This window comes from Pseudomonas sp. FYR_5 (assembly GCF_043106315.1).
Taxonomy (GTDB): domain Bacteria; phylum Pseudomonadota; class Gammaproteobacteria; order Pseudomonadales; family Pseudomonadaceae; genus Aquipseudomonas; species Aquipseudomonas putida_Y.
On sequence record NZ_JBICMK010000095.1, the window covers coordinates 111,739 to 167,260 of the forward strand.

A 55,522-nucleotide genomic window follows, 5' to 3' on the forward strand; every position below is an offset into this window, starting at 1 on the left:
GCCTGCTTCGGGTCGACGGGCGGCAAGGGGCTGGCGCAAGCCCCCAGTGTACTGAGGGCGATCAGCATCATGGGCTGGCGCATGGCGAAACTCCCACTTGCGATTTACAAGTAACAAGCATAGCGCCGTTTGTGCGGTTCAGGTGCGTTGGCAACCCGCCGGCAGCCCTTGACCCAGCAGTTTTTGCTGGTGGTCGTAGAGTTTGATCCAAGGGCGGAAGCCAATGCTGCCGGCCTGCAACTGATAACGCTGCCCGGCGCTGAAGTCCTTGAAGGTCAGCTTGATCTGGCAATCGCGCCACAGCGGCTTATCGACGGGGCCGATATTGCTGGGGTTAACCGGAAACTGATAGCGCACGGTCAGTTCATGGCTGCCGGGTTGAACCTCGAAATAGCGGCTGTCAGCCCAGTCACGTTCATCTACCTGCACGGCGTCCAGCGAGGTGTTGTCGTAGCGCGTGAGGTCGATCCAGGCCTGGTTCGGGTCTGGGGCTGGCAATGTTGAACAGGCAGCGATCAACACCAGTGAGCCGGCGACCAACAATGCACGCATGGCGAAACTCCCCCTTGGCGAGATAGTCTTGGAGCGAAATGGCCTTGAGCGAGTCAGACAGTCCCGGATGCTTCGACTTTTTCTTATGCAGCGCTCAGGCCTTGGGGCACTCGACCGCAATTTCACCCGTTTGGTTCCGCTGCTTGCGGCGCTTCTGCTGAACGGTTGCAGCAATGTCGCCTACTATGGGCAATTGGCGCAGGGCCAGTGGCAGTTGCTGCGGGCGCGGCAGCCTGTAGAGCAGGTATTGGCCGACCCTGCTACCCCTGCACCCTTGCGCGCGCACCTGCAACAGGCCGAACAGGCGCGGGTGTTTGCCAGCCAGCAATTGAAACTGCCGGACAACCGCAGCTACCGGGTATACGCCGACCTTGGCCGCCCTTACGTGGTGTGGAATGTGTTCGCCGCGCCCGAGTTGTCGTTGCAACCGGTAACGCACTGCTTTCCGATTGCCGGGTGCGTGGCGTACCGCGGCTACTACCGGCAAGGCGCGGCGCGAGGCGCGGCGGCGTTGATGCGCCAGGATGGCCTGGAGGTGTACGTAGGCGGTGTGGAAGCCTATTCGACCCTGGGTTGGTTCGATGACCCGATTTTGTCGTCGATGGTGGGCTGGGGCGATGAGCGCCTGGCTACGTTGATCTTTCATGAACTGGCCCACCAGCGCTTCTATGTGCAGGACGATACCGAGTTCAATGAATCGTTTGCCTCGTTCGTCGAGCAGGAGGGGACGCGGCAATGGCGCGCGGCGCGTGGGCTGGCGGCGGTTGGCGGGGATCAGGGAAAGCAGCGCGACCAGTTTATCCGCCTGGTGTTGGCCAGCCGTGAGCGATTGCAGGCAATTTATGCGGGGCCGTTGGATGATGCGCACAAGCGCCGGGCCAAGCAGGCCGAGTTTGAGCGTTTGAGGCGTGAATACCGGCAGGTGCGTGATGGCCAGTGGGGCGGTGACAAACGCTATGACGCCTGGATGTATGGGCCGATGAACAATGCCAAGTTGTTGCCGTTCGGGCTATATGACCAGTGGGTGCCGGCGTTTGCGGCGCTATTTCGTGAGGTGGGTGGGGATTGGGTTCGGTTTTACGCGCGGGTCGAGCATTTGGGGCGGTTGCCGATTGAAGAAAGGAAAGCGGCACTGCAGCGTTTGATGGTTAGCCTTTGAGATTTTGGGGCCGCTTTGCGGCCCATCGCGACACAAGGCCGCTCACACAAAGGCCCTGCTTACGCCGATCGATGTGGGAGGGCCGGCTGCAAAGCAGCTCTGCTGGCCCTCAAGCCTTGCTAAAAGCCTGATGCAAATCGGCTACCGTGGCGAAGTGGAAAGCGGGTTCTTCCGCCATCAGCTCTTCCCGGCTACCAAACCCGTATCCCACCGCCACTGCCTGCAGCCCGTTGCTGCGTGCGCCGATCAGGTCATGCTTGCGGTCACCGATCATCAGCGTCTGTGCAGGGTCCAGCCCTTCTTCATCCAGTAAATGGCGAATCAGCTCGACCTTGTTGGTGCGCGTGCCGTCCAGTTCACTGCCGTAGATCACCTTGAAGTGATGATCGAAGGCAAAGTGCCGGGCGATTTCGCGGGCGAACTCCCACGGTTTGGAGGTAGCAATGTACAACGTGCGGCCCTGCCCGTTCAGGGCTTCGAGCAATTCGGGCACGCCGGCGAACACCAGGTTTTCGTAAAGCCCGGTCACGCGGAAGCGCTCCCGGTAGAAGTTCACCGCATCCCAGGCCTTGGCTTCGTCGAAGCGGTAGAACTGCATGAAGGCCTGTAGCAGGGGGGGGCCGATGAAATGTTCGAGGCGGGCCAGGTCCGGTTCGTCGATACCCAGCTTGGCCAGGGCATACTGGATCGAGCGGGTGATGCCCAGGCGTGGGTCGGTCAGGGTGCCGTCGAGGTCGAAGAGGATGTTTTGCTGGTGCATGTACAGGGTTCCACTTGAGTGCTGCGTGGCCTTCTTCGCGGACATGCCCGCACAGGTAAAGCGCAGGCCTTGAAGGCGCCACTCAACCTGTGGGAGCGGGCGTGCCCGCGAATGCGGTCATTCAGGTTGATCGTAGCCTTCGGCCAGGTGCTGGTCCTTGAGCTTCACGTAGTTGCCGGCGCTGTAGGAGAAAAATGCGCGCTCCTTGTCGTTCAGCAGCCGGGCCTGTTTCACCGGGCTGCCCATGTACAGGTAGCCACTGACCAGGCGTTTGCCTGGCGGCACCAGGCTGCCAGCGCCGATGATCACTTCGTCCTCGACGATGGCACCGTCCATGATGGTGCTGCCCATGCCCACCAGGATGCGGTTGCCCAAGGTGCAGCCATGCAGCATCACCTTGTGCCCGATGGTCACTTCGTCACCGATGATCAGCGGGAAACCATCCGGGTTGAAAGGCCCTGCGTGGGTAATGTGCAGCACGCTGCCGTCCTGCACGCTGGTGCGCGCGCCAATGCGGATGCGGTGCATGTCGCCGCGCACCACGGTCAGCGGCCATATCGAACTGTCTGCACCGATCTCCACGTCGCCCAGCACCACCGCCGAACGGTCGACGAAGGCCCTGGGCCCAACTTTCGGAGTGTGTTGCTGGAAGCTGCGAATGGCCATGATAGCGTCTCTCATCTGTGCCGATAGGCAGGCTGCCTGCTGCGGTCGGCGTCGATTGTAATTAAGATGGGGCAGTGTTTCTTCTGCCAAGGTATCCAAACCGTGACTGCGAACAACCCGCTTCTGCAATCCCACGATCTGCCGCCCTTCTCGCAAATTCGTGCCGAACACGTGTTGCCGGCGATCGAAGCGATCTTGGCCGACAACCGTAAAGCCATTGCCGAGATCCTTGAAAAGCAGGGCAAGAACCCTACATGGGCCGGCCTGGTGCTGGCCATGGACGAACTGAACGACCGCCTGGGCGCCGCCTGGAGCCCGGTCAGCCACCTTAACGCGGTGTGCAACAGTGCCGAGTTGCGCGAGGCCTACGAGTCGTGCCTGCCGGCGTTGAGTGCCTACTCTACCGAACTGGGCCAGAACCGCGCGCTGTTCGAAGCTTACCAGGCGCTGATCGACAGCCCGGAGGCTGCCGGCTTCGACGTGGCGCAAAAGACTATCCTCGAGCACGCCTTGCGTGACTTCCGCCTGTCGGGTATCGACCTGCCGGCGGACAAGCAGCAGCGCTACGCCGAAGTGCAGAGCAAGCTCAGCGAGCTGGGCAGCCGTTTCTCCAATCAGCTGCTTGACGCCACCCAGGCATGGACCAAGCATGTTACCGACGAAGCTGCGCTGGCCGGCCTGACCGATTCGGCCAAGGCGCAGATGGCCGCTGCAGCCCAGGCCAAGGGCCTGGAGGGCTGGCTGATCACCCTCGAGTTCCCCAGCTACTACGCGGTGATGACCTACGCCAGCGACCGCGCCCTGCGCGAAGAGCTCTACGCCGCCTACTGCACCCGCGCCTCCGACCAGGGCCCGAATGCCGGGCAGTTCGACAACGGCCCGGTGATGCGCGAAATCCTCGACCTGCGCCAGGAACTGGCCGAACTGCTGGGCTACAAGAACTACGCCGAGCTGAGCCTGGCCACCAAGATGGCCGAGTCCAGCGACCAGGTGCTGAGTTTCCTGCGTGACCTTGCCAAGCGTTCCAAGCCGTTCGCCGCCCAGGACCTGCAACAGCTCAAGGCCTACGCTGCCGAACAAGGCTGCCCCGAGCTGGCCAGCTGGGACGCCGGCTACTTTGGCGAGAAGCTGCGCGAGCAGCGCTACAGCGTGTCGCAGGAAGCCCTGCGCGCCTACTTCCCGATCGACAAGGTGCTGGACGGCCTGTTCAGCATCGTGCAACGCCTGTACGGCATCGAAATCGCCGAGCTCAATGGCTTCGACAGCTGGCACCCGGACGTACGTCTGTTCGAGATCAAGGAAAACGGTCAGCACGTTGGCCGTTTCTTCTTCGACCTGTACGCCCGCGCCAACAAGCGTGGCGGCGCATGGATGGACGGCGCCCGTGACCGTCGCCGCACCGCCGGCGGCCAGCTGCAGAGCCCGGTGGCCAACCTGGTGTGCAACTTCACCCCGGCCGCGCCCGGCAAGCCCGCGTTGCTGACCCACGATGAAGTCACCACCCTGTTCCACGAATTCGGTCACGGCCTGCACCACATGCTGACCCGCATCGAGCATGCTGGCGTGTCCGGCATCAACGGCGTGGCCTGGGATGCGGTCGAGCTGCCAAGCCAGTTCATGGAAAACTGGTGCTGGGAGCCGGAAGGCCTGGCACTGATTTCGGGTCACTACGAAACCGGCGCCGCCCTGCCCCAGGACCTGCTGGACAAAATGCTGGCCGCGAAAAACTTCCAGTCGGGCATGATGATGGTGCGCCAGTTGGAGTTCTCGCTGTTCGATTTCGAGCTGCACGCCAGCCATGGCGACGGCCGCAGCGTATTGCAGGTGCTCGAAGGTGTGCGTGACGAGGTGTCGGTCATGCGCCCGCCGGCTTACAACCGCTTCCCCAACAGCTTTGCGCACATTTTCGCGGGTGGTTACGCGGCGGGCTACTACAGCTACAAGTGGGCCGAAGTGCTGTCGGCTGACGCCTTCTCGCGCTTCGAGGAAGAAGGCGTGCTGAACGCCGAGACCGGCCGCGCCTTCCGCGAGGCGATCCTGGCCCGTGGGGGTTCGCGCGAGCCGATGGAGCTGTTCGTCGACTTCCGTGGCCGTGAGCCTTCCATCGATGCATTGCTGCGCCACAGTGGTCTCACCGAGGACGCTGCAGCATGAGTGAGGTAGCTGTGAACAAGACCAAGAAGCGCTTCATTGCCGGTGCCGTGTGCCCGGCGTGCAGCGAGCCCGACAAGCTGATGATGTGGAACGAAGACGGCGTACCGCACCGCGAGTGTGTAGCTTGCGGCTTTACCGACACCCTCAACGAGCAGGGCTTGTCGGTGCCGAAGGAACTGGGCACCCGGGTCAACCACCTGGCGCCGAAAGCCGCGCCGGCCAAGGTGCAGACCGTGCAGTTCTTCCCAAATCCGAAGCTGAAAAAGCCGGCTGAGTAATACGGTCATGCCACCCGGGCGCAATGCCCGGGCAGGCATGGACAGGTGTTAGATAGTCAGGCCACCTGGCACACGCTGGCCATGCAAGCTCTCTTGCTCATTTCTATCAGCAAGGTGTGCGTCATGGCCAACCCTCTTCTGCAAGATAGCCATATCCCCGTCGATTACTCCTCCATCACCCTCGAAAACATGCAGGCGGCATTCGCTCACGTGCTGCAGGCACACGAGAACGGTGTCGAACGCATCATCCGTGATCAACGAACCATGCCCACCTGGGATGACGTGGTGCTGGCGGTGGATGGGCTGGATAGCCGACTGCTGGCAGTGTTGTATGCCGCCTCACCACTGGTCGGCCGGGATACGGCCTGGGCCAACGCCATCATCGATTTCTACGGCAGAGTGACGGCACGCTTCGAGCAGAAATTCGCCAACACTGGCTTGCATGAGCTTTATGAACGCTTGGCCGGCAGTGACATCGGCAAACAACTGGATACCGGAAAGCGCGCCACCTTGCGTTGGCACCTGGACAAGTTCGCCGCTGGCGGTGCGTTACTCGACTCCACAGGCAAAGCGCGTCTGGCAAACCTTCAGGAGCAGATTGGCACTGTACGCGAGGCGTTCCGCGGCAACATCAACAGGCCTGGGTTCACTGTCACCGATGAAGCCGAGCTGAGCGGCCTCCCGCAGCGCGTACGCGACGAATTGGCTGCAGGAGCGCAACAAGCAGGTAAGCAGGGGTGGCTGATTGCCTGTGACACGCTGACTACTCGAGAGGTGCTCAAACATGCTGCCAACCGCCAGCTCCGTGAGCGTGTGTACCGGGCTTTCCACGCCCGCGGCATCAGCCATGATCCGCAACAGGACAACGGCACGTATCTGCAGCAACTGGCGCAGTTGCTTGAGGCGAAGGCTCTCCTGCTCGGTTATTCCGGCCATCTGGAGCAGAGTCTGCAGGTGAAGAGTGCGGGCTCGGTAGCCCAGGTATGCGGCTTTCTTCACGATCTGGCCGATCATGTGCGACCCGCCATGTTGCGGTGGCGTTCGCAGGTGGAGCGCGGGGCTACCGAGCAGGGCCTGGGCAAACCTCAACCCTGGGATTTCGAGTACCTGCGGCGTGCTTCGCGCAGTGAGTGTCCTGCCGAAGCGCTGCGCGATTACTTCCCGCTGAATACCGTTGTCAGTGCGTTACAGCAATTGGCGCGGAAGTTGTTTGGTGCAGTGCTGCAGCCCAAAGCGCTGCCTGCTTGGGATGACAGCGTGCAGCCATTCGAGGTGTGGCAGGACAGCGCTTTCATTGGCTTTCTGTATCTGGATGCCGTGCAACACGCAGGCAAGCAGCCAGACGCGGTGTTCACCACTTACGTAAGGAATCGCCGGGTCGATGCAGAGGGTATCTACCAGGCAGCCTCGGTGGTGGTGTTCAGTGATGTACCGCAAGCGCTGTCAGGTTTTCAGCCGTTGCTCGACCATTTGTCACTGCGCAAGCTTTTCCATGAATTCGGCCATGCCCTGCACCACCTGCTGGTGCGTACGACGAACCACGTCATGTCCAACGTGACCGAGTTGGGCACCGATGGTGTGGAGTTGTTCGGCAAGCTGTTCGAGCGTTGGGTCTGGGATGCAGACTATCTGGTGGCGATCTCGGCGCGCACGCAGGACGGCCGCCAACTATCCCGCAAGCAAGCCGATGGGTGCCTGCAGCAGTTACGACAGCAGGGCGTGGAGGAGATCGCGAGTGATCTGTGCCTGGCGTTGTTCGACATGGACCTGCATGGCACACCAAACGATGGCAGGTCCTTGGAACAGCGACTGGGTGATGCCCGCGAGCGTTGTGGTTACTGGCCGCTCGCTGATTTCGAACATCCGGCGCATGCCTTCGACCACCTTGTAAACGGCTACGATGCTGGTTACTACGCCTACCTGTGGTCGGATGTGCATGCCTTCGATGTGTTCACCCGCTTCGAAGCCGAGGGCCTGTTGAACGGAGTCACGGGCCGGGCACTGCAGGAAGCACTGTTCGTCCCAGGGGCATCCCGCCCGTTACGTGAAGGCATCGAGGCATTTCTAGGGCGGCAATCGAGCCAGGCAGCGTACCTCAATTGGCATGGCCTGAATTAGCCAGACCAGAGGTGCTGGAAAGATCCTGGGATGCGTTGTACTGTATATGAATACAGTATTCGGGTGAGCCATGATTCCTCCAGCACCGCAAAAGGGCCGTGGCACGGCACACAACCCACACAACCGCTTTGCCCCTGGTCATTCGGTGGCGGAAGATGACGGCTGGTACCAGGAAGTGCCGCAAACCCAGGGCACCGAGGTGCGGACCGAGACGGCCAAGTCGGTGATCAGCCGCAACACCTCGCCCGACCTGCCCTTCGATCGCTCCATCAACCCTTACCGTGGCTGTGAGCATGGCTGCATCTACTGCTATGCCCGCCCCTCACACGCCTACTGGGACCTTTCTCCCGGCCTGGATTTCGAGACCAAACTGATTGCCAAGACCAACGCCGCCGAGGTGCTGGCACAGCAATTGAGCAAACCGGGCTACGTGTGCGCGCCGATCAATCTCGGCTCCAACACCGACCCCTACCAGCCGATCGAGCGGGAACAGTTATTGACCCGGCGCTTGCTTGAAGTGTTACTGCGTTTCCGTCACCCGGTGACCATTGTCACCAAGGGTTCACTGGTGCTGCGCGACCTCGACCTGCTGGCCGAGATGGCCCGCCAGCGCCTGGCACGGGTGATGATCAGCCTGACTACGCTGGACGATGGTCTCAAACGGGTGCTCGAACCCCGAGCGGCTTCACCCGGTGCAAGGTTGAGGGCCATCCGGGTATTGCGTGAAGCGGGCGTACCGGTGGGCGTTTTGTGTTCGCCGATGATTCCGATGATCAACGACAGTGAGCTGGAGCGCCTGCTGGAGGCGGCCAGGGAGGCTGGCGCACAGAGTGCGGCCTACATGATGCTGCGCTTGCCGCGCGAGGTGGCGCCGTTGTTCGAGCAATGGTTGCAGGACCATTACCCGCAGCGGGCGGCGCATGTTCTGAGCCTGATCCGCCAGAGCCGCGGCGGCGAGCTGTACGACAGCCGGTTTGGCGTGCGCATGCGTGGTGAAGGGGTGTTTGCCGAGTTACTGGCGCAGCGCTTTGCCAAGGCAATGAAGCGGCTGGACTTCGAAGGGCGCGAGGCGCAGGCGCTGGATTGCTCGGCGTTTTGCCCGCCGGGTGGGCAGATGGCGCTGTTCTGACATGAACCCGCCCCCACAGGGGCTGCGCATTGCTCACAACGCAACTAATAACAACCAATAATTGTGCTAATACATATTGGCAACTGATGTTTTTTTGCTATTATCCAACTCCCGCCTTTTTCTCTGGAACGCCCGTTCTAGAGCCTTCTAATTAAGTTTCAGTTAAGTTTTCCCCGCTAGCGTAGGTAATAAGTCCACACCGACTGTGATCTATGGCCCGTGCGTGTCATCTAAAACCCTGCATAGCCTGAATCTTTCACCGGTAAAATGGATTTACCTACACACCGTCAAGAGGATGAATCATGCCCGTCAAGGACCCATCCAAGGTCGTACCGCAGGTCCCCGCGGAAAGCGCCGATGCTGCCCTTAAGCACATCGTCGACGGCTTCCTGCGCTTTCACCATGATGTTTTCCCGGATCAGCAAGAGCTGTTCAAGAAGCTCGCCACCGCGCAAACACCACGCGCCATGTTCATCACCTGTGCCGATTCGCGCATCGTTCCCGAGCTGATCACCCAGAGCTCGCCAGGCGACCTGTTCGTAACCCGTAACGTGGGTAACGTGGTACCGCCTTATGGCCAGATGAACGGGGGTGTTTCCAGCGCCATCGAGTACGCCGTGATGGCGCTTAAAGTGCACCACATCATCATCTGTGGCCACTCCGACTGTGGCGCCATGCGTGCGGTACTCAACCCGCAGTCGCTGACCAAGATGCCTACCGTTGGCGCCTGGTTGCGCCACGCTGAAGTGGCCCGCACCGTGGTCGAGAACAACTGCTCCTGCGGCAGCGAACACGAGACGATGCAAGTGCTGACCAAAGAAAACGTCATCGCCCAGTTGCATCACTTGCGCACCCATCCTTCGGTGGCTTCGCGCCTGGCGGCCGGTGAGCTGTTCATTCATGGTTGGGTGTACGACATCGAGACCAGCAAGATCGAAGCCTATGACGCTGCCAGCGACAGCTTCCTGCCCTTGGCCGCGGGTGAACCCGTGCCCTGCGCCACTCCGAGAGGCCGCTACTAAGCGACCCGTCCGCCGCTAGAACCTTGATAGCCGGCTGCACCCTGTGGGGTGTGGCGCGGCCTTCGGCTGCCTTGAATTCCCTGACTGCCCTGCCGGCAAGCCCGCTGGCGGCCTGCGCTTGCGCGCTCTTCAGGGGCAAATGTGCCCACGGCCAGGGGAATGGCCGTGTGTTTAGAGAAAGGAGAAACACGGTGAACATTACACAGTTGAAAGCGGCCCTGCCGCGTGAGTTGCTGGCGTCGGTGGTGGTCTTCCTGGTGGCCCTGCCGTTGTGCATGGGCATTGCGATCGCCTCGGGCATGCCTCCGGCGAAAGGCCTGATTACCGGAATTATCGGCGGCATTGTCGTGGGTTTCCTTGCCGGCTCGCCGCTGCAGGTGAGCGGTCCGGCCGCTGGTCTGGCGGTATTGGTGTTCGAGCTGGTGCGCCAACATGGTATGGCCATGCTTGGGCCGATCCTGCTGTTGGCCGGCCTGCTGCAGTTACTGGCCGGGCGTCTGCGTCTGGGCTGCTGGTTCCGCGTCACTGCGCCGGCGGTGGTGTACGGCATGCTGGCGGGGATTGGCGTGTTGATCGTGCTGTCTCAGGTACATGTGATGTTCGACACCGCGCCGCAACCGTCAGGTCTGCAGAACCTGCTGGCGTTCCCGGCAACCGTGGCGGCAGCCCTGCCACAGGAAAGCGTTGGCTCAGGCTGGATGGCCGGTGCGCTGGGCTTGGGGACCATCGCCATCATGTGGGGCTGGGAGCGCCTTCGGCCGCAGCGGCTGCGCTTCGTGCCGGGTGCCCTGCTCGGCGTCGCAAGCATGACCGCCATCAGCATGTGGCTGGTCCTGCCGGTGAACCGCGTGCAAGTGCCGGCAGACCTGACCGAGGCCATTGACTGGATTCGCCCGGGTGACCTGATGCAACTGGCTGACCCTGCTCTGCTGGTCGCTGCCTTTGCCCTCGCTTTCATCGCCAGTGCCGAAACCCTGCTGTCGGCTGCAGCGGTCGATCGCATGCACAGTGGTCAGCGCTCGGATTTTGACCGCGAGCTTTCAGCCCAAGGCATTGGCAACATGCTTTGCGGGGTGCTGGGTGCTTTGCCGATGACCGGGGTGATCGTGCGCAGCTCGGCCAACGTCCAGGCGGGGGCGCAAACCCGGGCCTCGGCAATCTTCCATGGCTTGTGGTTGCTGGCCTTCGTGGTAGCGCTGAGCAGCGTGCTGCAGCAAATCCCGGTGGCGAGCCTGGCGGGGGTGCTGGTGTTTACCGGGGTCAAACTGGTCGACTTCAAGGCGTTTCGCGGGCTGGGCCGTTATGGGCGCATGCCGATGTTCACCTATGCGGCGACTGCGCTGGCGATCATCTTTACCGACCTGCTGACCGGTGTACTGCTGGGCTTTGCCCTGACCTTGCTGAAGCTGGCGTTCAAGGCGGCGCGGTTGAAGATAAACCTGGTGAGCCTGGCCAAGGATGGGCATATGGAACTGCGCCTCAGTGGCGCGGCGACCTTCCTGAAGGTGCCGGCGCTGACCCAGGTGCTGGATACCGTACCGGTGGGCACCACGCTGCATGTGCCACTGGGGAACCTGAGTTATATCGACCACTCGTGCCTTGAATTGCTGGAGGACTGGAGCCGCAGCAATTCTGCCAATGGTTCGCGCTTGTTGATCGAGCAGCGGCGCCTTAAGCGGCGGATCGAGGGGCGGTTGCGGACTACGGCGGGGGTTGGGGCGTAGGAGCGGGTTTACCCGCGAATACGGTAGCGGCGGCAACGGTGAACGGCGGGTTGAGATTGGCCAGCAGGGCCGGCCCTTTCGCGGGTGAACCCGCTCCTACGACGGCCTGTGGCGAACCACCGATGCGTGTGTAGGGGCGGGTTTACCCGCGAATACGGTAGTGGCGGCAACGGTGATCGGTGGGTGGAGATTGGCCAGCAGGGCCGGCCCTTTCGCGGGTGAACCCGCTCCTACGACGGCCTGCGCCGAACCACCGATGCACCTACGCCGTGACAGGTATATCAGGCCGGCTGACCCAGCTCGACACCCAGTTGGCGCGACAGGCACGGCCAGCGCTTCCACGCTGCGCCAGTTGCCGGGCTGCTCAGCTTCTCTCGATAGGCCTCCACCGATTCAACCGCAAAGCTCTCGTCATTGAGCATTTCGTCGACCGAGTGGTGCACCACTTCATCCAGCTGGTTGGCAAAGCTTTCGCCAATCAACTGGTGGGCAATCAGGTTGGCGACAGTGGTATCGACCGGGATCAACGGCTGCTGGAAGTGGCGAATGTACAAGTCATTCACCTCTTCCACCAGGCGGTGCGCCAGGTAGGCTTCATCCAGAAGGCAGTCCAGGCCTACATGCCCTTGCATCAAGCTGGGCGGCTGCAGGAAGTAGGCTTCGGCAATTTTCAGTACAGGTTTGATCTGCGATTCGATCCCGGCTTCGCGGGCGACCTCGTGGGCGGCCTCCAGCAATTCCGGAACCTGGTCGATGTAGGCGCTGACGAAGCGCGCCAAAGTACCCTGGGCGTCCTGCTCAGGCAGTCGGATCGAGGGGTGCAGGTGGGGCAGTTGCAGCTCGAGACGCTGTTTCAATTGGCCGGTCTGGCCTTCATGTTGATGGGCTTGGCTTACCTGCTCGCGTACAGCAGCGATGTTCATGACAACTCCAGGGACATTACGTTTCAAACGGAAGACACTAAATTAGCTCGGTATACAGAATACCTAAGACGTATTTGTTATAAGCCACGCAAACGTGTGCGCTATCAGGCATATGGCTCTGCCATTATTACGCCATGCCCTATCAAGCACGCGGTTTTCAGGCCATTCAGCCATTTCATGAAGTTCATTTCACAGGCTTCATTGCGTGCCATTGGTCGCTGTCTATACTCCCGTTGAACGTGATTCGTTGATGAGGCCCGACTGCTTTTAGCAGGGGCTCGGTCGTCGAAGCCATGCAGTCTTGACCGCCGTTCCCTCTTGCCGCAGGCCACGCCTCCGGGACAACAAGAATTAGAAGGGGAACCCGCAATGATGCGACATCCACATGTCTGGATGGGCCTCCTGTTGTGGTCGGTTTATGGCCAGGCGAACGCCGCCTGGACCGTGAACATGCACCCAGGGGCGACGGAGGTCTCCAACGCCGTCTTCGACCTGCACATGACCATCTTCTGGATCTGCGTGATCATCGGCATCGTGGTGTTTGGCGCGATGTTCTGGTCCATGGTCATCCACCGCCGCTCCACTGGCCAGCAGGCCGCGCATTTCCATGAGCACACGTGGGTGGAAATTCTCTGGACGGTGGTGCCCTTCCTGATTCTGGTGGTGATGGCCATTCCGGCTACCAAGACCTTGATCGACATCTATGACGCCAGCGAGTCAGACATCGACGTCCAGGTCACCGGCTACCAGTGGAAATGGCACTACAAATACCTGGGCCAGGACGTGGAGTTCTTCAGCAACCTGGCCACCCCCACCGACCAGATTCACAACAAGGCGCCCAAGGATGAGCATTACCTGCTGGAAGTCGACCAGCCGCTGGTGCTGCCGGTGGGGGCCAAGGTGCGTTTCCTGGTGACCGCCGCCGATGTCATCCACTCCTGGTGGGTGCCGGCCTTCGCGGTCAAACGCGACGCCATCCCAGGCTTTGTCAACGAAGCCTGGACCCGTATCGAAAAGCCAGGCATCTACCGCGGCCAGTGCACCGAACTGTGCGGCAAGGACCACGGCTTCATGCCGGTGGTGGTCGAGGTCAAGTCCAAGGCCGACTACGACACCTGGCTGGGCGAGCGCAAGGCTGAAGCCGCCAAGCTCAAGGAGCTGACCAGCAAGGAATGGACCCTGGAAGAGCTGGTGGCGCGAGGCGACAAGGTCTACCACACCGCCTGCGTGGCCTGTCACCAGGCCGAAGGCCAGGGCCTGCCACCGATGTTCCCGGCGCTCAAGGGCTCGAAGATTGCCACCGGGCCGAAGGAAGACCACCTGAGCATTGTCTTCCATGGCAAGCCCGGCACGGCCATGGCCGCTTTCGGCAAGCAGCTGTCGGAAGTCGACATCGCTGCTGTGGTCACCTACGAGCGCAATGCCTGGGGCAACAACAAAGGCGACATGGTCACGCCGAAGGACGTGCTGGCGCTGAAGCAGGCAGAAGCCAAGTGAACCGGGTTACTCGCGGCAATCAATGGATTGCAGGAGACAGGACATGAGTGCAGTGATCGACGACCACGCCCACGGCCACGACCATGCGCACGGCCCGGCCAAGGGCCTGATGCGCTGGGTGCTGACCACCAACCATAAAGACATCGGCACGATGTACCTGTGGTTCAGTTTCATCATGTTCCTGCTGGGTGGCTCGTTCGCGATGGTGATCCGCGCCGAGTTGTTCCAGCCTGGCTTGCAGATCGTGGAGCCGGAGTTCTTCAACCAGATGACCACCATGCATGGCCTGATCATGGTGTTCGGTGCGGTGATGCCGGCCTTCGTCGGCCTGGCCAACTGGATGATTCCGCTGATGGTCGGCGCGCCCGACATGGCACTGCCACGGATGAACAACTTCAGCTTCTGGCTGCTGCCGGCGGCCTTCCTGCTGCTGGTATCGACCCTGTTCAGCCCGGGCGGAGGGCCGAACTTTGGCTGGACGTTCTACGCGCCGCTTTCCACCACCTATGCGCCAGCCAGCGTCACCTTCTTCATCTTCGCCATCCACCTGATGGGTATCAGTTCGATCATGGGGGCGATCAACGTGATTGCCACCATCCTCAACCTGCGTGCCCCCGGCATGACGCTGATGAAAATGCCGCTGTTCGTCTGGACCTGGTTGATTACCGCGTTCCTGCTGATTGCGGTGATGCCGGTGCTGGCCGGCGTGGTAACCATGATGCTGATGGACATCCACTTCGGTACCAGCTTTTTCAGTGCCGCAGGTGGCGGTGACCCGGTGCTGTTTCAGCATGTGTTCTGGTTCTTCGGTCACCCTGAGGTGTACATCATGATCCTGCCGGCCTTCGGCGCCGTCAGCTCGATCATCCCGGCGTTCTCGCGCAAGCCGCTGTTCGGTTATACCTCGATGGTGTATGCCACCGGCGCCATTGCCTTCCTGTCATTCATCGTCTGGGCCCACCATATGTTCGTGGTCGGTATCCCGGTGGTCGGCGAGTTGTTCTTCATGTACGCCACCATGCTGATTGCGGTGCCCACCGGGGTGAAGGTATTCAACTGGGTCAGCACCATGTGGGAAGGTTCGCTCACCTTCGAAACGCCGATGCTGTTCGCCATCGCCTTTGTCATCCTGTTCACCATCGGTGGTTTCTCCGGGCTGATGCTGGCGATCGCCCCGGCGGACTTCCAGTACCACGACACTTACTTCGTGGTGGCGCATTTCCATTACGTACTGGTACCTGGTGCAATCTTCGGCATCTTCGCCTCGGCCTACTACTGGCTGCCGAAATGGACTGGCCACATGTACGACGAAACCCTCGGCAAACTGCACTTCTGGCTGTCGTTCGTCGGCATGAACATGGCCTTCTTCCCCATGCACTTCGTAGGTTTGGCCGGCATGCCGCGGCGCATCCCCGACTACAACCTGCAGTTCGCCGATTTCAACATGGTGTCGTCGATCGGCGCGTTCATGTTCGGCGCCACGCAGATCTTCTTCCTGTTCATTGTCATCAAGTGCATCCGCGGGGGCGCGCCTGCACCGGCAAAACCCTGGGATGGCGCCGAGGGCCTTGAGTGGTCGATACCTTCGCCTGCGCCCTACCACACCTTCCAGACACCCCCGGAAGTGAAATAGGAACCCGCCATGAACGGCCTGTCGGTGAAACGCCTGGTAACGCGCCTGTTGATGCTGACGGTGGTGATGTTTGCCTTCGGCTTCGCGCTGGTGCCGATCTACGACGTGATGTGCAGAGCCTTCGGTATCAACGGCAAGACCGGCGGCCAATACGAAGGTAGCCAGGTCAGTGACCCGACCCGTGCGGTGCGGGTGCAGTTCATGTCGACCAATGCCAGCGACATGGTCTGGGACTTCTACTCCACTGCCGACCAACTGGAGGTCAACCCGGGGGCGGTGAATCAGATGATCTTCATTGCCCACAACCCGACCGACCGGCCGATGAGTGCACAGGCAATACCCAGCATTACCCCGGCCGAGGCCGCGGCCTACTTCCACAAGACCGAGTGCTTCTGCTTTACCCAGCAGGTGCTGCAGCCCGGCGAACGTATCGAGATGCCAGTGCGCTTTATCGTCGACCGCGACCTGCCGGCCAGCGTGAAGCACCTGACGCTGGCCTACACCTTGTTCGACATCACCGCTCGCCACCCGCCGGTCGCGCATGTCGCGGCCCAGGACGTCCAGGGCGCCCGTTAAGGGAAGGAGAACAGCAATGGCAAGTCATGAGCATTACTACGTTCCGGCGCAGAGCAAATGGCCGATCATCGCCACCATCGGCATGTTCATCACGGTATTCGGCCTGGGCACCTGGTTCAACGACATGAAGGCGGGCCACCCGGATTCGCACGGGCCGCTGATTTTCTTCGTGGGTGCGTTGTTTCTGGCCTACATGCTGTTCGGCTGGTTTGGGGCAGTGGTCAAGGAGAGCCGCGCCGGGTTGTACAGCCCGCAGCTGGACCGCTCGTTCCGCTGGGGCATGAGCTGGTTCATCTTCTCCGAAGTGATGTTCTTCCTGGCCTTCTTCGGTGCGCTGTTCTATGTACGCGTACTGGCGGGACCTTGGCTGGGTGGCGAAGGGGCCAAAGGTGTTGCGCACATGCTGTGGCCAACCTTCGAATTCACCTGGCCGCTGCTGCACACCCCCGACCCCAAGCTGTTCCCTCCCCCCAAGGAGGTGATCGACCCGTGGCACCTGCCGCTGATCAACACCATCCTGCTGGTCAGTTCCAGTGTGACAATCACCATTGCCCACCACGCCTTGCGCCGTGACCACCGCGGTCCGCTGAAATTCTGGATGGCGCTGACCATTGTCCTGGGCATCAGTTTTATCGCGCTGCAGGCCTTCGAGTACTACGAGGCCTATACCAAGCTGGGGCTGACACTGGGCTCAGGAATCTACGGTGCGACGTTTTTCATGCTGACCGGCTTCCACGGTGCCCACGTGACATTGGGCACGATCATTCTGATTGTGATGTTCGTGCGCATTCTGCGCGGGCATTTCAACCCGGAAAAACACTTCGGCTTCGAGGCGGCCAGTTGGTACTGGCACTTCGTCGATGTGGTGTGGGTGGGGTTGTTCATCTTTGTCTATGTGTTGTGAATACGAAAACCCTGTAGGGGCGGGTGAGAACTTCAGAAAGGGGCTTGGGAGACCAATTGACCGCTGATCAAGCCCCAGGCGACCAGACCTATGGTCAGGGCTGCCAGGGTCACCCGTACAGTCAGGGCCTTTAGCAGACGGGTCGAGTTTTCATCATCTTTGACCAGAAACACCAGGCCACTGAACAGGCTGGCAATGGTGGCCAACAGCATCAGGACAATCGCGGCCTTGAGCATGGCGTTACTCCGGGGGGATGCGGTGATGTGGATAAGTATAGCGAGGCGCCTGTGAGGCCGTTTCGCCCAGGCTGGGTACCGACGCTGGTGGTGCTTGCACTGCTGCCGGGGTTGATTGCGCTTGGTTGCTGGCAACTCGGCCGTGCCGAGGAAAAGCGCGTGCTGCTGGCCACCTATGCAGAACGGCGGATTGAAGCGCCGATCGCCGCCGCCCAGCTCCTCTCACAAGAAGACAACGCCTTCCGCCGCGTGCACCTGTATGGGCGCTTCGACGCCGAGCACAGCGTGCTGCTGGACAACCGCATGCGCGACGGTAAAGCCGGTGTCGAGCTGCTGCAGCCCTTTCACGACCAAGCCAGCGGCCTGTGGTTGCTGATAAATCGTGGCTGGCTGCCATGGATGGACCGCCGGGTGCCGGTGCACTTCGAAACCCCTGCCCAGGCCTTGGCGCTGGATACCTCTGTGTATGTCGCGCCTGGCAGCACCTTCCAGCTGCACCCGGACCCCATCGGCGGGCAATGGCCACATCTGTTGACCGCTATCGATGCAGCGCTGCTATGGCAACAGCTTGATCGTGAAGGCTTCGCCCAGGAATTGCGCCTGGAACCGGGCCCGGCGAGCTATCGCCTGGACTGGCCGGTTGTCGCCATGAGCCCCGAAAAACATGTGGGCTATGCCGTGCAGTGGTTTGCCCTGGCGACCGCTCTGGTTCTGCTCTACCTCTACTTCGGCTGGCACCAAAACAAGGAGAAACGCCATGGCCACCGCCACTCCACTGGACGCGCCTGAACGTAGCAAACCCAGAGCCCGTGGGCGTTTGCAGCTGTTGCTTATTCTGCTGGTGGTGCTTGGGCCGATGGTTCTGGCTACCAGCATGTACAAGCTCAAATTCTGGGTACCGGAAGGCCGCAGCTACCATGGCGCCATGATTGGCAATGGGGAAAGCCGTGCCGATCTCGGCGTGGCGGGGCAGGACGATCGCTGGCAGTTGCTGGTCAGCGCACCCCAGGCTTGCACCGAAGACTGTCAGCGCCTGGTGTACCTGGCTCGGCAGATTCAGGTCGGGCTGGGGCGTGATGCCAGCCGCGCCAGCCACGCGCTGGCCGCCGCCCAGCCGCTGAGTGCCGACTATCAGGCACTGCTCGGCCGCGAGTACCCGCAGTTGCAGCGCTACCCGCTGGATGCACAACGTTACCAGCAGAAGGTTGCCGAGCCCGGCCCGCAGCTGTGGATCGTCGACCCGCACGGCAACCTGGTGCTGCGCTACGACGGCAAGGTCAACGGCAAGCACGTGCTGGATGACCTGCGCCACCTGCTCAAGCTGTCCAACATCGGCTAGGAGCCTGCCATGGCCAGACCTGGATTTCGCCTTGCTGTGTTCGCCACCCTGCTGGCACTGCTGGTCGTCCTGCTCGGTGCCTATACCCGCCTGACCCACGCCGGCCTCGGTTGCCCCGACTGGCCGGGGTGCTATGGGTTTATCAGCGTGCCCAAGAGTGAAGCGCAGTTGGCCCATGCCGAGTTGCACTTTCCTGAGCACCCGGTGGAAGCTGCCAAGGGCTGGGCCGAGATGGTCCACCGCTACTTTGCCGGTAGCCTGGCCGTGGTGATCGCCCTGCTCGCTTTCCAGGCAATGCGCCGGCATGCCCGTGATGGGCAGCCTTATCGCCTGCCGATGCTGCTACTGGGTGTGGTGCTGGCCCAGGCAGCCTTCGGTATGTGGACGGTCACCCTGAAGCTATGGCCGCAGGTGGTCACGGCGCACTTGCTGGGTGGCTTTACCACGTTGAGCTTGCTGTTCCTGTTGTCTCTGCGTCTGTCCCGGGCCTTTGCGCCCTTGCCTAAACTGCCACTGAGCCTGCGCCGGATCGCTGCGCTGGCGCTGCTGGTGGTAATCGGCCAGATCGCCATGGGCGGTTGGGTCAGCGCCAACTACGCCGCCGTGGCCTGCATCGACCTGCCGACTTGCCATGGCCAGTGGTGGCCGGCGGCGGACTTCAGCAACGGCTTCCACCTGACCCAGCACGTCGGCCCCAATTACCTGGGCGGACAGCTGGACAGTGATGCGCGCACGGCCATCCACATCAGCCACAGGCTGGGCGCGCTGCTGGTGACCTGCGTGCTGCTGATGCTCAGCTGGAAGCTGCACCGCTGTGGTCTCCCCGGCCTGGCGCGGCTGGTGCTGCTGGCGCTGGCCCTGCAAGTGGGCCTGGGCATCAGCAATGTGGTGTTCCACCTGCCGCTGGCGGTGGCTGTTGCGCACAATGCCGGCGGGGCGATGCTGCTGCTGAGCATGGTGCTGGTGAACTACCGCATTCGAGTGGTCGACAAGGTTCGAGTGGGTGTCGGCCATGGCTGGCGTCTGCGGCCAGTGGTCGGGGTGGGCATTTCCCATCATATGAGGAACGACTCGTGGCGACGCTTCTAAGCGTACGGCGGGCCCGCTGGCGCGATTACCTTGAGCTGACCAAGCCCAAGGTGGTGGTGCTGATGCTGATCACCTCGCTGGCGGGCATGTTCCTGGCCACCCGGGCGGGCGTCAGCTGGAGCGTGCTGTTGTTCGGCAATCTGGGTATCGGCCTGTGCGCGGGTGGCGCGGCGGTGGTCAATCATGTGGTGGATCGGCGCATCGATGCGCTGATGGCGCGCACCCACAAACGGCCTTTGGCCCAAGGCCGAGTCGAGCCCCTGCCGGCGCTGTTGTTCGCCTTGGCCCTGGCCCTGTTGGGCATGGTCCTGCTGCTGATGTTCACCAACGCCCTCACCGCCTGGCTGACCCTGGCCTCATTACTCGGTTATGCGGTGCTCTACACTGGCTTTCTCAAGCGTGCCACGCCCCAGAACATCGTCATCGGTGGCCTGGCCGGCGCCGCTCCACCGTTGCTCGGCTGGGTGGCGGTAAGCGGTCATGTCAGCGCCGAACCCTTGCTGCTTGTGCTGATCATTTTTGCCTGGACCCCGCCGCATTTCTGGGCGCTGGCCATCCACCGCAAGGAGGAATACGCCAGGGCCGATATCCCGATGTTGCCGGTGACCCACGGCGAGTACTACACCAAGCTGCATATCCTGCTGTACACCCTGATCTTGCTGGCAGTGAGCCTGCTCCCGTATGCCATCCACATGAGTGGCCCGCTGTACCTGGCCTGTGCCCTGGCTTTGGGCCTGCGCTTCCTGCATTGGGCCTGGGTGTTGTACCGTAGCAGCCGGCCGCACGCGGCGATCGGCACCTTCAAGTACTCTATCGGCTACCTGTTCGCGCTGTTCATTGCGTTGCTTCTTGACCACTACCTGTTGCTGAACCTATGACCCGAACCCAGAAAACCGTCTTCATCCTCGTTGCCCTGGTCGCGTTGATCATGGGCCTTACCGTCAACAAGGTGCTTAATGGTCGTGACCAGCCTAACCCTGCCGAACTGATCGATGCGGGCATCATCCTGCTGCCGCAGAGCCGCGCCGTGGCCGATGTCACCATGACCAACCAGGACGGCCAGCCGGTGCAGATGGATGCCCTCAAGGGCAAATGGTCGCTGCTGTTCTTTGGCTACACCTACTGCCCGGATATCTGCCCGACCACTCTGGCCCAGCTGCGCCAGGTGAAGAGCGAGCTGCCCAAGGATGCCGTCGACCGGCTGCAGGTGGTGTTGGTGAGTGTGGACCCTAACCGCGATACGCCGAACCAGCTGAAGCAGTATCTGGGCTATTTCGACAAGGACTTTGTCGGGGTGGCGGGGTCGATCGAGGATACCCAGAAGCTGGCCAATGCCTTGAGCATTCCGTTCATCCCTGCGGATACCAGCAAGCCGGGGTATACCGTGGATCACAGCGGTAACCTGGCGATTGTCGGGCCGGATGGGCGACAGCGGGGGTTCATTCGGGCGCCGTTCAACAACCAGAAGCTGGGGGCGCAGTTGCCTGGGCTGGTCAAGCGGGATTGAGTCAGCCCCAAACGCTTCGCGGGTAAACCCGCTCCTACAACGATGTGTGTAGGGGCGGGTTTACCCGCGAAGAGTCCAGCGTGATAGTTCGGCTCAGAACGCCGGAACCACAGCGCCTTTGTACTTCTCGATGATGAACTGCTTCACCTCGGGCGAGTGCAGTGCAGCCGCCAGTTTCTTCATGTCGTCCGAGTCCTTGTTGTCCGGGCGGGCAACCAGGATGTTCACGTAAGGCGAGTCGCTGCCCTCGATGGCCAGCGCGTCTTTTTCCGGGTTCAGCTTGGCTTCCAGCGCGTAGTTGGTGTTGATCAGGGCTGCATCTACCTGGGTCAGCACACGCGGGATGGTGGCGGCTTCCAGCTCACGGAACTTCACGTTTTTCGGGTTTTCGGCAACATCCTTCACGGTCGACAGGATGTTCTTGTTGTCCTTGAGCTTGATCACACCAGCCTTGTCCAGCAGCAGCAAGGCGCGGCCGCCGTTGGTAGCGTCGTTGGGGATGACCACGGTGGCACCGGAGGACAGCTCGTCCAGCTTCTTGATCTTGGTCGAATACACGCCCAGTGGCTCGATGTGCACGCCGGCCACGCTCACCAGGCTGGTGCCCTTGGCCTTGTTGAACTCATCCAGGTAAGGCTGGTGCTGGAAGAAGTTGGCGTCCAGGCGCTTTTCGGCCACCTGCACGTTCGGCTGGATGTAGTCGGTGAATTCCTTGACCTTCAGCTCTACGCCTTCTTTCGCCAGTTGTGGTTTGACGAAGTTGAGGATCTCGGCGTGCGGCACCGGGGTGGCGGCGACGGTGAGGGTATCGGCCTGGGCCGAGAAGGCCGCGACAGCGGCAGCGACAGCAAGCAGCTTCTTCATTGATCACTCCTTGTGAGGGCCGCGACGGCCCCCGAACGGGTCGGCCAGGCCGACCCCATTGGGGTTACTTACGGGAAAAATGCACGACCAGTTTGTCGCCCACGCTCTGCAGGACTTGAACCAGTACCAGCAGCAGTACCACGGTCACTACCATCACATCGGTCTGGAAACGCTGGTAACCGAAGCGGATAGCCAGGTCGCCAAGGCCACCGGCACCCACCACACCAGCCATGGCGGTGTAAGAAACCAGGGTGATGGCGGTCACGGTAATGGCCGCGAAGATGCCCGGACGGGCCTCCGGCAGCAGCGCACTGGTGATGATCTGGCGGGTGGTGGCGCCCATCGACTGGGTGGCCTCGATGATGCCGCGGTCCACTTCACGCAGGGCGGTTTCAACCAGGCGTGCAAAGAACGGCGTGGCACCCACCACCAGCGGCGGGATGGCGCCTGCAACGCCCAGCGAGGTACCGGTGATCAGCACGGTGAACGGGATCATCACGATCAGCAAAATGATGAATGGCAGCGAGCGCAGGATGTTGACCACCAGCGACAGCAGGGCATAGACACCTTTCTGTTCGAACATCTGCTTTGGCCCGCAGAGGAACAGCAGCACACCCAGTGGCAGGCCTAGCAGCACGGTGAAGAACAGCGAGCCGAACAGCATGATCATGGTATCGACGGTGGCCAGCCAGATTTCGGCCCAGTCGACGTTGGCGAAGAAACTCAGAGCGTCCATCAACGCAGTACCTCCATATGTACGTCAGCTGCCTTGAAGCGGGCGAACGCCGCTTCCATGTCTCCGCCGATCAGGGCGAGAGTGAGCTGGCCATAGGGGACATCCTTGATGCGGTCGATACGCCCGGCGAGGATGCTGTAGTCGACACCGGTTTCGCGGGCTACGGTGCCCAGCAGCGGCGCGTAGGTGGCGTCGCCCTGGAAGGTCAGGCGTACGATACGGCCTGGAACGTGGGCAAAGTCGTCGCGCTGCTCGCCTTCGTCGACCTGCTCGTCTTCCTGGACGAAGCGCCTGGTGGTGGGGTGCTGCGGGTGCAGGAACACCTCGGCCACCGAGCCTTGCTCGACGATCTTACCGGCGTCCATCACTGCCACGCAGTCGCAGACACGGCGGATCACGTCCATCTCGTGGGTGATCAGCACGATGGTCAGCTTCAGTTCACGGTTGATCTCGGCCAGCAGTTGCAGGACTGAGGCCGTGGTTTGCGGGTCGAGGGCACTGGTGGCCTCGTCGCATAGCAGGATCTTCGGGTTGGTCGACAGGGCGCGGGCGATACCGACGCGCTGCTTCTGGCCACCGGACAGCTGTGCCGGGTACTTCTTGGCGTGGTCCGACAGGCCAACGCGAGCCAGTAGCTCGGTGACGCGCTTGTCGATTTCGCTGCGCGACAGCTCGCCGGCCAGGGCCAGCGGCAGGGCGACGTTGTCGGCGACGGTCTTGGAGGCCAGCAGGTTGAAGTGCTGGAAAATCATCCCGACCTGCTGGCGGAAGCCGCGCAACTGGCTGGCGTTGAACGCGGTGACGTCTTCGCCGTCGACGATGATCGTGCCGCCGGAGGGCTCCTCCAGGCGGTTGATCAGGCGCAGCATGGTGCTTTTGCCGGCGCCGGAATGGCCGATCAGGCCGAACACCTGGCCATCTTCGATGGTCAGGCTGGTCGGATTCAGTGCGGGGATTTCCCTACCGGCAACGCGGTAGGTTTTATGTACCTGTTGGAACTCGATCACGTAGCGAACCTTGTGGGGCGCATTGAAATTTGGGTCAGCGGTTAGCTGGGGTCGCGCATTTTAGCCTTTTCCCATAGCTGTTCTTAGCATTTATTTCGTCATGCACCAATCCATCGGGCATATCGCGACAACCGGTAATCCTGATTGAACGCTCGGCAACGCCCTCCAGTCACTACTTGCACAAGCCCTGAACGGGCACGCCTTAAGACTGAGGAGAGCCGATCATGCCCAGCAAGAAAACGGATGCGCCCAAGCACAGCGAGGCCGCCGGCACCCAGACCCCCGACCGGGCCAATACCAATGCCAAGCTGCAGAGCCTGGAGACCGACCGCAGCGATGCGACCGGGCATGCGCTGCGCACCAACCAAGGCGTGCGCATTGCTGACAACCAGAACTCCCTCAAGGCGGGTGATCGCGGGCCGTCGCTGCTTGAAGACTTCATCATGCGCGAGAAGATCACCCACTTCGACCATGAGCGTATCCCCGAGCGCATCGTGCACGCCCGCGGTACCGGGGCACACGGGTTCTTCCAGAGCTATGGCAACCACGCCGAGCTGACCAAGGCCGGCTTCCTGCAAGATCCGGAAAAGATCACCCCGGTTTTTGTCCGCTTCTCGACGGTTCAGGGCCCACGCGGTTCTGGCGATACGGTGCGAGATGTGCGTGGCTTTGCCGTCAAGTTCTATACAGATGAAGGCAATTTCGACTTGGTTGGCAACAACATGCCGGTGTTTTTCATCCAGGATGCCATCAAGTTCCCCGATTTTGTCCACGCGGTCAAGCCAGAGCCACACAACGAGATACCTACCGGTGGTTCAGCTCATGACACCTTCTGGGATTTCGTCTCGCTGGTGCCGGAGTCGGCTCATATGGTCATGTGGGCCATGTCTGACCGCGCCATCCCGCGCAGCCTTCGAATGATGGAAGGCTTTGGCGTGCATACTTTCCGCCTGATCAATGCCGAGGGCGTGGCCAGCTTCGTCAAGTTTCATTGGAAACCAAGTCAGGGCGTGCATTCCCTGCTGTGGGACGAAGCCCAGAAACTGGCGGGCAAGGACACCGACTTCCAGCGCCGTGACCTATGGGAAGCCATCGAAACCGGCGACTACCCGGAATGGGAACTGGGCGTGCAGATTGTGTCTGAGGCTGACGAACACAAATTCGACTTCGACCTGTTGGACCCGACCAAGATCATCCCCGAGGAACTGGTACCCGTCACGCCGCTGGGCAAGATGGTGCTCAACCGTAACCCGGACAATTTCTTTGCCGAAGTCGAACAGGTTGCGTTCTGTCCCGGCCATATCGTACCGGGTATCGACTTTACCAACGACCCGCTGCTGCAGGGCCGACTGTTCTCGTACACCGATACCCAGATCAGCCGCCTGGGTGGGCCGAACTTCCACCAGATACCGATCAACCGGCCGGTATCGCCGAACCACAACAACCAGCGTGATGCGCTGCACCAGCACGTCGTGCACAAGGGCCGGGCTTCCTACGAGCCCAACTCGATTGACGGCGGCTGGCCGAAGGAAACCCCGCCTGCGGCGCAAGACGGCGGCTTCGAGAGCTATCAGGAGCGTATCGATGCGCACAAGATTCGCCAGCGCAGTGAGTCGTTCGGCGATCACTTCTCGCAGGCTCGGCTGTTCTTCCAGAGCATGAGCCCGACCGAGCAACAGCACATCATCAAGGCTTACAGCTTCGAGTTGGGCAAAGTGGAGCGTGAACATATCCGTGCCCGGGAAGTGAATGAAATTCTTGCCAACATCGACTTGAAGCTGGCGGCGGCAGTTGCGGCCAACCTGGGCCTCCCTGCGCCGAAAGCGGGTACGGTGCAGGTGAAGGGTAGCCAGCTGGCGCAATCGCCTGCGTTGAGCCAGATGAACCACCCAGGTTCAGTGGGTATCAAGGGGCGCAAGATTGCCGTGCTGGTGGCCGATGGCGTGGACGCTGTCAGCGTGGACAAACTGGTAAAGGCCCTGGAAGCGCACAGTGCCCGGCCGATGCTGCTGGGGCCGACCTCGGCGCCGGTGAAGGCGGCGGATGGCAAGCAACTGCCAGTAGCGGCGTCGATGGAGGGGATGCCTTCGATCATGTTCGACGGGATTGTCGTGCCTGCGGGCAAGGCTTCTACGGATGCGCTGGCGGCTAGCGGATTGGCCAAGCATTTCTTGCTGGAGGGTTACAAGCACCTGAAGGCGCTGGTGCTGACCAAGGAATTGGTGAAATCGTTGGGGCTCAAGGAGGACAAGGGGCTGTTGCTTGGGGATGAGCAGAAGGCAGTGGATGCCTTTGTCAAAGCGGTAGAAGGTCACCGGGTGTGGGAACGGGAGGCGGCAGCTGAAGCTGTTCCTGCCTGACAAGGCCTTTTCGCGGGTAAACCTGCTCCTGATGTAGGAGCGGGTTTACCCGCGAAGCTTTTACTGCTGATGCGGGACCAGCACCACCTGTGCCGGCAGCGAGCGCTGAATCTCGTGCTTCTGCTTCAGCTCGAACCCACTGTCAATCTTGCGCACGCGCTTTTCCAGCAAAGTCTTCAGCCAAGGCGCATCCTCGGTGCGCGGCACCTGGAATACCACCTCACACTGGTAATTCACCACATCCGCGGCAATGTCGTCCAGTTGGCGGCGCAGCCCGCGGCTGTCGGTGGTCTTCAAGGCCACCACGGTGCTCGGCGCTGTCGGGTCGATGATGCGTGCCTTGGGCTTGGCTTCGGCGGCCTTCAGCGCAGCCTCGGCCTTTTCCAGCTCGGCCTTGCGGGCCTGGGTCACGGCGTCCCCGCCGGTCACTGCTGGCGCCTGCGGCATCAGTGCCCGGGCACGGGCCAGCGCAGTAGCTGCCGCGTTCACATCGCCCTTCTGCAGGACGATCTGGCTGCGTTGCAGGTAGGCTTCGGCCAATTGGCGCTGGTATTGCTCCAGGCGTGCATCATCCGGCGACTGGGCCTGCAGTGCTGCAAGCTGGTCTTCGGCGGTAGCCAGCTCGTTGCTGGCGATGTTCTGTTGCAACTGCTGCCAGGCATCTGCTTGGGCAGGTGCGGTGGCCTGGTCGACCGGCGCATTGGAGCAGGCAGCCAGGATCAGGGAAAACGCGGCAACAAGCAGATAACGGGAGGCGAACGGCTTCATTCCTGCGACTCTCTATTTGCGCAAAAAGCGAGCAAGTCTACACCCAGGTGCGCACGCTCGAAAATAGGCCTTACAGACCCTTTACCGGCCAAAGGTTGCAAGGCGTGCCTGCACACGCCCTGCTTTTCAGCGTTTTGGCAGGGCCAGGCTCAGCAAGAATAGCACCGCGGCGCAGACCACGATCGACGGCCCGGCGGGGGTGTCCTTGAACCAGGACATGGCCAGGCCGCCGCAGACCGCAGAGACGCCCAGCAGGCTGGCACCCAAGGCCATCTGCTCTGGTGAGCGGGCGTGCCGCTGTGCCGCAGCCGCAGGGATGATCAGCAGTGAGGTGATCAGCAAAACGCCAACGATTTTCATGGCTACCGCAATCACCACTGCGATCAGCAGCATCAGCGCCATGCGCAGCCCGGCCACGGGCAGGCCTTCGACCATGGCCAGTTCTTCGTGCACGGTAACCGCCAGCAGCGGCCGCCACAGCGCAGCGAGCAGCAGCAGGACCAGTGCACTGCCGCCGAGGATCCAGGCCAGGTCGGTGGGGCTGATGGCCAGCAGATCGCCGAACAGGTAAGCCATCAGGTCGATGCGCACATCGTGCATGAAGCTCAGCACCACCAGGCCCAGCGACAAGGTGCTGGGGGCCAGGATGCCCAGGAGGGTGTCGGAGGCCAGCGGCTGGCGTTGCTGCAATGTCACCAGCAGAATCGCCAGCAACAGGCAGCCCACGGTTACTGCCAGTGCCGGGCTGACGTCCAGGGCAAAGCCCAGGGCCACACCGAGCAGCGCGGCATGAGACAGGGTGTCGCCAAAATAGGCCATGCGCCGCCATACCACGAAGGAGCCCAGTGGGCCTGCAACCAGTGCCAGGGACAAGCCGGCAAGCAAGGCGTAGAGAAGAAAGTCAGCCATGCTTGCAGTGCTCTCCGTGAACATGGGTGCCAGGGGCGACTACCGAGCCATGCAGGTCGTGGCTGTGGTCGTGATGATGGTGGTAGATGGCCAGGCTCGGTGCTGTCTTGCCGAATAGCTCGACGAATGCCGGATCACCGCTGACTTGCTCAGGGTGGCCCGAGCAGCACACGTGGCGGTTCAGGCACACCACCTGGTCGGTAGCGCTCATGACCAGATGCAGGTCGTGGGACACCATCAGCACGCCGCAGCCGTGGCGGTCACGCAGGCGGGTGATGAGGTTGTAAAGCTCGGTCTGGCCGACTACGTCTACTCCTTGTACCGGTTCGTCGAGCACCAGCAACTGGGGTTCGCGCAGCAGGGCGCGGGCCAGCAGCACGCGTTGCATTTCGCCGCCGGAAATAGTCTGGATCGGGCTGTCGATGACTTGCTCGGCACCCACTTCCTGCAGCGCCGACAAGGCTGCCGCGCGGTCTACGCCGGGCACCAGGCGCAGGAAGCGCAGCACCGACAGCGGCAGCGTGGCATCAACCTGAATCTTCTGCGGCATGTAGCCAATGCGCAGCTTGGGCTTGCGCCATACCTTGCCACGATGTGGCTTGAGCAGGCCAAGTACGGCGCGCACCAGGGTAGTCTTGCCCGCCCCGTTAGGGCCAATCAGGGTGACGATCTGGCCTGGGGCGACCGACAGGTCGATGCTGTCGAGCACCGCCTCGCCGCCAAAGGTGACGCCGACCTGCTCCAGGCGAATCAGGGCGTCGCTCATGCCGTGCTCCGGCAGCTACCGCACAGGCCGACCACTTCCACGGTCTGGGTCTCGACCGTGAAACCCACGCCTTTGGCGCTGTTGATGATCGCCTCGCTGATGCTGCTCTGCTCAAGCTCGATGGCCACATGGCAGGCCCGACAGATCAGAAACTGGCCTTGGTGCACGTGCTCGGGGTGGCTGCAGCCGATGAAGGCGTTGAGCGACGCGATGCGATGCACCAAGCCGTTTTCCAGAAGGAAGTCCAGCGCGCGGTACACCGTGGGCGGCGCGGCGCGGCGGCCGTCCTGCTCACTGAGCACCGCGAGGATGTCGTAGGCGCCCAGCGGCTTGTGGCTTTGCCACACCAGCTCCAGCACACGGCGGCGCAGGGCGGTCAGGCGCAGGCCCTGGCGGGTGCACAAGGCGTCGGCTTCAGCCAGTGCGCTGTGTACGCAATGGGAGTGGTCGTGAGGACGGTTGGCCAGCGGTGTGATGGACATGGGCAGCGACGGTTCTGGACAGAGACGTTATTATGTTACCTGTTTCTGACGACTCGAGTATTCACCGTGTCCCGATTCCTGGTTCTGTTTGTCGCTTTCATCGCATTCTCCGCGCAGGCCGACGTGCGTGTGCTCACCAGTATCAAGCCCCTGCAGCAGATTGCCGCTGCCGTGCAGGATGGTCTTGGCAGCCCTGACGTGCTGCTGCCGCCCGGAGCTTCACCCCACCATTATGCGCTGCGCCCCTCTGACGTGCGGCGGGTTGGCGATGCCGACCTGCTGTACTGGATCGGCCCGGACATGGAGAACTTCCTTCCGCGTGTGCTGGGAAGCCGCAGCAAGGCCACAGTGGCTGTTCAGGCGCTGCCGGGCATGAAGTTGCGCCACTTTGGCGAGGACAGCCATTCCCATGAGGAAGAAGACCACAGCGACCACGACCATGACCACCGCCCGGGCAGTCTTGATGCACACTTGTGGCTATCGTCGGTCAATGCGCGAGTAATCGCAGCAAAAATGGCGACTGACCTGGCCAAGGTCGATCCGGCCAATGCGGCTCGCTATCAGAGCAACCTGAAGGCCTTCGATGAACGCCTGGATGCGTTGGATGAGCGTATCAAGGCTCGGGTGGCCGGTATTGCCGGCAAGCCGTACTTCGTCTTCCACGAAGCCTTCGATTATTTTGAGGCTGAGTATGGCTTGAAGCACGCGGGCGTGTTCAGCGTGGCATCCGAGGTGCAGCCTGGGGCGCAACATGTGGCGGCCATGCGCCAGCGTCTTCAGGAAGTGGGCAAGACCTGTGTGTTCAGCGAGCCGCCACTGCGGCCGCGCCTGGCCGAGACCCTGACTGCCGGTTTGCCTGTGCGCCTGGCCGAGCTGGATGCCTTGGGTGGCACCGATCCGGTAGATGGCAAAGGGTATGAGCGCTTGCTCGAGAAGCTGGGCGGTGACCTGGCAGGCTGCCTGGAACAGTTGTAAGCCTGTACCGGCTCCTTCGCGGGTGAACCCGCTTCCACAGGTACTGCACAGCCCTCAAGGCTGTCGCTATCCCTGTAGGAGCGGGTTCACCCGCGAAGAAGCAGACGCGGTCTACAGCGCGAACGGCAGGTGCAAAGCCACCTGCTGGCGTTGCGCCAGACGTACTTCGAACTCGCTCGGATCGTGGATCATCACATCCATTCCGGCAAACGACTCGGCCGCAATCAGGCGCGACAGCCAGAAACGCACGCAGCCTACCCGCAACATTTCCGGCCACAGCTCGGCTTCGGCTGCAGTGAACGGCCGCAGCGCCGCATAGGCTGCCAGCAGCGCCTGGGCGCGTGGTGCATCTACTGCCCCCTGCTCATCCAGGCACCAGTCGTTCACGGTGATGGCGATGTCATACAGCATCGGCCCGGAGCAGGCATTGTAGAAGTCGATCACACCGGTCAGGTGGGTGCCTTCGAACATCACATTGTCGCGGAACAGGTCGGCATGCAGGTTGGCCCGCGGCAAGGCCAGAATCTGCGCCTTGTGTGCGCTGATTTCGTCCAGCGCCGGCTGCAGCAATGCGGCTTGCTCTGCAGTCAGGCGTGGCAGTAGCTCGGCACCCGAGGCCAGCATCCAGTCCAGACCGCGGTCGGTGCGGCGCTCGATGATGTGCTCGCGGGTGGCCAGGTGAATGTGTGCCAGTAGCTCGCCGACCTGGGCGCAGTGCTGGTTGTTGGGGGCCTTGATGTGCTTGCCCGACAGCCTGGGCTGCAGCAATGCCGGCTTGCCGCACAGCTCGCGCAGGCCGTTGCCGTCGCGGTCACGAATGGCATAGGGCACCGGCATGTCGGCGGCGTGCAGGGTGTCGAGCAGCTCGATGAAGAACGGCATGTCCTCGCTGGGCCCACGCTCGATCAGCGTCAGGACGAACTCCCCCTGTTCGAGGCTGACGAAGAAATTGCTGTTCTCGGTACCGGCGGCAATGCCCTGGAAGTCGAGCAGACGGCCCAGCTCGTACGGCGCCAGAAAGGTTTCCAGCTCAGGCCGGGTCACGGGGGTGAAGACTGACATGATGAAAAATTGCCCATACGGGCACTTCCGCCGGGAAGTGCCGGGTTGATGTGAACGGTGCGCGTCAGCTTACCACTCGAAGATCTTCCAGGACGGAATCAGCATGTCCGGCTGGTCGGATCGAATGAAATTGGCATCAGTGCCATCGGCGCGTACCAGAAAATAAGGCTTGCCGTTTTTCGGCGTGATCTTGATCGCATACAGGAAGCCGTTCTGCCGGTATTCCTGGATGGTTCTATCGCCTTCCGTGCGAATGGTCACCTCGGGATCGGCCGAGGGGGCGTCGTCCGCCGCCAGGGTGACGACAGGCGTGGTTGCCAACAGGCCGAGCAGTAACAGGCGATTGAGTGTGCGCATGATAACCTAGTCCCTTTGTCGTCAATGATTCTGGCTATTCTAGCGCCGGACCCGTCGAAAAGGTTGATTCTGCTCATGAGCCAAGCGCCCCTCGTCCTGGTGGACGGTTCCTCCTACCTTTATCGCGCCTTCCACGCGCTGCCACCGCTGACCACGTCCAAGGGCATGCCGACCGGTGCGGTGAAGGGTGTGCTGAACATGCTCAAGAGCTTGCGCAAGCAATACCCCGACAGCCTGTTCGCCGTGGTGTTCGACGCCAAGGGCGGCACCTTCCGCGATGCCATGTTCGCCGAGTACAAGGCCAACCGCCCCAGCATGCCGGACGACCTGCGGGTACAGATCGAGCCGCTGCACGCCAGCGTCAAGGCACTGGGCTACCCGCTGCTGTGCGTGGAGGGTGTCGAGGCTGACGACGTGATCGGCACCCTGGCGCGCAGCAGCGCCGCCCTGGGTCGCCCGGTGATCATCTCGACCGGCGACAAGGACATGGCGCAATTGGTGGACGGGCACATTACCTTGGTCAACACCATGACCGGAAGCGTGCTGGACGTGGCTGGCGTGCACGAGAAATTCGGCGTCGGCCCGGAACACATTATCGACTTCCTGGCCCTGATGGGTGACAAGGTCGACAACATCCCCGGCGTGCCGGGCGTGGGCGAAAAAACGGCGGTGGGGCTGTTGACCGGCATCGGCGGCGGTCTCAGCGACCTTTACGCCAACCTGGACAAAGTGCCAGCGCTGGCCATTCGCGGCGCCAAGACCTTGCCGGCCAAGCTGGAGGAGCACCGCGACGCGGCATTCCTGTCCTACGAACTGGCCACCATCAAGGTTGACGTGCCGCTGGATGTGGAGGTCGAGGCGCTGGTGTGCGGTGAACCTGACCGCGAGGCGCTGCTGGCGTTGTACACCGAGATGGAGTTCAAGAGCTGGGTCGCCGAAGTGCAGCGCGATGCGGCCAAGGCCGGTGACGATGTTGCCCCGGCCGTGGAGCCTGCGGCCAAGGTCGAGCCCAAATACGAAACCATTCTCGACCAGGCCCGTTTCGATGCCTGGCTGGAGAAGCTGCGCCAGGCACCGCTGTTTGCCTTCGACACCGAGACCACCGGCCTGGACGCCCAGCAGGCGCAGTTGGTCGGCCTGTCCTTCGCAGTCGAGCCGCATGAAGCGGCCTATGTGCCGCTGGCCCACGATTACGAAGGCGCGCCGGTCCAGCTGGACCGCGAGGCCGTGCTGCTGGCGCTGAAACCACTGCTGGAGGACCCGGCCAAGGCCAAGGTCGGGCAGAACGCCAAGTACGACATCAACATCCTCGCCAATGGCTCCCCCGCCATCGAGATGCGCGGTGTGGCCTACGACACCATGCTCGAGTCGTACGTGCTGAACTCCACCGCCACCCGTCATGACATGGACAGCCTGGCGCAGAAGTACCTCGACCACACCACGATTGCCTTCGAGGACATCGCCGGTAAGGGTGCCAAGCAGCTTACCTTCAACCAGATCAACCTGGACAAGGCCGGCCCCTACGCCGCCGAAGACGCCGATATCACCCTGCGCCTGCACCACGCATTGCAGGCCCGCCTGGCACAAACGCCGAGCGTGCAACCGGTTCTGATGGATATCGAGATGCCGCTGGTGCCGGTGCTGGCCAGGATCGAGCGCCAGGGTGCACTGGTCGATGCCGAGCTGTTGAAGGTACAGAGCGGTGAGCTGGGCGTTAAGATGGCTGAGCTTGAGCTGCGTGCCTACGAGCTCGCCGGTGAGGCGTTCAACCTCGGCTCGCCCAAGCAGCTGGGCGCGATCCTTTACGACAAGCTGGGCATGCCGGTGCTGAGCAAGACTGCCAAGGGCCAGCCATCCACCGCCGAAGCAGTGCTCGACGAACTGGCCGAGCAAGGTTATCCGCTGCCAGAGGTGCTGATGCAGTACCGCAGCCTGAGCAAGCTCAAGAGCACCTATACCGACAAGTTACCGGGGCAGATCAACCCGCGCACCGGGCGTATCCATACCTCCTACCAGCAGGCCGTGGCGGCCACCGGCCGGTTGTCGTCGAGCGACCCGAACCTGCAGAACATCCCGATCCGCACCGCTGAAGGCCGGCGTATCCGCCAGGCCTTCGTCGCCAGCCCGGGTTACAAGCTGCTGGCGGCAGACTATTCACAGATCGAGCTGCGCATCATGGCCCATCTGGCCAAGGACGAAGGCTTGCTGCATGCCTTCCGCAACGACTTGGACGTGCACCGCGCCACGGCAGCCGAAGTGTTCGGTGTGGCCCTGGAAGACGTCACTACCGACCAGCGCCGCAGTGCAAAGGCTATCAACTTCGGCTTGATCTACGGCATGAGTGCCTTTGGCCTGGCCAAGCAGATCGGCGTCGACCGCAAGCAGTCGCAGGACTACATCGACCGCTATTTTGCCCGTTACCCCGGCGTGCTGGCCTATATGGAGCGCACTCGTGCCCAGGCGGCCGAACAAGGCTTTGTCGAAACCCTGTTTGGCCGCCGGCTGTACCTGCCTGACATCAATGCCAAGAACCCTGCCCTGCGCAAGGGCGCCGAGCGCACGGCGATCAACGCGCCGATGCAGGGTACTGCTGCCGACATCATCAAGCGGGCCATGGTCAAAGTGGATAACTGGTTGAGCGAGAGCGGGCTGGATGCCCGGGTGATCCTGCAGGTGCACGACGAACTGGTGCTTGAGGTACGCGAGGACCTGGTGCAGCAGGTGAGAGATGAAATTCGCCAGCACATGAGTCAGGCCGCCCAGCTGGATGTGCCGCTGCTTGTCGAAGCAGGCGTTGGTGCGAATTGGGACGAAGCTCACTGATTGAGCAGGTAAAACTGTGTAGGATCTGCGACGTAGTGACGCGGATCCGTGCACCGCTCAGTGCCGGGGGTGCTTAAGTTTCATGAAACTATCGCAAATAGTTTTATGGGTTTCGGAACTAAACCGGTGAAGCGGAACTCAGAGTAACTGAATGGCTGGTGAAGCCCTTCGATGCTCCTATGTTGTGTTAAGTGTTGGCAGATATCTGGACCCCGCCCTAGCGGTCCGGACTTGGACCCCGAACTTCCCCCTCCCCATACGAAGTCCGGGGTTTTTTTTGCCCGGAATTTGCCGGTTGGCTTGTACTGAGCCCCGTAGGAGCGGGTTTACCCGCGAATGCGATGTCGAATTCACCGCTGCATTCGCGGGTAAACCCGCTCCTACAAGGGCCTGCGCCCAATCACCAAAGCGTGTCCAACCCCGATCAGGTGTAGGAGCGGGTTTACCCGCGAATACGGTAGTGGCGGCAACGATGAACGGCGGGTGGAGAGCAGGCCCGGCCCTTTCGCGGGTAAACCCGCTCCTACGGTTCAGGCGCAAAGCATCAAATGACCGGCTTGTCTTCCAGTTCCATCCAGTCCGCCAGCACTCGGTAGGCGTCTTCCACGCCCAGGCGCTTGGGTGCCGAGAACAGCTGGATGGTCACGCCATCCCCCCAGCCCTTGCGGATTTCCGACTGCACTTTCAGCAGTGTGTTCTTGCCCGCGCCGTGGGTCAGCTTGTCGGCCTTGGTCAGCAGGATGTGCATCGGCATGCTGCTGGCCTTGGCCCAGTCGAGCATCATCTTGTCGAAGTCGGTCATCGGGTGACGCACGTCCATCATCAGGATCACGCCACGCAGGCACTCACGGCTGCCCAGGTAGGCTTCCAGGTGTTTCTGCCAGTGCTGCTTGAGCGGAATCGGGACTTTTGCATAACCATAGCCCGGCAGGTCGACCAAACGCCGTTCATCGTCCAGACTGAAGAAATTCAACAGCTGGGTGCGCCCGGGAGTTTTCGAGGTACGCGCCAGGCTGGCATGAGTCAGGGTATTGAGGGCGCTGGATTTGCCGGCGTTGGAACGGCCGGCAAAAGCCACCTCGTAACCCTGGTCGTCCGGGCATTGTTCGACCTTGGCTGCGCTGAGGGCGAATTTGGCTTTCTGGCAGAGGCCGAGGATGGGGTTCTTGACTTGCATGGGATATCCGATGTGGGTGTTGCCTGACTTTGTAGAGCCAAGCCTGGCAAGCGGTGTCGTTTCCGTTTGGATGGCGGAAGTATATAATGCCCCAGTTTTTGTGTGCTCATTCTCCCAGCGAAGGAGAACGGGCATGGGGTGTCGAACAATAGCTCGCGCAACAGAACGCAGCGCGGCCCCCAACCCTGAAGGTCGTTCCGCATGGCGAAATGGCTGCTTGCTGTCGGTATGTTCCTGCCGTTTTTCAGCGCACAGGCTACACAGGATCCCGAGGTGTTGTACAACCGCACGTGTGCGGCCTGTCACACCGGGCAGTTGCCACAGGCACCCAGACGGGGTGACCGGGCAGCTTGGGAGCCAAGGCTGGCGCAAGGCATGGATGTACTGGTGAAGCACGTGACCCAGGGTTTCAAGGCTATGCCGCCGCGTGGATTGTGCATGGACTGCAGTGCCGAGGACTACCGTTTGGTCATCCTTTGGATGAGCGGCAGTCCCGATACATAACATTTCACCCTTAGCCGTGTTGGATTAGCTGATGAACAAACTAGTCGTGAGTCTGCTGTTGACCTTGGGTGTCGCTGGTGCGGCCACTGCTGCGCAACCTATCAAAGGCGATGCCGCCGCTGGCCAGGCCAAGACCGCCGTCTGTGGCGCCTGCCACAATCCCGACGGCAACAGCCTGGCACCGAACTTCCCGAAACTGGCTGGCCAAGGCCAGCGCTATCTCGAAAAACAACTGCACGATATCAAGTCGGGCAAGCGTACCGTGCTGGAAATGACCGGCATGCTGACCGCATTCAGCGACCAGGACCTGGCCGATATCGCCGCCTACTTCTCCAGCCAGAAAGGCAGCGTGGGTGCCGCCGATCCCAAGCTGGTCGAGCGCGGCCGTGCGCTGTTCAACGGCGGCGACCTGGAGAAGGGCATGCCGGCCTGCACTGGCTGTCACTCGCCTAACGGCGCGGGCATCGCCCTGGCCGGCTTCCCGCACCTGAGCGGGCAGCACTCGCAGTACGTGGCCAAACAGCTCACTGACTTCCGCGAAGGCAACCGCACCAACGATGGCGATGCCATGACCATGCGCACCATCGCTGGCAAGCTGAGCAACCACGACATCGAAGCGTTGGCCAGCTACATCCAGGGCCTGCATTAACCTTCGGTTAATGTTGTAGGCCAATGATGAAAGGGTGGCCGGGCTGCCCTTTTTTCCGTCCGCAGCCGTTACACTACAGAACTCGAGCCCTTCCCGACCTGTCTCAGTACAGGTCGCGTCGTGGCGACCCATGACTGCTCAGGAGTAAAGCATGCGTAAACTGATTCTCAGCGCTGCGCTGGTCGCCGCCAGCGTATTCGGTATGACTGCCGTTCAGGCCGCCGAGCCTGTTGCTGGCAAGGAATACATCGAGCTGAGCAACCCTGTTCCGGTTTCCGTGCCCGGCAAGATCGAAGTCGTCGAGCTGTTCTGGTACGGCTGCCCGCACTGCTACCACTTCGAGCCGACCATCAATCCTTGGGCTGAAAAGCTGCCCAAGGACGTCAACTTCAAGCGCGTACCGGCCATGTTCGGTGGCCCGTGGGATGCACACGGCCAGATGTTCCTGACCCTAGAAGCCATGGGCGTCGAGCACAAGGTGCATGCTGCGGTGTTCGATGCCATTCAGAACCAGCACAAACGCCTGACCGACAAGAACGACATGGCCGACTTCCTCGCCACTCAAGGCGTGGACAAGGACAAGTTCCTCGCCACCTTCGACTCGTTCGCCATCAAGGGCCAGGTCAAACAGGCCAAGGAACTGGCGAAGAAGTATGAAATCACTGGCGTACCGAGCCTGGTCGTCAACGGTAAGTACCGCTTCGACCTGGGTACTGCCGGCGGACCGGAAGGCGTGCTGAATGTCGCCGACCAGCTGATCGACAAGGAGCGCGCCGCCAAGTAGGCGGCATAACCCATGCCCCGCTTCAGAGCTACGCGTGGCATTGGCCTGCACGAGCCGCAGGTCAACGAACATCACCTGCAGGCCCCGGGCCTGCCTGAGGATGGCCGCCTGCGGCTGCTCAGTTTCAACATCCAGGTGGGCATAAGCACCGAGCGCTACCGCCATTACCTGACGCGTAGCTGGCAGCACCTGCTGCCGCATAACGGGCGTGCCGGCAACCTGCAGAAGATCGGCAGGCTGTTGGGCGACTTCGACCTGGTGGCCCTGCAGGAAGCCGATGGTGGCAGCCTGCGCTCGGGCTACGTCAACCAGGTCGAACACTTGGCCCACTTGGGGGCTTTCCCCTATTGGTATCAGCAGCTCAACCGCAATCTTGGGCGTTTTGCCCAGCACAGCAACGGCGTGCTCAGCCGCCTGAAACCGCAACTGCTCGAAGACCATCCGTTGCCTGGCCCGGCCGGGCGTGGAGCGATCCTGGTGCGGTTTGGCGAAGGCGACGATGCGCTGATAGTGGTGATGATGCACCTGGCATTGGGGGCCAAGACCCGCGCCCTGCAGCTGGGTTATATCCGCGAGCTGATTGGCGGTTATCGTCACCAGGTGCTGATGGGGGATATGAACACCCACGCTACCGACCTGCTGGAGCACTCGCCGCTGCGCGACCTGGGGCTGGTCGCCCCACAAGTCGAGGCCACCTTCCCCAGTTGGCGACCGCAGCGTTGTCTTGATCATATTCTGCTCAGTTCAAGCCTCACGCTGGAGCGTGTCGAGGTGCTGGCGCAGCCAATTTCGGACCACCTTCCCGTTGCAGTCGAGATTCGATTGCCTGATGCATTGACTGTGGATACGCTGCCGGTTTTGAGCTAATTGCCATCACCGTTTGCGGACCCGGGCATGACTGAAGACGCTGAGCGCTGGAAAGAAAAATACCTTAAAAGCATCGAGCAGCAAGAAAAGCTCGAACGCCGTTGGGATGCCCGTCTTGACCTGCTGCGTCGGGGCCTGGTGCGCAGCACCCTGGCTGCTGAAGGCAGCGACAAGGTGGTAGACGAGTGCATGAAAGAAATGCGCGACGTCATTCGCAGCCGCAACATGGACGCCGGCCTCGCCGGCTTGATTCCGCGCCTTGAGAAAGCGGTACTGGACTCCGAACAGCGTCGCGAGACCCGCATGAATCAGGTCAGCGATGCGCTGACCGCACTGGTTGGCCAACTGCAAGGCCTCCCGCTACCCAGCGATATCTCGCGGTCATTGAAAAAGCTGGCGAAGAAGCTTGACGGTGGGGTTGCCCAGTCACGCGAGCTACCGCCGCTGTTGAGCGAGTTGAGCGGCTTGCAGGGGCGCGCGCTGTCGGCCCTTGGCAAGCCGGGTGAAGAAGCCCGACCAGGTTTTCTGCAGCGGTTGTTCGGAAGCCGCGAGGAAGATGCACAGGCAGGAGCAGCGCTTGCGCCGGTAGCGTTGCCTGCTGCCGAGATTGTGCCCCATACAGCCGGCAGTACCGAGCCCTTGCGGCCCGATGACGTCGATGCGCTACAACCGCTGCCGGCCCCTGCTGCTCTGGCTGCCGAGGTAGCCGAAGCGCCCGAGCTTGAGCTGGAGGCATTTGGCCCGGCGCTGATCGAAACGGCCGAAATACCGCCAGCCCCTTTGCCACAGGATAAGGCGCCAGTGGCGGATGCTGCAGTTGCCGCCAGCGAGCCGTTGGCTGAGGCAGAACCCTTACAAGCTCTTGAAGAAACCTTTGGTGAAGACGGCCCCTATGCACTGCCCTACGCAGTGGAGCCGCCTTACAGCCAGGTTGCCGCGCACATCGAGCAGACCCTGATCGGTCTGCTCGATGACCTCAGCCTACCCGAGCGACACAAGGCTCAGGCGCTGGAAATGCGCGAGCGGGTTGCCCGCGGCTTGAACTGGTATGAGCTGATCCCGGTGCTGGATGACTTGGCAGTACTCATGCTGGCGATCACCGACAGCGGCCAGCACGAATTCGAAACCTACCTGCAGCAGCTCAATGAACGTCTGGAAGGTTTCCAGAGCCATCTGCACGAGGCCAGCGCCGGCCACGCGGACAACAGTACCGCTGCCCGCGAGCTGGATAGCCAACTGCGTGAGCACGTCGACGGCCTGCAGAGCAGTGTGCAAGGTGCCGCCGATGTAGAAAGCCTCAAGCACATTCTGGAAAACCGTCTGGAAGGTTTGCTGGTGACCATGGACGCGCACAAGCACGAGCGTGACCGCCGCGAGCAGGAACTGGCCGGTCGCCTGCAAGGCTTGTCGGAGCGGGTGGCGAGTATGGAGCATGAGGCGCTTGGCTATCGCGAGCACCTGGAAGAGCAGCGCCAGAAAGCCCTGCTGGACCCGCTCACCGGCCTGCCCAACCGTGCGGCCTGGAGCGAGCGAGTGGAACGCGAAATGCTCGACTGGAAGGAAAACGGCGGCCACCTGGCGATGGCGATTCTTGACCTGGACCATTTCAAGCGCATCAACGACAACTATGGGCATCTGGCTGGGGACAAGGTCCTCAAGATCGTTGCCGACCAGTTGCGCAAGCGTCTACGGGGCCGTGATTTCATTGCCCGTTTTGGCGGCGAGGAATTCGTCCTGCTGCTGCCGCAGACCACGCCGGCAGTCGCCGCGCAAATGGCCGAGGGGTTGCGCGCCACAGTCGAAGCCTGCCCATTCCACTTCAAGGGTGAGCGGGTGGTGATCACCACCTCCATTGGCCTGGGCGCGTTCCGTTCTGGCGATCGCAGCGACCAGGTGCTCAAACGAGCCGATGCAGCGCTGTACCGGGCAAAGGAGCAAGGGCGTAATCGCGTCGAGCAGGGCTAGCCAGCCGCCGTCTCCTCGGCAGGCGCAGCGCAGTTGAGCACGTTATACTGTAGCGCTCATACGCTGAGGCCACTGACGTGCTTTCCACGCTAAAAAAAAACCTGATTTCCTTATTGCTGTTGTCTGTCGCCGGTTGCTCGACGGGCCTGCGCATCGACCGCAGTCATCCTTCTGCCAATCAGGACAACCGCATCCAGTTCGTTGTCCTGCATTACACCAATGCTTCGCTGGAGCGGTCCCTGGCGCTGCTTACCCATGGTGAGGTCAGCAGCCATTATCTGATCGGCGATGGCCCGGCCACGGTGTATCAACTGGTGGATGAAAACCGTCGTGCCTGGCATGCCGGTGATAGCCAGTGGCAGGGGCGCACCTGGCTGAACTCTTCGTCCATTGGTATCGAAATCGTCAACCCGGGCTTCACCGACACCCCGAACGGCCGGGTCTGGCACCCTTACAGCGAGGCGCAGATCCAGTCGCTGATCGCGCTGCTCAAGGACATTGTCAAACGCAACAACATCGAACCACGCCATATCATCGGCCACAGTGACATCGCCCCGCTGCGCAAGCTGGACCCGGGACCATTGTTCCCGTGGAAGCGCCTGGCCGATGCCGGGCTGGGTGTCTGGCCGGATGCCAGCGCCGTGGCACGGCAGCAGGCCTACTTCAGCGTCAACCCGCCAAGCGTTGGCTGGTACCAGCAGGAGCTGGCACGGTTTGGCTATCAGATCAATCAGACCGGCGTGCTGGATGTAGCCACACGCCATGTGATCGCCGCGTTCCAGATGCGCTTCCGCCCGCAGCGTTTCGACGGTATGCCGGATGCGCAGACAGCGGCGATGCTGCAGGTACTTAATCGCATGCGTTGAGTCACGGCGGGCGGGGTACTTGTTGCAGCAGCCTTGCGCTGCGAAGAGGCGTTTTTAGTCGACGCAATTGTATTGACTTTAACGGTCTCACCGCAGCCACAAGGCTGCTTCTATAAAGAGTGTGGGTGGATTGCAGCGAAGCGCCAAACGGTGAGGGTGATTATCGATTCAGTTGCTATACCTTTGTTATCAACTGGATGCCTTTGATGTCAGCCTTCTTCGCCTTGCTGCGCCAAATTTTTTACCGTCCCTGGATGCTGGCCACTTTGGCAGCGCTGGCCAGCGCCGCGGTGTTGCTCTCTGCCAGCATCGGCATTGCCCTGCAACAAATGAAGCAAAGCGAAAGCGAACAGATGAATGCCCAGGGCGAGCGTTTTCTGGACCGGCTCGAACAGGTGTTCGGCCAGTTGCGCGAAGGGGTCGACTTGTTGCAGGCCCAACCCTTGCGCGGCTGCAGCCCGGCGATGCTGGCAGCCTTGCAGCAAGTTGGCCTGAACTCGCGGTTCATCTATGAAGCGGCTTATGTGGATGGCAATGTTGCCTGCTCCAACCGCGGTGATGAGCGAGCGTTCGTTCCCCTGCGGGCGCCAGATATCCAGGGGCCGACGTACAGCTACTGGCTTAACACCACCACCGAGCCGAACGAGAACCTGGCAGCACTGATGCTGGGCCGTGGCAAGTTTCTGGTTTCCACCTCCCGTGGGCATTTGACCGATGTGGTGGACCTGCCCCCGGGCGGCAGCCTGGTGGTGGTGCTGGACAACGGCGCCCGGGCCATTCCGGTGCTCGGCCCGCCACAGGTTTGGCCACCGCCCTCGGCCTGGTCGACCAGCCACAAGTCGCTACTGGAACTCAGCGACCGGCTGATCTACCGAATGCCGACCAAGTCGCCGGATTACCAGTTGGTGTTGATCGCCCCCAGGGCCAGTCTGCCGCTGAGGATGAACGGCATGCTCTGGTTGCTGTTCCCCGGTAGCGTGCTGGCGGCCTGCTGCATCGGTTGGTTGGTACTCCAGTTGATTTTGCAACGGCGGTCGATGAGCTCAGAGTTGCAGAATGCCTTGCGTCGTGGAGAGCTGCAGGTGCTCTACCAGCCAATCATCGAGCTCGACAGCCGGCGCTGTGTGGGCGCCGAGGCCTTGGTGCGCTGGCGTCGCCCGGACGGCACCCTGACCAGCCCGGACCTGTTCATCCCGCTGGCGGAAAATACCGGGCAGATTCGCCAGATCACCGACTTTGTCCTGCAGCGTGTGCTTGAACAGCTAGGACAGCTACTGCGCTCGCACCCCAAGCTATACATATCGATAAACCTGGCGGCCTGCGATGTCATGGTGCCACGTATTGGCCGGGTGGCGGCGCGCTTGTTGGCCTTGCATCGAGTGGCACCCAGCCAGATTGCCTTCGAGGTGACCGAGCGCGGCCTGATCGACGTGGTGGTCGCCCGTGACAACCTGCAGGCGCTGCGCGCTGTGGGGCACCAGGTGCTGATTGACGATTTCGGTACCGGTTATTGCAGCCTGGCCTACCTGCAAACCCTGCCAGTGGACTGCCTGAAGATCGACAAGGCATTCATCGACGCTTTGGGCCACGATGCCGCCAGTAGCGGTGTGGCCCCACATATCATCCGCATGGCCCATGACTTGCACCTGCGGGTAATTGCCGAAGGTATTGAGTTCGAGGACCAAGCGGAGCTGCTGAACAGCGAGGGGGTCAATTATGGCCAGGGCTGGCTGTTTGCCCGGCCGTTGAACGCCCGGCAGTTTGCCGAGTTGGTGACTCGCGGACACCTGCCGCGGCGGCTGTAGGCGCGGTAAAGCAGTCAGACCGGCAGTGCCATGTAGAACTGGGTCCCCTGCCCCGGCCGGGAAAACACGCCCATGCGACCTCCGTGCAGCTGCACAATCTCCTTGCACAGCGCCAGCCCCAGCCCAGCGCCGCCTTTCTTGCGCCCTACCTGCACGAAAGGCTCGAAGATACGGCCTTGCTGCCCATAGGAAATGCCCTCGCCGTTGTCCTCGACGCTGATGATCACCCGTTCTGCGTGCCGTCGGGCATGCAGGCGTATGCGCCCGCCGTTGGCGGTATGGCGAATGGCGTTGTGCAGCAGGTTGTCCAGCACACGGTCCAGCTGGGCGACGTCGGCCTGGATGCGCGGTAGCGGCAGGTCCAGTTCCTTTATCAGCTCGATCTGCTTGTGCGCAGCCTGTTCGGCAAAACGCAATTGCGCGTGCTCCAGCAGTTCGTCGATGGCACAGGGGGCCAGCTCGAGCTTTTGCAACCCGCTCTGATAACGGGAGAAGTTGAGCAGGTCGTTGATCAGTTGGGTCAGGCGCTGCATTTCTTCGCCGATGGTCTCCAGCAGGTCGTACTCGCGGGCCTCGGGCGGGAACTTGACCCGCTCGCGCAGCAGGCCGAAGGCCATGTGCATGCCGGTCACCGGGGTACGCAGTTCGTGGGATGCGCGCAGCACGAATTCGCTGCGCACCCGTTCGAATGCCCTTTGCTCGGTCACATCGTGCAGGACCATCACCGCGCCGAGGATTGGCCCCTGCGGGTGGCTGACCGGGGTCAGGCTGTAGGTGAGTAGACGTGACTCTTCATCGACCTCCATGTTCAGGTCGTCCGGTGGGCGGTCGAGGCTGCCCCCGCGCAGAACCTGGCGTAGTTGTTGCTCAAGCTCGGGTCGCTGCAAGGCTTCGACCAGGCTGCTGCCCACGCGGCTGTCATTCCAGGCCAGCTGGCGCTGCGCCACTGGGTTGAGGTGCTCGAGGCGACCCTGGCGGTCGATGATCAGCAGGCCGTCGTCGATGCTGTCGAGTACGGCCTGTAGTCGCTGCTGGCCGGCCAGCAGCTCGTCAACGTTGGTGGCCTGGTGCTTGCGCAAGGCATCGGCCATCAGACCAAAGCTGCGGGTCAGCTGGTTAAGCTCGGCGGCCTGGGTGACAGGCAAGGTAACGTCGAAATTGCCCTTGCCCAGTTGGTCGGCCGCCTTGGCCAAGGCTTCGATCGGCTGGCCGATACGCCGGGCGATGTTGTGCGCGGTGATAAAGCCCAGTACCAGCACCACCAGCCCCATCAGGCCGAGTACACCACTGACCAGCAAGGCACGGTCACGGGTGCGTTCCTCGCTACGGGTAATCTGGTCCAGTGCCTGTTTGTGAGAATCGATGAGGTCGGTGCGCACCTGGTTGAACGCGGCCCCTAGCGGCTGATCGGCACCCATGCTGCGAGCGGGTGTGGCGCTGCCGCGATAGGTCTGGAGGAAGGCCTGGTAATTGCTGCTGGCCTTGCTGAAACCCGTGCGCTCACCGCCTTGCTCCAGCCCCTGGTTGAGCAGGTCCTGGAAGTTTTCCTGCAGCAGCCGCAGGCTTTCCGGGGCAGTGTCCTCATCGAGAATAAGCATCAGCTGTTCGCCCAGGTTCTGGCGCAGCTTAAGCCCCACCTCCAGGACGTGGGTGGTATCACGCACCAGTCGCTGTTGCACTGTCGCCATCTGCAGCATGCTGACCAGGCCCAGCAACAGCCCTAGCAACGCCACGGTGACGAGCGCCGAGATGCTGAGGAAAAGCCGCGTGCGCAGCTTCATGGGCGGCCACTTCATAGGTTGTACTGCTTGCGCTTGCGGTACAGGGTAGAAGCATCGATGCCCAAGGTCTTGGCGGCTTGGTCGAGGGTATCGCTGGCAGCCAGTACGGCACCGATATGGGCACGTTCCAGCTCATCCAGGCTAAGCGCCGCACCTACGCGTGGGGCATTGCCGGCGGGTTGTTCACCCATGCCCAGGTGGCTGATTTCCACGCGTTCCTGCGGGCAGATGATGCTGGCCCGTTCCACTACGTTGCGCAGTTCGCGAATGTTGCCAGGCCAGCGGTAGTTGAGCAGGGCGGTGCGCGCCTCGTCACTGAAACCGCGCGCGGGTCGGGAGTACTCCTTGACGAAACGGGCGAGGAAGCGGTCGGCCAGGATGAGGATGTCTTCGCTGCGCTCGCGCAGCGGGGGCAGGTGCAGGGTAATCACGTTCAAGCGATATAGCAGGTCTTCGCGGAAGCGGCTTTCGCGCACCATCTCTTCGAGGTTGAGGTTGGTGGCAGCCAGGATACGCACATCGGCACGTCGGGTAACCGGGTCTCCGACGCGTTCGTATTCCTTGTCCTGGATGAAACGCAGCAGTTTGGGCTGCAAGGTCAGCGGGAAATCGCCGATCTCGTCGAGGAATAGTGTGCCCCCGTCAGCCTGGTTCACCCGTCCCAGGGTGCTTTCGCTGGCGCCGGTGAAGGCGCCGCGGGTATGGCCGAATAGCTCGCTTTCCATCAGCTCGGCGTTAAGCGACGGGCAGTTGATGGTCACACAGGCTTTGCGTGCACGCTTGCTCCAGCCATGGATGGCCCGAGCCAGCTCGCCCTTGCCGGTACCCGATTCGCCAAGGATGAGGATGTTGGCGTCGGTGATGGCGACTTGGCGGGCAGTTTCAAGCACCGACATCATGGCCGGGCTATGGGAATCCAGGCCGTCCTTGGGCTTGCGTACTTCACCTTCCAAGGCTTCCAGGCGCGCAGAAAGCTGGCGCACCTCCAGTTGCTTGGCGGTGGCCAGGCGCAACTGGTCGGGGCTGCACGGTTTGACCAGGTAGTCGGCAGCGCCGGCCTGTATGGCGTCTACTGCGGTGTCGATCGCCGAGTGCGCGGTGACGATCACCACCCGCATCCACGGGGCCTGGATGCGCATCTGTGCAAGCACATCGAGGCCATTGTCTTCACCCAGGCGCAAATCGAGGAAGCACAGATCGAACACCTGGCGCTGCAGCAGGGTTTCCGCCTGTGCGGCGCTGTTGGCGGTGGCCACGCTGTAGCCCTCGTCTTCCAGGCAGTAGCGGAAGGTGCGCAGGATCGCGGACTCGTCATCCACCAGCAGAATGCGGCCTTGGTTGTCCTGGGCTGATTCCATTTCCTGTGCTCCTTAGGGAAAGATCTTTATTTAGTGTGGGAAAAATCGGGCAAGTTGCATGGTCAATTCTGAAGGATTCTGTCCTTTGCACGCTAGCCAATGGCCAAACGATGTTTACAGGCCGTGATTCTTCAATGATTTGCTTAGAGACACGCGCTGGCACATTGGTTGCGATGATTTTCAGATTTTGCCCACGAAGGAGGCACTGTCATGCCCTTTTCCCTGCGTACAGCCGTTTTGGTCGCCACCCTGCTGCCAATAGTTACCCCGGCATTCGCCGACCCTGTGCAGGACGCCCGCCTGGAAGGCGCCCTGCAAACCGCTTTGTCAATGAACCGCATGCTTGATTCATTTCGTATCAAGGTTGAAGTGGACGGCAAGCAGGCGCGGCTTTCCGGTGAGGTGGAGAACGAGGTCGAGCGGCAGTTGGCCGGAGACGTGGCCCGTGCTACCCGTGGCATCGAGCAGGTGGAAAACCGGCTGCAGCTAAATGCCCAACTGGTGGAGCGCCCGCAGGAGCTGCGTGCTTACGCCCAGCGCCTGGAGGACGTGACCCTGGCAGCGGTGATTCGTGCTCGTCTGTTATGGAGCCGCACCACCGAAAAGGCACCTATAGAAGTACAAAGCAGTGAAGGTGTGGTGACGTTGCGTGGCAAGGTCGACAGTGCTGAAGCCAAGGAACTGGCGGGCGTGATAGCGCGTACCACCGACGGCGTGTATTTGGTCAACAACCTGGTCAGCCTAGATAGCGCCGCCATGGTCAAGGCGCGGGAAACACCGGCGGGGGCGCCAACCGGGCCGCAACCAAGCGACAGCTGGATCATCGACAAGATCCAGACCAGCTATCGCTTCAGTCGCAACCTCGATGGCCTGAACCTGAAAGTGGCCAGCGAAGCAGGCTTGGTGCGGCTCTCGGGCGAGGTGGTTAGCGCGGAGCAGAAAACCATCGCTGTGGAGATCGCCCGACAGATCATCGGTGTACGGGGAGTGGATGCTGACCTGCTGAAGGTGGCAACCAAGGTTGAAGGCTGATCGTGCAATTCGCACGACCACACGGGCGTCATCGTGCAGGATACGTCCTTGTGGTGTGCTTGCATGTTTTATAAGTTATTGATTTATAAGGATTTTATTTAAATCAAAAGGCTGGCATGCAGGCTGCAATTACCTGTTCAGGTTTGAACAAAAATTACAGCAGGAGGAGCCAGCATGAACCGCCAATCCGTCAACCGCTCGCAGAGCGCCGCACTGCCATTGCGCCAGATGCTGACACTCGGCATGGCGATGCTGCTCACCTTGGCCGCTGGCCTCTTCTATTACAGCTTGCAGACGGCGCGTCTGGCTGAGCAGGTCGCCGCTCAGACTGCCCTGTTGACGCAGATTCAGGCAACTCGTGCCAACACCTTGGTCAAGGCCGCTGACTCCCAGCCAACTGGCCAGGCCATTGCCTCACCGGCCACCCTGGAAAAAGTTGTTCCCCAGGAACGTTGGGTTTTCTGACCTGGCGGCCGGATCGATTCCGCAAAAAGAAAGGAGAACTACCATGCTGAGTTGGGCTATCACTTTTCTCATCATCGCCATTGTCGCCGCCGTACTGGGCTTCGGTGGTATCGCGGGCGCTGCGACAGGTATCGCCAAGATCCTGTTCATTGTCTTCCTGGTGTTGTTTGTAGCCTCCTTCTTCTTTGGCCGCGGACGAGGTTGAAGAAGATGAGCAGGAAGCTTCGTTCAGCCGTGGCTGCTGCCCTGTTGCTGGGCGGCAGCGCGGCGGCCATGGCGGCCAATGACGGCCAGTTTCGGGTCGACCAACTGCTCGGCTCGGACCCGGAGTACCGGGAAACCTGGCAGGACACCATCGAAGGCGAGGAACGCCTGCCCGAGTGGGTGCTCAATCTGACCGGCAGTGCCCAGCAGCAGATGTCTGCAGTCACGGAAGACGGCGACAAGTACTTGGTCGGTCCGCTGTGCGAAAAGCAGGACAATTGCACCTATAAGCGGCTGATCGTGGCGTTCAGCTGGGACAAGGATGATGCCTACGGGATGCTCGTGGAGGTGCCCGAAGGTTTGCCGAGCGACAAGTCGCCCACCCGTCATGCGCAGTACCGCTGGCTGGGCAAACCTGACGACGGCATGAAGGCAATGCTGCAGGAGCAGCTCAAGCGTGACCCGAACTGGTACTGAGCATTTATTGCCGGTACGGATGAAAGGTCACTCACTGTCACGTAATAGAAGCTGAAGCTTTCTATAGTTCAGCCTTCTATGATGCGCCGCCCCGAGGAGGGGTAGCACATGACCAAGGGGCCGGGCTGCTCTGATTGTTCCAGGATCGGAGAGGCCTAGGGGTACAGGGAGTGCCTCCAGTAATGGGCCGGGTCAGGAAAGGCGAAATCGGAAGTCTCAGGTCGGCGGTGTCACAGGGATGCCTTGCCAGACCTGACTTCCGAGGAGCCATGTAGGAAACGTCGCTTCCCTTGCGCGTTTTTTCCCCTGAGACACATTTTGTCTCGACCGTACATCAATTTTTTTTCGGACTTCTCGGCGCTTCTACAAGTGGCATTTCTGCCATTCGGATTGTCGAACAGGCCATCTTTCGTGTCCTATCTGCACCGCCAAATCTGCCGAAAAATGGCGGGTTGGTCTTGTTCGGGATTCCGAATGTTATAAATCAAGCACTTGCGAAGCTGCCGGCTAGGTCGAAAACAGTATGCGTGAACGGCATGGGTCATGCGTTTCAGGCATTAGCTTTCGCCCCTTGCCGTCGCAATAGTTGCCGCCTTTTTCGCTGGCCAGAGCGCCTTGTCGCTCGCCTGCGGTGTCCTTACATGACGTCGCCTGACGTGAAGCCTTTACTGCCCGTGACCTTGCCTATGGCTCTGTTACGCGTGCTTGCGCCAGGTGCCATGACCACTAAAACAAAGGGTAAAGACATGAAGAAGGCAAAACTGAGCCTCGCCTGGCAGATCGTTATCGGTCTGGTTCTGGGTGTTGCAATCGGCGCGCTACTGAATCATTTCAGTGCAGAAAAGGCATGGTGGATCAGCAACGTCCTTCAGCCCGCTGGTGACATCTTCATCCGCCTGATCAAGATGATCGTCGTCCCGATCGTGATTTCGTCGCTGATCGTGGGTATCGCCGGTGTTGGCGACGCGAAGAAACTGGGCAGCATCGGCCTGAAGACCATCATCTACTTCGAAGTGGTGACCACGATCGCCATCGTCGTAGGCCTGGTGCTGGCCAACCTGTTCCACCCGGGCGCCGGCATCGACATGAGCACCCTGGGCACTGTGGACATCTCCAAGTACCAGGCGACAGCGGCTGAAGTACAGCATGAGCACGCGTTCATCGAAACCCTGCTCAACCTGATCCCGTCGAACATCTTCGCAGCGCTGATGCGTGGCGAAATGCTGCCGATCATCTTCTTCTCGGTGATGTTCGGCCTGGGCTTGTCGAGCCTGCAGGCAGAGCTGCGTGACCCGCTGGTTCGTACCTTCCAGGCCGTTTCGGAAACCATGTTCAAGGTCACTCACATGATCATGAACTACGCTCCGATCGGTGTGTTCGCACTGATTGCCGTGACCGTGGCCAACTTCGGTTTCAGCTCGCTGCTGCCGCTGGCCAAGCTGGTGGTGCTGGTGTACTTCGCCATCGCCTTCTTCGCCTTCATGGTGCTGGGCCTGGTTGCCCGCCTGTTCGGCTTCTCGGTGATCAAGATCATGCGCATCATGAAAGATGAGCTGATCCTGGCCTACTCCACCTCCAGTTCGGAAACCGTGCTGCCGCGGGTGATCGAGAAGATGGAGAAGTACGGTGCGCCAAAGTCGATCTGCTCGTTCGTGGTACCGACCGGCTACTCGTTCAACCTCGACGGTTCTACTCTGTACCAGAGCATCGCGGCGATCTTCATCGCCCAGCTGTACGGTATCGACCTGTCTTGGAGCCAGCAGCTGCTGCTGGTACTGACCCTGATGGTCACCTCCAAAGGTATCGCTGGTGTGCCGGGCGTATCGTTCGTGGTACTGCTGGCCACCCTGGGCAGCGTGGGCATCCCGCTGGAAGGCCTGGCCTTCATCGCCGGTGTGGACCGCATCATGGACATGGCCCGGACTGCGCTGAACGTTGTGGGCAACGCCTTGGCTGCGTTGGTCATTGCTCGCTGGGAAGGCATGTACGATGCGGCCAAGGGCGAGAAGTACTATGCCTCGCTGATGGCCGCGAAGCGGGAAGCTGTAGTGGTTGGCGAAACCGCCAAGCGCTGAGCCTGATGGCTGTTTGACCAAGAGCCCCGACTTGTCGGGGCTTTTTATTATCTGCGAGATCTTGAGCCGCGCCTGCAAAGGCTCGCGATCCCCAGTCACAGGCTGCGATACGCTATTATTCGGGCACTTTTCAGGGGGAACATACGGATGCTCAACGGCCTTTGGCTCGGCTTTTTCCTGGTGGCGGCGGTGTCCGCCCTGGCCCAATGGCTGGTAGGTGGCAACGCTGGCATCTTCGCTGCAATGGTCGAAAGCATCTTCGCCATGGCCAAGCTGTCGGTCGAGGTAATGGTGTTGTTGTTCGGCACGCTGACCCTATGGCTGGGCTTTCTCAAAATCGCCGAAAAGGCCGGCATCGTCGAATGGTTGGCCAAGGTGCTGGGCCCGTTGTTTGCCCGTCTGATGCCGGAGGTACCACCCGGCCACCCGGCCCTGGGCCTGATCACCATGAACTTCGCTGCCAACGGCCTGGGCCTGGACAATGCCGCCACGCCGATAGGCCTGAAGGCCATGCGCGCGCTACAGGAGCTGAACCCCAGCAGCACTACGGCAAGCAATGCGCAGATTCTGTTTCTGGTGCTCAACGCCTCGTCGTTGACCCTGCTGCCGGTGACCATCTTCATGTATCGGGCCCAGCAAGGTGCGGCAGATCCGGCCATGGTGTTCCTGCCAATCTTGTTGGCTACCAGCGTCTCGACATTGGTTGGCCTGCTGTCGGTGGCAGTGATGCAGCGCTTGCGCCTGTGGGACCCGGTCGTGCTCGCCTACTTCATTCCCGGCGCCTTGCTGCTGGGTGGCTTCATGGCTTTTCTTGGCACATTGTCGGCGGCAGCGCTGGCAAGTCTGTCGTCAGTGCTGGGCAACCTCACGTTGTTTGGCGTGATCACGCTGTTCCTGGTAATCGGTGCCCTGAGACGCGTGCAGGTATATGAAGCTTTTGTCGAAGGCGCCAAGGAAGGCTTTGACGTGGCCAGGAACCTGTTGCCCTACCTGGTGGCGATGTTGGTGGCGGTAGGTGTGCTACGCGCGTCAGGTGCCCTTGAGCTGGCCTTGGAAGGCATTCGCCATGCGGTGAACTGGATGGGCATGGACACACGCTTCGTCGAAGGCTTGCCGACGGCGCTGGTCAAACCGCTCTCTGGCAGCGCTGCACGGGCGATGCTGATCGAGACCATGCAGACCCACGGCGTGGACAGTTTCCCGGCGCTGCTGGCGGCGACTATCCAGGGCAGTACCGAAACAACCTTCTATGTGCTGGCGGTGTACTTTGGTGCCGTGGGCATCCAGCGCGTGCGCCATGCAGTGGGCTGCGCACTGCTGGCCGAGTTGTCCGGCGTGATCGCGGCGATCTTTGTCTGCTATTGGTTCTTTGCCTGAACCTTCAGTTGTGCCTGATTGGCCTGGGTGATGGTCCAGTTCACGACTTGCCCCACCAGTTGGTCGCTGGCCTGGCCGAAGCCGGCGACCACTGCTGATACCCGTGTATCGTCCAGCGGTTGGCGGATTTCGAAGCGCTTGCTGGCCAGGATGCGTTGGTTGCGGCCCTGGACCAAGCGAGCGTCATAGCGGATCACCACCTCCACTCCCCCATCTGTGCGGTATTCACTCTGAAATGCCTGCAGCTCGCCGGCCAACTCGTAGTCAGCCTGCAGGTTGCTGTCGTCGGCGCTCAGGCGCTGTACCTGGCCCTCTCGCTGGAACCCATCGAGCAAGCGGTTGCGCAGCAGTACCGGGGCCGCATCGCTCCAGCGCGCGCCCTTGTAGCTGCTCACCACATTGCCTTGGGGAATCACGGCAATCCTTGGCCCCGCCAACACTTCACTGGCCAGTGGCTTGTTCAGGCGCAATGACCAGTCCAGCGCCGGTGCCGTGCGGCTAGGTTGATTTACCGGCAGGCGATAAAGGTCCACAGGTTCGCTCTTCGGCAGGATCGAGCAGGCACTGGCCAGGCTCAGCGAGGCCGCCAGGGTCAGCAGGCGCAGCGACGGATTCATGGCTGGAACTCCTTGTTGTTGTCGCGGCCAAGCAGGTAGCCGCTTGGGTCGGCCTCCAGTTGCCGGGAAATGCCTTTGAGTGCGTTAAGGGTTTCGCGCAGTTCACGAATGGCCGGGGCAAGCTGGTTCAGGCTCTGGGCGCCGTCACCAATAGCCTCGCTGTTGTTCTGGAGCAGGTTATTGATGGTTGCCGTGCTTTGGGCCAGTGACTGCATGGCCTGTTCGGCACTGCCGATCGCCTGTTTGCCTTCGCTAGCCAGCAGGCCGTTGGCATTGCGCATCAGCGCCTGGGTTTCGGCCAGAGTGGCGCTGGCCTGCTTGCCCACCTGCACCAGCTGTGCGATGGCCTCGGCGATGCTGCCGTGCTGCCCGGCAAAGGCGCCGGTGGTCTTGTCGAGGTTGGCCAGGGTGTTACTGAGGTGGCCTATGTTGTCCTCGGAGAACATCTGGTTGGCGTTGTGTAGCAACAGGTTGATGTTGGTCACCAGGTCGCTGCTGTCGTTGAGCAGGCGCGAAATTGGCGATGGCGACGCGATGATCACCGGCAGCTTGCCGTCCTTGCCTTTAAGCTCGGGGCTTTGCGGGGTGCCACCGCTGAGCTGGATGAACGAGTTGCCGGTGACTCCGGCCAGGGTCAGTTTGGCCTGGGTGTCTTCCTTCACGGGGGTATCGGCGCTCAGGCGCACCCGTGCCAATACCCGACGCGGGTCTTTCGGGTCCAGTCGCAGGGTGGACACGTCGCCCACCTTGATGCCGTTGTACTGCACCGTGCTGCCGGGGGAAAGGCCGGACACGGCTTCGTTGAACACCACTTCGTAATCCTTGAAGGCGTCGTCGACACTGGATTTGGCCAGCCACAGGCCGAACAGCATGGCCCCGGTCACCACCAGAACGGTGATCAGGCCGATGAGGACGTGATGGGCTCGGGTTTCCATTGCTCAGCGCTCCTGCCCGGCACGGGTGGCAGCCTGTTCGGCTGCGCGCCCGCGTGGGCCGTGAAAGTATTCTTGGATCCAGGTGTCGTTGGTCTTCTCGACCTCGGCCAGCGGGCCGGCCACCAGGACCTTCTTTTGCGACAGCACCGCGATGCGGTCGGTGATGGTGTACAGGGTGTCGAGGTCGTGGGTGATCAGGAACACCGATAGGCCCAGCGCATCGCGCAGGGTAAGGATCAACTGGTCAAATGCTGCCGCACCGATCGGGTCCAGGCCAGCTGTGGGTTCGTCTAGGAACAGGATGTCCGGATCCAGGGCCAAGGCACGGGCCAGCGCTGCGCGCTTGATCATGCCCCCCGACAGCGAGGCCGGGTACTTGTCGGCAGCCGAGATCGGCAACCCGGCAAGGGCCAGTTTCACCCCGGCCAGGTGCTCGGCATCACTACGAGACAGCCCGGCGTGCTCGATCAGCGGCAAGGCCACGTTCTCGGTCACCGTCAGCGAAGAGAACAGCGCGCCCTTCTGGAACAACACGCCAAAGCGCCGTTCGACCAGTGAACGCTGTTCTTCGCGCAAGCCGGCCAGGTCCTGGCCGAGCACCTTGATCTGCCCTTGATTGGGGCGGCGCAGGCCAATGATGCTGCGCAGAAGCACCGACTTGCCGCTGCCTGAGCCCCCTACCACGGCGAGGATTTCGCCACGGTACAGGTCAAGGTCAAGGTTTTCATGTACCACCTGGCGGCCGAAGCGGTTGCAGATGCCGCGGGCTTCGATTACGCAATCCTGGCCACTCACCAGCCCATCTCCATGAAGAACAGTGCTGCCACCGCATCCAGCACGATGACCACAAAAATCGACTGCACCACTGCCGAGGTCGTGTGTGCCCCCACCGACTCGGCGCTGCCGCTGACCTTGAAGCCTTCCAGGCAGCCGATGGCGGCGATCAGGAAGGCGAAGAACGGTGCCTTGGCCAGGCCTACCAGGAAGTGCTGCACGCCAATGTCGCTTTGCAGCAGCGACAGGAACATGGCCGGTGAAATATCCAGTGTCAGGGCGCATACCACCGCACCCCCAACGATGCCGCAGATCATCGCGACAAAGGTGAGCAACGGTAGCGAAATCAGCAGGGCCAGTACCCGCGGCACCACCAGCAGCTCCATGGGGTTGAGGCCCAGCGTGCGGATGGCGTCAATTTCTTCGTTGGCCTTCATCGAGCCGATTTGCGCGGTGAACGCGCTGGCAGTGCGGCCGGCCATGAGAATGGCTGTCAGCAGCACGGCGAACTCGCGCAGGAACGAGAACGCAACCAGGTCGACGGTAAAAATGGTCGCGCCGAAGTCGGCCAGCACCGTGGCGCCAAGGAAAGCGACTACGGCGCCCACCAGGAATGTCAGCAACGCAACGATGGGCGCGGCATCCAGCCCAGTCTGTTCAATGTGTGCCACTACAGGAGTGAAGCGCCAGCGATGTGGCTGGAAAGCGCGGCGCAGCAAGGTTTCGAGAATCACACCGACGAAACCAAGCAGTTGCATGCTGTCCTGCCAGAGCGTGCCGACGGCGCGGCCGATACGCTCCAGCAGCTGCAACAGCACATTGCGCTCGGCCTCCTTGACCGGGATGCAGTAATCCTGGACCGAGCAGTAGACATTCTTCAGCAGCGCCCGGCTGGCCTCAGGCAGTTCGTGGGTGCAGCGCGACAGGCGCTCGGAGCCTAGCAGTTCGGCCAGCAGCGAAGCGCCGGCGGTGTCCAGGCGGCCCAGCTGGCTGAGGTCGGCGACGGTGTCGGCAGCGCACTGCGTGCGCAGGCGCTCGCTCTCGCGCTTGAGGTTGGCGTAGTGTGCCAAGGTCCAGTCACCGGTAATACGCAGGCAGGCCGGTTGGCTGCTGGTGTCCAGGGTGGCGCTGGGGGTGGTCATAGGCTCCATGCAATTGACTCGGCGCTAAGGCTTAGGGGCTGATCATAGCGCAGGGGGCAGGGGCTGTTTGGTGATTATGTGCTGTGTGCACGCTTGGCAACAGTGACCTGGAGCAGCCTCGAGTTGCGAAGCGGTCGTGAGCGCCCACGGAAGTGGCGTGCTGTACCGACCCTTTCGCAGCACAAGGCTGCTCCGGCGCTAGGCAGGGTGTCAATTACCCGCTGGTGCATCATTGACCACCTTGAAGCGCAGCACGCCGATCACTTGCCCATCCTCGGTCAGCACCCTCACCT

General features: G+C 61.5%; 55 protein-coding genes (2 of these 55 running past the window's edge). 32 read left to right on the forward strand and 23 right to left on the reverse strand.

Annotated features, from left to right (window positions below; translation table 11 throughout):
• Together ACF8RA_RS18140 and ACF8RA_RS18145 are read right to left on the reverse strand one after the other, a co-directional pair.
• Nucleotides 1–83: the 5' portion of a hypothetical protein gene (locus ACF8RA_RS18140; RefSeq protein ID WP_176682990.1), read on the reverse strand. The gene continues 331 nt to the left of window position 1, outside the view; the window shows 83 of its 414 coding nt (coding positions 1–83); the start codon lies at nt 81–83; its stop codon lies off the left edge, out of view.
• Nucleotides 84–138: 55 nt separating this feature from the next.
• Entirely contained in the window at nt 139–552 is a 414-nt protein-coding gene (locus tag ACF8RA_RS18145; protein WP_176682991.1) for a hypothetical protein, read from the reverse strand.
• Nucleotides 553–637: 85 nt separating this feature from the next.
• On the opposite strand from ACF8RA_RS18145, the gene ACF8RA_RS18150 reads away from it, so the two are divergent.
• A complete protein-coding gene (locus ACF8RA_RS18150) occupies nt 638–1,711 on the forward strand; it encodes an aminopeptidase (RefSeq protein WP_392519406.1) in 1,074 nt (357 codons plus the stop codon).
• A gap of 109 nt (nt 1,712–1,820) precedes the next feature.
• Here ACF8RA_RS18150 and ACF8RA_RS18155 read toward each other — a convergent pair whose 3' ends face one another.
• Together ACF8RA_RS18155 and ACF8RA_RS18160 are read right to left on the reverse strand one after the other, a co-directional pair.
• Complete coding sequence (locus ACF8RA_RS18155) at nt 1,821–2,471, reverse strand: HAD family hydrolase (protein WP_176682993.1); 651 nt, start codon at nt 2,469–2,471, stop codon at nt 1,821–1,823.
• A 117-nt stretch (nt 2,472–2,588) separates the two neighbouring features.
• Complete coding sequence (locus tag ACF8RA_RS18160; protein ID WP_176682994.1) at nt 2,589–3,137, reverse strand: gamma carbonic anhydrase family protein; 549 nt, start codon at nt 3,135–3,137, stop codon at nt 2,589–2,591.
• A gap of 66 nt (nt 3,138–3,203) precedes the next feature.
• Here ACF8RA_RS18160 and prlC point away from each other — a divergent pair, with 66 nt between their 5' ends.
• The 6 genes from prlC to ACF8RA_RS18190 all read left to right on the forward strand — a co-directional run bounded on the left by prlC (nt 3,204) and on the right by ACF8RA_RS18190 (nt 11,562).
• Entirely contained in the window at nt 3,204–5,291 is a 2,088-nt protein-coding gene (prlC, locus tag ACF8RA_RS18165) for an oligopeptidase A (RefSeq protein WP_176682995.1), read from the forward strand.
• On the forward strand, nt 5,288–5,569 hold the full coding sequence (locus ACF8RA_RS18170) for a YheV family putative zinc ribbon protein (protein WP_010951500.1): 282 nt from the start codon (nt 5,288–5,290) through the stop codon (nt 5,567–5,569). Before prlC ends, ACF8RA_RS18170 begins: the two co-directional genes overlap by 4 nt.
• A gap of 123 nt (nt 5,570–5,692) precedes the next feature.
• A complete protein-coding gene (locus ACF8RA_RS18175) occupies nt 5,693–7,687 on the forward strand; it encodes a M3 family metallopeptidase (RefSeq protein WP_176682996.1) in 1,995 nt (664 codons plus the stop codon).
• A 70-nt stretch (nt 7,688–7,757) separates the two neighbouring features.
• Nucleotides 7,758–8,816 carry a PA0069 family radical SAM protein gene (locus tag ACF8RA_RS18180; protein ID WP_176682997.1) on the forward strand — a complete coding sequence of 353 codons (1,059 nt, stop codon included), beginning with the start codon at nt 7,758–7,760 and terminating at the stop codon, nt 8,814–8,816.
• Nucleotides 8,817–9,118: 302 nt separating this feature from the next.
• The gene (locus ACF8RA_RS18185; RefSeq protein ID WP_003253046.1) at nt 9,119–9,838 is read left to right on the forward strand and encodes a carbonic anhydrase; all 720 of its coding nucleotides are present in this window, start codon (nt 9,119–9,121) and stop codon (nt 9,836–9,838) included.
• Between the two features lie 191 nt (nt 9,839–10,029).
• Nucleotides 10,030–11,562, forward strand: coding sequence for a SulP family inorganic anion transporter (locus tag ACF8RA_RS18190; protein ID WP_392460493.1), 1,533 nt, complete (start codon nt 10,030–10,032; stop codon nt 11,560–11,562).
• 281 nt (nt 11,563–11,843) lie between these two features.
• Here ACF8RA_RS18190 and ACF8RA_RS18195 read toward each other — a convergent pair whose 3' ends face one another.
• Nucleotides 11,844–12,485, reverse strand: a complete 642-nt coding sequence (locus ACF8RA_RS18195) for a hypothetical protein (RefSeq protein ID WP_176682999.1) — start codon at nt 12,483–12,485, stop codon at nt 11,844–11,846.
• Between the two features lie 369 nt (nt 12,486–12,854).
• On the opposite strand from ACF8RA_RS18195, the gene coxB reads away from it, so the two are divergent.
• From coxB to ACF8RA_RS18215, 4 genes are read left to right on the forward strand one after another with little or no spacing between them, the layout of a single operon-like run.
• Nucleotides 12,855–13,982 (forward strand): cytochrome c oxidase subunit II, encoded by a 1,128-nt coding sequence (gene coxB / locus ACF8RA_RS18200; RefSeq protein WP_176683000.1) that lies wholly within the window; start codon nt 12,855–12,857, stop codon nt 13,980–13,982.
• 43 nt (nt 13,983–14,025) lie between these two features.
• Complete coding sequence (gene ctaD, locus ACF8RA_RS18205) at nt 14,026–15,615, forward strand: cytochrome c oxidase subunit I (protein ID WP_014589242.1); 1,590 nt, start codon at nt 14,026–14,028, stop codon at nt 15,613–15,615.
• A gap of 9 nt (nt 15,616–15,624) precedes the next feature.
• The gene (locus ACF8RA_RS18210; RefSeq protein ID WP_176683001.1) at nt 15,625–16,191 is read left to right on the forward strand and encodes a cytochrome c oxidase assembly protein; all 567 of its coding nucleotides are present in this window, start codon (nt 15,625–15,627) and stop codon (nt 16,189–16,191) included.
• A 16-nt stretch (nt 16,192–16,207) separates the two neighbouring features.
• Nucleotides 16,208–17,095: a cytochrome c oxidase subunit 3 gene (locus tag ACF8RA_RS18215; protein WP_176683002.1), complete on the forward strand. Its 888-nt coding sequence runs from the start codon at nt 16,208–16,210 to the stop codon at nt 17,093–17,095.
• Between the two features lie 32 nt (nt 17,096–17,127).
• On the opposite strand, the gene ACF8RA_RS18220 is transcribed toward ACF8RA_RS18215, so the two are convergent.
• Entirely contained in the window at nt 17,128–17,331 is a 204-nt protein-coding gene (locus ACF8RA_RS18220) for a twin transmembrane helix small protein (protein WP_176683003.1), read from the reverse strand.
• A 51-nt stretch (nt 17,332–17,382) separates the two neighbouring features.
• On the opposite strand from ACF8RA_RS18220, the gene ACF8RA_RS18225 reads away from it, so the two are divergent.
• From ACF8RA_RS18225 to ACF8RA_RS18245, 5 genes are read left to right on the forward strand one after another with little or no spacing between them, the layout of a single operon-like run.
• Nucleotides 17,383–18,120: an SURF1 family protein gene (locus ACF8RA_RS18225; protein WP_209969946.1), complete on the forward strand. Its 738-nt coding sequence runs from the start codon at nt 17,383–17,385 to the stop codon at nt 18,118–18,120.
• Entirely contained in the window at nt 18,089–18,670 is a 582-nt protein-coding gene (locus tag ACF8RA_RS18230; protein WP_020191167.1) for a hypothetical protein, read from the forward strand. The genes ACF8RA_RS18225 and ACF8RA_RS18230 overlap by 32 nt, the downstream gene beginning before the upstream one ends.
• A gap of 9 nt (nt 18,671–18,679) precedes the next feature.
• Nucleotides 18,680–19,759 (forward strand): heme A synthase, encoded by a 1,080-nt coding sequence (locus tag ACF8RA_RS18235; protein WP_392519407.1) that lies wholly within the window; start codon nt 18,680–18,682, stop codon nt 19,757–19,759.
• Entirely contained in the window at nt 19,744–20,637 is an 894-nt protein-coding gene (gene cyoE / locus ACF8RA_RS18240; protein ID WP_392519408.1) for a heme o synthase, read from the forward strand. Before ACF8RA_RS18235 ends, cyoE begins: the two co-directional genes overlap by 16 nt.
• Entirely contained in the window at nt 20,634–21,266 is a 633-nt protein-coding gene (locus ACF8RA_RS18245) for an SCO family protein (protein WP_021784590.1), read from the forward strand. Before cyoE ends, ACF8RA_RS18245 begins: the two co-directional genes overlap by 4 nt.
• Before the next feature lie 93 nt (nt 21,267–21,359).
• Here the strand turns inward: ACF8RA_RS18245 and ACF8RA_RS18250 are convergent, their stop codons facing one another.
• From ACF8RA_RS18250 to ACF8RA_RS18260, 3 genes are all read right to left on the reverse strand, one after another.
• On the reverse strand, nt 21,360–22,130 hold the full coding sequence (locus ACF8RA_RS18250) for a MetQ/NlpA family ABC transporter substrate-binding protein (RefSeq protein WP_010951512.1): 771 nt from the start codon (nt 22,128–22,130) through the stop codon (nt 21,360–21,362).
• A gap of 64 nt (nt 22,131–22,194) precedes the next feature.
• Complete coding sequence (locus ACF8RA_RS18255) at nt 22,195–22,866, reverse strand: methionine ABC transporter permease (protein WP_021784592.1); 672 nt, start codon at nt 22,864–22,866, stop codon at nt 22,195–22,197.
• Nucleotides 22,866–23,873: a methionine ABC transporter ATP-binding protein gene (locus ACF8RA_RS18260; RefSeq protein WP_176683007.1), complete on the reverse strand. Its 1,008-nt coding sequence runs from the start codon at nt 23,871–23,873 to the stop codon at nt 22,866–22,868. The genes ACF8RA_RS18255 and ACF8RA_RS18260 overlap by 1 nt, the downstream gene beginning before the upstream one ends.
• Before the next feature lie 224 nt (nt 23,874–24,097).
• Between ACF8RA_RS18260 and katE the strand changes: the two genes are divergently transcribed.
• Nucleotides 24,098–26,233: a catalase HPII gene (gene katE, locus ACF8RA_RS18265; RefSeq protein ID WP_176683008.1), complete on the forward strand. Its 2,136-nt coding sequence runs from the start codon at nt 24,098–24,100 to the stop codon at nt 26,231–26,233.
• Nucleotides 26,234–26,293: 60 nt separating this feature from the next.
• Here the strand turns inward: katE and ACF8RA_RS18270 are convergent, their stop codons facing one another.
• From ACF8RA_RS18270 to zur, 4 genes are all read right to left on the reverse strand, one after another.
• On the reverse strand, nt 26,294–27,001 hold the full coding sequence (locus tag ACF8RA_RS18270) for a PA5502 family lipoprotein (protein WP_176683009.1): 708 nt from the start codon (nt 26,999–27,001) through the stop codon (nt 26,294–26,296).
• 126 nt (nt 27,002–27,127) lie between these two features.
• Nucleotides 27,128–27,910 carry a zinc ABC transporter permease subunit ZnuB gene (znuB, locus tag ACF8RA_RS18275; RefSeq protein ID WP_176683010.1) on the reverse strand — a complete coding sequence of 261 codons (783 nt, stop codon included), beginning with the start codon at nt 27,908–27,910 and terminating at the stop codon, nt 27,128–27,130.
• Complete coding sequence (gene znuC, locus ACF8RA_RS18280; protein WP_003253004.1) at nt 27,903–28,676, reverse strand: zinc ABC transporter ATP-binding protein ZnuC; 774 nt, start codon at nt 28,674–28,676, stop codon at nt 27,903–27,905. Before znuC ends, znuB begins: the two co-directional genes overlap by 8 nt.
• Nucleotides 28,673–29,158 carry a zinc uptake transcriptional repressor Zur gene (gene zur, locus ACF8RA_RS18285; protein WP_176683011.1) on the reverse strand — a complete coding sequence of 162 codons (486 nt, stop codon included), beginning with the start codon at nt 29,156–29,158 and terminating at the stop codon, nt 28,673–28,675. The genes znuC and zur overlap by 4 nt, the downstream gene beginning before the upstream one ends.
• 66 nt (nt 29,159–29,224) lie before the next feature.
• On the opposite strand from zur, the gene ACF8RA_RS18290 reads away from it, so the two are divergent.
• Nucleotides 29,225–30,133: a metal ABC transporter solute-binding protein, Zn/Mn family gene (locus ACF8RA_RS18290; protein WP_176683012.1), complete on the forward strand. Its 909-nt coding sequence runs from the start codon at nt 29,225–29,227 to the stop codon at nt 30,131–30,133.
• A gap of 111 nt (nt 30,134–30,244) precedes the next feature.
• Here ACF8RA_RS18290 and ACF8RA_RS18295 read toward each other — a convergent pair whose 3' ends face one another.
• Both ACF8RA_RS18295 and ACF8RA_RS18300 read right to left on the reverse strand, forming a co-directional pair.
• The gene (locus ACF8RA_RS18295) at nt 30,245–31,195 is read right to left on the reverse strand and encodes a homoserine kinase (RefSeq protein ID WP_176683013.1); all 951 of its coding nucleotides are present in this window, start codon (nt 31,193–31,195) and stop codon (nt 30,245–30,247) included.
• A gap of 69 nt (nt 31,196–31,264) precedes the next feature.
• Nucleotides 31,265–31,552 (reverse strand): DUF2782 domain-containing protein, encoded by a 288-nt coding sequence (locus ACF8RA_RS18300; protein ID WP_176683014.1) that lies wholly within the window; start codon nt 31,550–31,552, stop codon nt 31,265–31,267.
• Nucleotides 31,553–31,627: 75 nt separating this feature from the next.
• On the opposite strand from ACF8RA_RS18300, the gene polA reads away from it, so the two are divergent.
• Nucleotides 31,628–34,375, forward strand: coding sequence for a DNA polymerase I (gene polA, locus ACF8RA_RS18305; protein ID WP_176683015.1), 2,748 nt, complete (start codon nt 31,628–31,630; stop codon nt 34,373–34,375).
• Nucleotides 34,376–34,919: 544 nt separating this feature from the next.
• On the opposite strand, the gene yihA is transcribed toward polA, so the two are convergent.
• On the reverse strand, nt 34,920–35,552 hold the full coding sequence (gene yihA, locus ACF8RA_RS18310; protein WP_003252993.1) for a ribosome biogenesis GTP-binding protein YihA/YsxC: 633 nt from the start codon (nt 35,550–35,552) through the stop codon (nt 34,920–34,922).
• Between the two features lie 201 nt (nt 35,553–35,753).
• Here yihA and ACF8RA_RS18315 point away from each other — a divergent pair, with 201 nt between their 5' ends.
• The 7 genes from ACF8RA_RS18315 to ACF8RA_RS18345 all read left to right on the forward strand — a co-directional run bounded on the left by ACF8RA_RS18315 (nt 35,754) and on the right by ACF8RA_RS18345 (nt 42,992).
• Nucleotides 35,754–36,056 (forward strand): cytochrome c5 family protein, encoded by a 303-nt coding sequence (locus ACF8RA_RS18315; protein ID WP_003252992.1) that lies wholly within the window; start codon nt 35,754–35,756, stop codon nt 36,054–36,056.
• Nucleotides 36,057–36,087: 31 nt separating this feature from the next.
• On the forward strand, nt 36,088–36,705 hold the full coding sequence (locus tag ACF8RA_RS18320; protein WP_176683016.1) for a cytochrome c: 618 nt from the start codon (nt 36,088–36,090) through the stop codon (nt 36,703–36,705).
• A 151-nt stretch (nt 36,706–36,856) separates the two neighbouring features.
• Complete coding sequence (dsbA, locus tag ACF8RA_RS18325; RefSeq protein ID WP_020191156.1) at nt 36,857–37,489, forward strand: thiol:disulfide interchange protein DsbA; 633 nt, start codon at nt 36,857–36,859, stop codon at nt 37,487–37,489.
• 12 nt (nt 37,490–37,501) lie between these two features.
• Complete coding sequence (locus tag ACF8RA_RS18330; protein ID WP_103443600.1) at nt 37,502–38,356, forward strand: endonuclease/exonuclease/phosphatase family protein; 855 nt, start codon at nt 37,502–37,504, stop codon at nt 38,354–38,356.
• A 27-nt stretch (nt 38,357–38,383) separates the two neighbouring features.
• The gene (locus ACF8RA_RS18335; protein ID WP_392519409.1) at nt 38,384–40,321 is read left to right on the forward strand and encodes a GGDEF domain-containing protein; all 1,938 of its coding nucleotides are present in this window, start codon (nt 38,384–38,386) and stop codon (nt 40,319–40,321) included.
• Nucleotides 40,322–40,398: 77 nt separating this feature from the next.
• Complete coding sequence (locus tag ACF8RA_RS18340) at nt 40,399–41,187, forward strand: N-acetylmuramoyl-L-alanine amidase (protein ID WP_392519410.1); 789 nt, start codon at nt 40,399–40,401, stop codon at nt 41,185–41,187.
• A 206-nt stretch (nt 41,188–41,393) separates the two neighbouring features.
• Nucleotides 41,394–42,992 carry an EAL domain-containing protein gene (locus ACF8RA_RS18345; protein ID WP_392460501.1) on the forward strand — a complete coding sequence of 533 codons (1,599 nt, stop codon included), beginning with the start codon at nt 41,394–41,396 and terminating at the stop codon, nt 42,990–42,992.
• Nucleotides 42,993–43,006: 14 nt separating this feature from the next.
• On the opposite strand, the gene ACF8RA_RS18350 is transcribed toward ACF8RA_RS18345, so the two are convergent.
• Both ACF8RA_RS18350 and algB read right to left on the reverse strand, forming a co-directional pair.
• Nucleotides 43,007–44,788 (reverse strand): KinB sensor domain-containing domain, encoded by a 1,782-nt coding sequence (locus ACF8RA_RS18350; protein ID WP_392460502.1) that lies wholly within the window; start codon nt 44,786–44,788, stop codon nt 43,007–43,009.
• Nucleotides 44,785–46,131: a sigma-54-dependent response regulator transcription factor AlgB gene (gene algB, locus ACF8RA_RS18355; RefSeq protein ID WP_176683021.1), complete on the reverse strand. Its 1,347-nt coding sequence runs from the start codon at nt 46,129–46,131 to the stop codon at nt 44,785–44,787. Before algB ends, ACF8RA_RS18350 begins: the two co-directional genes overlap by 4 nt.
• 210 nt (nt 46,132–46,341) lie before the next feature.
• Here algB and ACF8RA_RS18360 point away from each other — a divergent pair, with 210 nt between their 5' ends.
• The 6 genes from ACF8RA_RS18360 (at nt 46,342) to ACF8RA_RS18385 (ending at nt 51,761) form a co-directional block, all read left to right on the forward strand.
• On the forward strand, nt 46,342–47,163 hold the full coding sequence (locus ACF8RA_RS18360) for a BON domain-containing protein (protein WP_392460504.1): 822 nt from the start codon (nt 46,342–46,344) through the stop codon (nt 47,161–47,163).
• 174 nt (nt 47,164–47,337) lie between these two features.
• Nucleotides 47,338–47,628, forward strand: a complete 291-nt coding sequence (locus ACF8RA_RS18365) for a hypothetical protein (protein WP_176683023.1) — start codon at nt 47,338–47,340, stop codon at nt 47,626–47,628.
• Between the two features lie 43 nt (nt 47,629–47,671).
• Entirely contained in the window at nt 47,672–47,833 is a 162-nt protein-coding gene (locus ACF8RA_RS18370; protein WP_003252966.1) for a DUF1328 domain-containing protein, read from the forward strand.
• A 5-nt stretch (nt 47,834–47,838) separates the two neighbouring features.
• Complete coding sequence (locus tag ACF8RA_RS18375) at nt 47,839–48,309, forward strand: inhibitor of vertebrate lysozyme family protein (RefSeq protein WP_176683024.1); 471 nt, start codon at nt 47,839–47,841, stop codon at nt 48,307–48,309.
• Between the two features lie 746 nt (nt 48,310–49,055).
• Entirely contained in the window at nt 49,056–50,384 is a 1,329-nt protein-coding gene (gltP, locus tag ACF8RA_RS18380; RefSeq protein WP_176683025.1) for a glutamate/aspartate:proton symporter GltP, read from the forward strand.
• Nucleotides 50,385–50,531: 147 nt separating this feature from the next.
• Nucleotides 50,532–51,761 carry a nucleoside recognition domain-containing protein gene (locus tag ACF8RA_RS18385; protein ID WP_176683026.1) on the forward strand — a complete coding sequence of 410 codons (1,230 nt, stop codon included), beginning with the start codon at nt 50,532–50,534 and terminating at the stop codon, nt 51,759–51,761.
• Here the strand turns inward: ACF8RA_RS18385 and ACF8RA_RS18390 are convergent.
• The 5 genes from ACF8RA_RS18390 to ACF8RA_RS18410 form a co-directional block, all read right to left on the reverse strand.
• Complete coding sequence (locus ACF8RA_RS18390; protein WP_176683027.1) at nt 51,743–52,378, reverse strand: ABC-type transport auxiliary lipoprotein family protein; 636 nt, start codon at nt 52,376–52,378, stop codon at nt 51,743–51,745. The two genes, ACF8RA_RS18385 and ACF8RA_RS18390, sit on opposite strands and share 19 nt — an antisense overlap.
• Nucleotides 52,375–53,313 carry an MlaD family protein gene (locus ACF8RA_RS18395; protein ID WP_176683028.1) on the reverse strand — a complete coding sequence of 313 codons (939 nt, stop codon included), beginning with the start codon at nt 53,311–53,313 and terminating at the stop codon, nt 52,375–52,377. Before ACF8RA_RS18395 ends, ACF8RA_RS18390 begins: the two co-directional genes overlap by 4 nt.
• Before the next feature lie 3 nt (nt 53,314–53,316).
• On the reverse strand, nt 53,317–54,108 hold the full coding sequence (locus ACF8RA_RS18400) for an ABC transporter ATP-binding protein (RefSeq protein ID WP_176683029.1): 792 nt from the start codon (nt 54,106–54,108) through the stop codon (nt 53,317–53,319).
• On the reverse strand, nt 54,105–55,238 hold the full coding sequence (locus ACF8RA_RS18405; protein WP_176683030.1) for an ABC transporter permease: 1,134 nt from the start codon (nt 55,236–55,238) through the stop codon (nt 54,105–54,107). Before ACF8RA_RS18405 ends, ACF8RA_RS18400 begins: the two co-directional genes overlap by 4 nt.
• A gap of 201 nt (nt 55,239–55,439) precedes the next feature.
• Nucleotides 55,440–55,522, reverse strand: partial view of a DUF5924 family protein gene (locus tag ACF8RA_RS18410; protein WP_176683031.1) — the end only. Its footprint extends 943 nt past the window's final position; 83 of the gene's 1,026 nt are visible here — the last part of the coding sequence; the start codon falls outside the window, past its right edge — the gene reads right to left on this strand; it ends in the stop codon at nt 55,440–55,442.

What these genes read in the sequence shown, in the direction of transcription:
- ACF8RA_RS18145 (WP_176682991.1), bottom strand. Translation starts at nt 552, where the DNA reads ATGCGTGCATTGTTGGTCGCCGGCTCACTGGTGTTGATCGCTGCCTGT.
- ACF8RA_RS18150 (WP_392519406.1), top strand. Translation starts at nt 638, where the DNA reads ATGCAGCGCTCAGGCCTTGGGGCACTCGACCGCAATTTCACCCGTTTG.
- ACF8RA_RS18155 (WP_176682993.1), bottom strand. Translation starts at nt 2,471, where the DNA reads ATGCACCAGCAAAACATCCTCTTCGACCTCGACGGCACCCTGACCGAC.
- ACF8RA_RS18160 (WP_176682994.1), bottom strand. Translation starts at nt 3,137, where the DNA reads ATGGCCATTCGCAGCTTCCAGCAACACACTCCGAAAGTTGGGCCCAGG.
- prlC (WP_176682995.1), top strand. Translation starts at nt 3,204, where the DNA reads ATGGGGCAGTGTTTCTTCTGCCAAGGTATCCAAACCGTGACTGCGAAC.
- ACF8RA_RS18170 (WP_010951500.1), top strand. Translation starts at nt 5,288, where the DNA reads ATGAGTGAGGTAGCTGTGAACAAGACCAAGAAGCGCTTCATTGCCGGT.
- ACF8RA_RS18175 (WP_176682996.1), top strand. Translation starts at nt 5,693, where the DNA reads ATGGCCAACCCTCTTCTGCAAGATAGCCATATCCCCGTCGATTACTCC.
- ACF8RA_RS18180 (WP_176682997.1), top strand. Translation starts at nt 7,758, where the DNA reads ATGATTCCTCCAGCACCGCAAAAGGGCCGTGGCACGGCACACAACCCA.
- ACF8RA_RS18185 (WP_003253046.1), top strand. Translation starts at nt 9,119, where the DNA reads ATGCCCGTCAAGGACCCATCCAAGGTCGTACCGCAGGTCCCCGCGGAA.
- ACF8RA_RS18195 (WP_176682999.1), bottom strand. Translation starts at nt 12,485, where the DNA reads ATGAACATCGCTGCTGTACGCGAGCAGGTAAGCCAAGCCCATCAACAT.
- coxB (WP_176683000.1), top strand. Translation starts at nt 12,855, where the DNA reads ATGATGCGACATCCACATGTCTGGATGGGCCTCCTGTTGTGGTCGGTT.
- ctaD (WP_014589242.1), top strand. Translation starts at nt 14,026, where the DNA reads ATGAGTGCAGTGATCGACGACCACGCCCACGGCCACGACCATGCGCAC.
- ACF8RA_RS18210 (WP_176683001.1), top strand. Translation starts at nt 15,625, where the DNA reads ATGAACGGCCTGTCGGTGAAACGCCTGGTAACGCGCCTGTTGATGCTG.
- ACF8RA_RS18215 (WP_176683002.1), top strand. Translation starts at nt 16,208, where the DNA reads ATGGCAAGTCATGAGCATTACTACGTTCCGGCGCAGAGCAAATGGCCG.
- ACF8RA_RS18220 (WP_176683003.1), bottom strand. Translation starts at nt 17,331, where the DNA reads ATGCTCAAGGCCGCGATTGTCCTGATGCTGTTGGCCACCATTGCCAGC.
- ACF8RA_RS18230 (WP_020191167.1), top strand. Translation starts at nt 18,089, where the DNA reads ATGGCCACCGCCACTCCACTGGACGCGCCTGAACGTAGCAAACCCAGA.
- ACF8RA_RS18235 (WP_392519407.1), top strand. Translation starts at nt 18,680, where the DNA reads ATGGCCAGACCTGGATTTCGCCTTGCTGTGTTCGCCACCCTGCTGGCA.
- ACF8RA_RS18245 (WP_021784590.1), top strand. Translation starts at nt 20,634, where the DNA reads ATGACCCGAACCCAGAAAACCGTCTTCATCCTCGTTGCCCTGGTCGCG.
- ACF8RA_RS18250 (WP_010951512.1), bottom strand. Translation starts at nt 22,130, where the DNA reads ATGAAGAAGCTGCTTGCTGTCGCTGCCGCTGTCGCGGCCTTCTCGGCC.
- ACF8RA_RS18255 (WP_021784592.1), bottom strand. Translation starts at nt 22,866, where the DNA reads ATGGACGCTCTGAGTTTCTTCGCCAACGTCGACTGGGCCGAAATCTGG.
- katE (WP_176683008.1), top strand. Translation starts at nt 24,098, where the DNA reads ATGCCCAGCAAGAAAACGGATGCGCCCAAGCACAGCGAGGCCGCCGGC.
- ACF8RA_RS18270 (WP_176683009.1), bottom strand. Translation starts at nt 27,001, where the DNA reads ATGAAGCCGTTCGCCTCCCGTTATCTGCTTGTTGCCGCGTTTTCCCTG.
- znuB (WP_176683010.1), bottom strand. Translation starts at nt 27,910, where the DNA reads ATGGCTGACTTTCTTCTCTACGCCTTGCTTGCCGGCTTGTCCCTGGCA.
- znuC (WP_003253004.1), bottom strand. Translation starts at nt 28,676, where the DNA reads ATGAGCGACGCCCTGATTCGCCTGGAGCAGGTCGGCGTCACCTTTGGC.
- zur (WP_176683011.1), bottom strand. Translation starts at nt 29,158, where the DNA reads ATGTCCATCACACCGCTGGCCAACCGTCCTCACGACCACTCCCATTGC.
- ACF8RA_RS18295 (WP_176683013.1), bottom strand. Translation starts at nt 31,195, where the DNA reads ATGTCAGTCTTCACCCCCGTGACCCGGCCTGAGCTGGAAACCTTTCTG.
- ACF8RA_RS18300 (WP_176683014.1), bottom strand. Translation starts at nt 31,552, where the DNA reads ATGCGCACACTCAATCGCCTGTTACTGCTCGGCCTGTTGGCAACCACG.
- polA (WP_176683015.1), top strand. Translation starts at nt 31,628, where the DNA reads ATGAGCCAAGCGCCCCTCGTCCTGGTGGACGGTTCCTCCTACCTTTAT.
- yihA (WP_003252993.1), bottom strand. Translation starts at nt 35,552, where the DNA reads ATGCAAGTCAAGAACCCCATCCTCGGCCTCTGCCAGAAAGCCAAATTC.
- ACF8RA_RS18315 (WP_003252992.1), top strand. Translation starts at nt 35,754, where the DNA reads ATGGCGAAATGGCTGCTTGCTGTCGGTATGTTCCTGCCGTTTTTCAGC.
- ACF8RA_RS18320 (WP_176683016.1), top strand. Translation starts at nt 36,088, where the DNA reads ATGAACAAACTAGTCGTGAGTCTGCTGTTGACCTTGGGTGTCGCTGGT.
- dsbA (WP_020191156.1), top strand. Translation starts at nt 36,857, where the DNA reads ATGCGTAAACTGATTCTCAGCGCTGCGCTGGTCGCCGCCAGCGTATTC.
- ACF8RA_RS18330 (WP_103443600.1), top strand. Translation starts at nt 37,502, where the DNA reads ATGCCCCGCTTCAGAGCTACGCGTGGCATTGGCCTGCACGAGCCGCAG.
- ACF8RA_RS18335 (WP_392519409.1), top strand. Translation starts at nt 38,384, where the DNA reads ATGACTGAAGACGCTGAGCGCTGGAAAGAAAAATACCTTAAAAGCATC.
- ACF8RA_RS18345 (WP_392460501.1), top strand. Translation starts at nt 41,394, where the DNA reads ATGTCAGCCTTCTTCGCCTTGCTGCGCCAAATTTTTTACCGTCCCTGG.
- ACF8RA_RS18350 (WP_392460502.1), bottom strand. Translation starts at nt 44,788, where the DNA reads ATGAAGTGGCCGCCCATGAAGCTGCGCACGCGGCTTTTCCTCAGCATC.
- algB (WP_176683021.1), bottom strand. Translation starts at nt 46,131, where the DNA reads ATGGAATCAGCCCAGGACAACCAAGGCCGCATTCTGCTGGTGGATGAC.
- ACF8RA_RS18360 (WP_392460504.1), top strand. Translation starts at nt 46,342, where the DNA reads ATGCCCTTTTCCCTGCGTACAGCCGTTTTGGTCGCCACCCTGCTGCCA.
- ACF8RA_RS18365 (WP_176683023.1), top strand. Translation starts at nt 47,338, where the DNA reads ATGAACCGCCAATCCGTCAACCGCTCGCAGAGCGCCGCACTGCCATTG.
- ACF8RA_RS18370 (WP_003252966.1), top strand. Translation starts at nt 47,672, where the DNA reads ATGCTGAGTTGGGCTATCACTTTTCTCATCATCGCCATTGTCGCCGCC.
- ACF8RA_RS18375 (WP_176683024.1), top strand. Translation starts at nt 47,839, where the DNA reads ATGAGCAGGAAGCTTCGTTCAGCCGTGGCTGCTGCCCTGTTGCTGGGC.
- gltP (WP_176683025.1), top strand. Translation starts at nt 49,056, where the DNA reads ATGAAGAAGGCAAAACTGAGCCTCGCCTGGCAGATCGTTATCGGTCTG.
- ACF8RA_RS18385 (WP_176683026.1), top strand. Translation starts at nt 50,532, where the DNA reads ATGCTCAACGGCCTTTGGCTCGGCTTTTTCCTGGTGGCGGCGGTGTCC.
- ACF8RA_RS18390 (WP_176683027.1), bottom strand. Translation starts at nt 52,378, where the DNA reads ATGAATCCGTCGCTGCGCCTGCTGACCCTGGCGGCCTCGCTGAGCCTG.
- ACF8RA_RS18395 (WP_176683028.1), bottom strand. Translation starts at nt 53,313, where the DNA reads ATGGAAACCCGAGCCCATCACGTCCTCATCGGCCTGATCACCGTTCTG.
- ACF8RA_RS18405 (WP_176683030.1), bottom strand. Translation starts at nt 55,238, where the DNA reads ATGGAGCCTATGACCACCCCCAGCGCCACCCTGGACACCAGCAGCCAA.